Source organism: Embleya sp. NPDC050154 (assembly GCF_044460165.1).
Lineage (GTDB): Bacteria > Actinomycetota > Actinomycetes > Streptomycetales > Streptomycetaceae > Embleya.
This window is the reverse complement of sequence record NZ_JBITJP010000022.1, coordinates 111,586-168,846: the sequence shown is the minus strand read 5'-3', so window position 1 is coordinate 168,846 and position 57,261 is coordinate 111,586. Positions and strand designations below refer to the sequence as shown.

Annotated in this window: 49 protein-coding genes and 6 pseudogenes (2 of these 55 cut by a window edge); 19 read left to right on the top strand and 36 right to left on the bottom strand. The window is 69.6% G+C overall.

Annotated features, from left to right (window positions below):
- The 3 genes in view from ACIBSV_RS36780 to ACIBSV_RS36770 are tightly spaced (at most 39 nt apart) and all read right to left on the bottom strand, a layout consistent with a single transcriptional unit that may run on beyond the window.
- Positions 1-31: the beginning of a hypothetical protein gene (locus tag ACIBSV_RS36780; protein WP_395870949.1), read on the bottom strand. 113 nt of this gene lie to the left of the window's left edge; 31 of the gene's 144 nt are visible here — the first part of the coding sequence; the start codon lies at positions 29-31; its stop codon lies off the left edge, out of view.
- The gene (locus tag ACIBSV_RS36775) at positions 28-1,275 is read right to left on the bottom strand and encodes an MFS transporter (RefSeq protein ID WP_395870947.1); all 1,248 of its coding nucleotides are present in this window, start codon (positions 1,273-1,275) and stop codon (positions 28-30) included. The genes ACIBSV_RS36780 and ACIBSV_RS36775 overlap by 4 nt, the downstream gene beginning before the upstream one ends.
- Before the next feature lie 39 nt (positions 1,276-1,314).
- The gene (locus ACIBSV_RS36770) at positions 1,315-2,802 is read right to left on the bottom strand and encodes an FAD-dependent oxidoreductase (protein WP_395870945.1); all 1,488 of its coding nucleotides are present in this window, start codon (positions 2,800-2,802) and stop codon (positions 1,315-1,317) included.
- 105 nt (positions 2,803-2,907) lie between these two features.
- Here ACIBSV_RS36770 and ACIBSV_RS36765 point away from each other — a divergent pair, with 105 nt between their 5' ends.
- Entirely contained in the window at positions 2,908-3,282 is a 375-nt protein-coding gene (locus tag ACIBSV_RS36765) for an ArsR/SmtB family transcription factor (protein WP_395870943.1), read from the top strand.
- 201 nt (positions 3,283-3,483) lie between these two features.
- Positions 3,484-4,329 (top strand): annotated as a pseudogene (locus ACIBSV_RS36760) (NAD(P)-binding domain-containing protein); the annotation flags it as partial.
- A 42-nt stretch (positions 4,330-4,371) separates the two neighbouring features.
- On the opposite strand, the gene ACIBSV_RS36755 reads toward ACIBSV_RS36760, so the two are convergent.
- Positions 4,372-4,725 (bottom strand): ArsR/SmtB family transcription factor, encoded by a 354-nt coding sequence (locus ACIBSV_RS36755; RefSeq protein WP_395870941.1) that lies wholly within the window; start codon positions 4,723-4,725, stop codon positions 4,372-4,374.
- Positions 4,726-4,799: 74 nt separating this feature from the next.
- Here ACIBSV_RS36755 and ACIBSV_RS36750 point away from each other — a divergent pair, with 74 nt between their 5' ends.
- Complete coding sequence (locus ACIBSV_RS36750) at positions 4,800-4,979, top strand: hypothetical protein (RefSeq protein ID WP_395870939.1); 180 nt, start codon at positions 4,800-4,802, stop codon at positions 4,977-4,979.
- Between the two features lie 40 nt (positions 4,980-5,019).
- Positions 5,020-5,490, top strand: coding sequence for an ArsI/CadI family heavy metal resistance metalloenzyme (locus ACIBSV_RS36745; protein ID WP_395870937.1), 471 nt, complete (start codon positions 5,020-5,022; stop codon positions 5,488-5,490).
- Between the two features lie 627 nt (positions 5,491-6,117).
- Here ACIBSV_RS36745 and ACIBSV_RS36740 read toward each other — a convergent pair.
- The 3 genes from ACIBSV_RS36740 to ACIBSV_RS36730 form a co-directional block, all read right to left on the bottom strand.
- A complete protein-coding gene (locus ACIBSV_RS36740; RefSeq protein WP_395870935.1) occupies positions 6,118-6,342 on the bottom strand; it encodes an aldehyde dehydrogenase family protein in 225 nt (74 codons plus the stop codon).
- The gene (locus tag ACIBSV_RS36735; protein WP_395870933.1) at positions 6,305-6,673 is read right to left on the bottom strand and encodes an aldehyde dehydrogenase family protein; all 369 of its coding nucleotides are present in this window, start codon (positions 6,671-6,673) and stop codon (positions 6,305-6,307) included. The genes ACIBSV_RS36740 and ACIBSV_RS36735 overlap by 38 nt, the downstream gene beginning before the upstream one ends.
- A 241-nt stretch (positions 6,674-6,914) precedes the next feature.
- Positions 6,915-7,286: a MerR family transcriptional regulator gene (locus ACIBSV_RS36730; protein ID WP_395870931.1), complete on the bottom strand. Its 372-nt coding sequence runs from the start codon at positions 7,284-7,286 to the stop codon at positions 6,915-6,917.
- Between the two features lie 70 nt (positions 7,287-7,356).
- Between ACIBSV_RS36730 and ACIBSV_RS36725 the strand changes: the two genes are divergently transcribed.
- The 3 genes from ACIBSV_RS36725 (at position 7,357) to ACIBSV_RS36715 (ending at position 10,766) form a co-directional block, all read left to right on the top strand.
- The gene (locus ACIBSV_RS36725) at positions 7,357-8,583 is read left to right on the top strand and encodes an MFS transporter (protein WP_395870929.1); all 1,227 of its coding nucleotides are present in this window, start codon (positions 7,357-7,359) and stop codon (positions 8,581-8,583) included.
- A gap of 133 nt (positions 8,584-8,716) precedes the next feature.
- On the top strand, positions 8,717-9,232 hold the full coding sequence (locus ACIBSV_RS36720; protein WP_395870927.1) for a DUF6042 family protein: 516 nt from the start codon (positions 8,717-8,719) through the stop codon (positions 9,230-9,232).
- Between the two features lie 190 nt (positions 9,233-9,422).
- Positions 9,423-10,766, top strand: coding sequence for an IS630 family transposase (locus tag ACIBSV_RS36715; protein ID WP_395870925.1), 1,344 nt, complete (start codon positions 9,423-9,425; stop codon positions 10,764-10,766).
- A gap of 25 nt (positions 10,767-10,791) precedes the next feature.
- Here ACIBSV_RS36715 and ACIBSV_RS36710 read toward each other — a convergent pair whose 3' ends face one another.
- The 5 genes from ACIBSV_RS36710 to ACIBSV_RS36690 all read right to left on the bottom strand — a co-directional run bounded on the left by ACIBSV_RS36710 (position 10,792) and on the right by ACIBSV_RS36690 (position 13,442).
- Positions 10,792-11,499 carry a tectonin domain-containing protein gene (locus ACIBSV_RS36710; RefSeq protein ID WP_395870923.1) on the bottom strand — a complete coding sequence of 236 codons (708 nt, stop codon included), beginning with the start codon at positions 11,497-11,499 and terminating at the stop codon, positions 10,792-10,794.
- A gap of 545 nt (positions 11,500-12,044) precedes the next feature.
- Positions 12,045-12,254: a hypothetical protein gene (locus ACIBSV_RS36705; protein WP_395870921.1), complete on the bottom strand. Its 210-nt coding sequence runs from the start codon at positions 12,252-12,254 to the stop codon at positions 12,045-12,047.
- 113 nt (positions 12,255-12,367) lie between these two features.
- The gene (locus ACIBSV_RS36700; protein ID WP_395870919.1) at positions 12,368-12,577 is read right to left on the bottom strand and encodes a hypothetical protein; all 210 of its coding nucleotides are present in this window, start codon (positions 12,575-12,577) and stop codon (positions 12,368-12,370) included.
- Positions 12,578-12,883: 306 nt separating this feature from the next.
- A complete protein-coding gene (locus ACIBSV_RS36695; protein ID WP_395870918.1) occupies positions 12,884-13,087 on the bottom strand; it encodes an MbtH family protein in 204 nt (67 codons plus the stop codon).
- A gap of 76 nt (positions 13,088-13,163) precedes the next feature.
- Entirely contained in the window at positions 13,164-13,442 is a 279-nt protein-coding gene (locus ACIBSV_RS36690; protein WP_395870916.1) for a DUF5132 domain-containing protein, read from the bottom strand.
- 757 nt (positions 13,443-14,199) lie between these two features.
- Here ACIBSV_RS36690 and ACIBSV_RS36685 point away from each other — a divergent pair.
- From ACIBSV_RS36685 to ACIBSV_RS36665, 5 genes are all read left to right on the top strand, one after another.
- Entirely contained in the window at positions 14,200-15,339 is a 1,140-nt protein-coding gene (locus ACIBSV_RS36685) for an acyl-CoA dehydrogenase family protein (protein WP_395870914.1), read from the top strand.
- Between the two features lie 4 nt (positions 15,340-15,343).
- Positions 15,344-16,885, top strand: a complete 1,542-nt coding sequence (locus ACIBSV_RS36680; RefSeq protein ID WP_395870912.1) for an amino acid adenylation domain-containing protein — start codon at positions 15,344-15,346, stop codon at positions 16,883-16,885.
- Complete coding sequence (locus ACIBSV_RS36675) at positions 16,869-17,153, top strand: acyl carrier protein (protein WP_395870910.1); 285 nt, start codon at positions 16,869-16,871, stop codon at positions 17,151-17,153. The genes ACIBSV_RS36680 and ACIBSV_RS36675 overlap by 17 nt, the downstream gene beginning before the upstream one ends.
- A gap of 440 nt (positions 17,154-17,593) precedes the next feature.
- Positions 17,594-25,375 (top strand): amino acid adenylation domain-containing protein, encoded by a 7,782-nt coding sequence (locus ACIBSV_RS36670; RefSeq protein ID WP_395870908.1) that lies wholly within the window; start codon positions 17,594-17,596, stop codon positions 25,373-25,375.
- A 157-nt stretch (positions 25,376-25,532) separates the two neighbouring features.
- Positions 25,533-27,938, top strand: coding sequence for an ATP-binding cassette domain-containing protein (locus ACIBSV_RS36665; RefSeq protein WP_395870906.1), 2,406 nt, complete (start codon positions 25,533-25,535; stop codon positions 27,936-27,938).
- Positions 27,939-28,460: 522 nt separating this feature from the next.
- On the opposite strand, the gene ACIBSV_RS36660 is transcribed toward ACIBSV_RS36665, so the two are convergent.
- From ACIBSV_RS36660 to ACIBSV_RS36645, 4 genes and pseudogenes are all read right to left on the bottom strand, one after another.
- Positions 28,461-28,823: a zinc-binding dehydrogenase gene (locus ACIBSV_RS36660; RefSeq protein WP_395870904.1), complete on the bottom strand. Its 363-nt coding sequence runs from the start codon at positions 28,821-28,823 to the stop codon at positions 28,461-28,463.
- A 134-nt stretch (positions 28,824-28,957) separates the two neighbouring features.
- Entirely contained in the window at positions 28,958-29,923 is a 966-nt protein-coding gene (locus ACIBSV_RS36655; protein WP_395870903.1) for a sigma-70 family RNA polymerase sigma factor, read from the bottom strand.
- A 10-nt stretch (positions 29,924-29,933) separates the two neighbouring features.
- Complete coding sequence (locus tag ACIBSV_RS36650) at positions 29,934-31,157, bottom strand: NAD(P)/FAD-dependent oxidoreductase (protein WP_395870901.1); 1,224 nt, start codon at positions 31,155-31,157, stop codon at positions 29,934-29,936.
- Positions 31,158-31,458: 301 nt separating this feature from the next.
- Positions 31,459-31,608, bottom strand: a pseudogene (locus tag ACIBSV_RS36645) (helix-turn-helix domain-containing protein); the annotation flags it as partial.
- 433 nt (positions 31,609-32,041) lie between these two features.
- Here ACIBSV_RS36645 and ACIBSV_RS36640 point away from each other — a divergent pair.
- Entirely contained in the window at positions 32,042-33,640 is a 1,599-nt protein-coding gene (locus tag ACIBSV_RS36640) for an MFS transporter (protein ID WP_395870899.1), read from the top strand.
- A gap of 770 nt (positions 33,641-34,410) precedes the next feature.
- Here ACIBSV_RS36640 and ACIBSV_RS36635 read toward each other — a convergent pair.
- On the bottom strand, positions 34,411-36,000 hold the full coding sequence (locus ACIBSV_RS36635; protein WP_395870897.1) for an MFS transporter: 1,590 nt from the start codon (positions 35,998-36,000) through the stop codon (positions 34,411-34,413).
- Between the two features lie 320 nt (positions 36,001-36,320).
- Between ACIBSV_RS36635 and ACIBSV_RS36630 the strand changes: the two genes are divergently transcribed.
- The 4 genes and pseudogenes from ACIBSV_RS36630 to ACIBSV_RS36615 form a co-directional block, all read left to right on the top strand.
- On the top strand, positions 36,321-37,121 hold the full coding sequence (locus tag ACIBSV_RS36630) for a TetR/AcrR family transcriptional regulator (protein ID WP_395870895.1): 801 nt from the start codon (positions 36,321-36,323) through the stop codon (positions 37,119-37,121).
- A gap of 12 nt (positions 37,122-37,133) precedes the next feature.
- On the top strand, positions 37,134-38,030 hold the full coding sequence (locus ACIBSV_RS36625; RefSeq protein WP_395870893.1) for an alcohol dehydrogenase catalytic domain-containing protein: 897 nt from the start codon (positions 37,134-37,136) through the stop codon (positions 38,028-38,030).
- 206 nt (positions 38,031-38,236) lie between these two features.
- Positions 38,237-39,205: a glycoside hydrolase family 113 gene (locus ACIBSV_RS36620; RefSeq protein ID WP_395870891.1), complete on the top strand. Its 969-nt coding sequence runs from the start codon at positions 38,237-38,239 to the stop codon at positions 39,203-39,205.
- 342 nt (positions 39,206-39,547) lie between these two features.
- Positions 39,548-39,737, top strand: a pseudogene (locus tag ACIBSV_RS36615) (IS110 family transposase); the annotation flags it as partial.
- An 8-nt stretch (positions 39,738-39,745) separates the two neighbouring features.
- Here ACIBSV_RS36615 and ACIBSV_RS36610 read toward each other — a convergent pair.
- The 3 genes from ACIBSV_RS36610 to ACIBSV_RS36600 form a co-directional block, all read right to left on the bottom strand.
- Complete coding sequence (locus ACIBSV_RS36610; RefSeq protein WP_395870889.1) at positions 39,746-40,255, bottom strand: SRPBCC family protein; 510 nt, start codon at positions 40,253-40,255, stop codon at positions 39,746-39,748.
- A complete protein-coding gene (locus tag ACIBSV_RS36605; protein WP_395870888.1) occupies positions 40,252-40,656 on the bottom strand; it encodes a metalloregulator ArsR/SmtB family transcription factor in 405 nt (134 codons plus the stop codon). Before ACIBSV_RS36605 ends, ACIBSV_RS36610 begins: the two co-directional genes overlap by 4 nt.
- 527 nt (positions 40,657-41,183) lie before the next feature.
- Positions 41,184-41,612 (bottom strand): nuclear transport factor 2 family protein, encoded by a 429-nt coding sequence (locus tag ACIBSV_RS36600; protein WP_395870886.1) that lies wholly within the window; start codon positions 41,610-41,612, stop codon positions 41,184-41,186.
- A 533-nt stretch (positions 41,613-42,145) separates the two neighbouring features.
- On the opposite strand from ACIBSV_RS36600, the pseudogene ACIBSV_RS36595 reads away from it, so the two are divergent.
- Positions 42,146-42,862: pseudogene (locus ACIBSV_RS36595) on the top strand (ankyrin repeat domain-containing protein); the annotation flags it as partial.
- A gap of 549 nt (positions 42,863-43,411) precedes the next feature.
- Here ACIBSV_RS36595 and ACIBSV_RS36590 read toward each other — a convergent pair.
- The 16 genes and pseudogenes from ACIBSV_RS36590 to ACIBSV_RS36515 form a co-directional block, all read right to left on the bottom strand.
- Entirely contained in the window at positions 43,412-43,786 is a 375-nt protein-coding gene (locus tag ACIBSV_RS36590; RefSeq protein ID WP_395870884.1) for a hypothetical protein, read from the bottom strand.
- A 704-nt stretch (positions 43,787-44,490) separates the two neighbouring features.
- Positions 44,491-45,927 carry an aldehyde dehydrogenase gene (locus ACIBSV_RS36585; RefSeq protein WP_395870882.1) on the bottom strand — a complete coding sequence of 479 codons (1,437 nt, stop codon included), beginning with the start codon at positions 45,925-45,927 and terminating at the stop codon, positions 44,491-44,493.
- Positions 45,902-46,123 carry a 2-hydroxymuconate tautomerase gene (locus ACIBSV_RS36580; protein WP_395870881.1) on the bottom strand — a complete coding sequence of 74 codons (222 nt, stop codon included), beginning with the start codon at positions 46,121-46,123 and terminating at the stop codon, positions 45,902-45,904. The genes ACIBSV_RS36585 and ACIBSV_RS36580 overlap by 26 nt, the downstream gene beginning before the upstream one ends.
- Before the next feature lie 65 nt (positions 46,124-46,188).
- Entirely contained in the window at positions 46,189-46,794 is a 606-nt protein-coding gene (locus ACIBSV_RS36575; RefSeq protein WP_395870879.1) for a cysteine hydrolase family protein, read from the bottom strand.
- Entirely contained in the window at positions 46,791-47,504 is a 714-nt protein-coding gene (locus tag ACIBSV_RS36570; protein WP_395870877.1) for a FadR/GntR family transcriptional regulator, read from the bottom strand. Before ACIBSV_RS36570 ends, ACIBSV_RS36575 begins: the two co-directional genes overlap by 4 nt.
- Positions 47,501-48,619 (bottom strand): amidohydrolase family protein, encoded by a 1,119-nt coding sequence (locus ACIBSV_RS36565; protein ID WP_395870875.1) that lies wholly within the window; start codon positions 48,617-48,619, stop codon positions 47,501-47,503. Before ACIBSV_RS36565 ends, ACIBSV_RS36570 begins: the two co-directional genes overlap by 4 nt.
- Complete coding sequence (locus ACIBSV_RS36560; protein WP_395870873.1) at positions 48,612-48,941, bottom strand: extradiol ring-cleavage dioxygenase; 330 nt, start codon at positions 48,939-48,941, stop codon at positions 48,612-48,614. Before ACIBSV_RS36560 ends, ACIBSV_RS36565 begins: the two co-directional genes overlap by 8 nt.
- A 33-nt stretch (positions 48,942-48,974) precedes the next feature.
- Positions 48,975-49,823 carry a hypothetical protein gene (locus ACIBSV_RS36555; protein ID WP_395870871.1) on the bottom strand — a complete coding sequence of 283 codons (849 nt, stop codon included), beginning with the start codon at positions 49,821-49,823 and terminating at the stop codon, positions 48,975-48,977.
- A gap of 69 nt (positions 49,824-49,892) precedes the next feature.
- Positions 49,893-50,783 carry a creatininase family protein gene (locus ACIBSV_RS36550; RefSeq protein ID WP_395870869.1) on the bottom strand — a complete coding sequence of 297 codons (891 nt, stop codon included), beginning with the start codon at positions 50,781-50,783 and terminating at the stop codon, positions 49,893-49,895.
- A complete protein-coding gene (locus tag ACIBSV_RS36545) occupies positions 50,780-51,634 on the bottom strand; it encodes an ABC transporter ATP-binding protein (protein WP_395870867.1) in 855 nt (284 codons plus the stop codon). The genes ACIBSV_RS36550 and ACIBSV_RS36545 overlap by 4 nt, the downstream gene beginning before the upstream one ends.
- Entirely contained in the window at positions 51,631-52,419 is a 789-nt protein-coding gene (locus ACIBSV_RS36540; RefSeq protein ID WP_395870865.1) for an ABC transporter permease, read from the bottom strand. Before ACIBSV_RS36540 ends, ACIBSV_RS36545 begins: the two co-directional genes overlap by 4 nt.
- Positions 52,416-53,327: an ABC transporter permease gene (locus ACIBSV_RS36535; protein WP_395871005.1), complete on the bottom strand. Its 912-nt coding sequence runs from the start codon at positions 53,325-53,327 to the stop codon at positions 52,416-52,418. The genes ACIBSV_RS36540 and ACIBSV_RS36535 overlap by 4 nt, the downstream gene beginning before the upstream one ends.
- 35 nt (positions 53,328-53,362) lie before the next feature.
- Positions 53,363-54,331, bottom strand: a complete 969-nt coding sequence (locus tag ACIBSV_RS36530; RefSeq protein ID WP_395871003.1) for an ABC transporter substrate-binding protein — start codon at positions 54,329-54,331, stop codon at positions 53,363-53,365.
- 253 nt (positions 54,332-54,584) lie between these two features.
- Positions 54,585-55,370, bottom strand: a complete 786-nt coding sequence (locus tag ACIBSV_RS36525; protein ID WP_395870863.1) for a 2-keto-4-pentenoate hydratase — start codon at positions 55,368-55,370, stop codon at positions 54,585-54,587.
- Positions 55,371-55,586: 216 nt separating this feature from the next.
- Positions 55,587-56,648, bottom strand: a complete 1,062-nt coding sequence (dmpG, locus tag ACIBSV_RS36520) for a 4-hydroxy-2-oxovalerate aldolase (RefSeq protein WP_395870861.1) — start codon at positions 56,646-56,648, stop codon at positions 55,587-55,589.
- Between the two features lie 14 nt (positions 56,649-56,662).
- Positions 56,663-57,178, bottom strand: a pseudogene (locus ACIBSV_RS36515) (2-keto-4-pentenoate hydratase); the annotation flags it as partial.
- Between the two features lie 64 nt (positions 57,179-57,242).
- Between ACIBSV_RS36515 and ACIBSV_RS36510 the strand changes: the two are divergent.
- Positions 57,243-57,261: pseudogene (locus ACIBSV_RS36510) on the top strand (IclR family transcriptional regulator C-terminal domain-containing protein) (its annotated part continues 251 nt past the right edge of the window); the annotation flags it as partial.

Below are 57,261 nucleotides of genomic sequence, written 5' to 3'. Positions count from 1 at the left end.
TGGGCGCGCCGGTGGGGGCGATGTCGGTCACTGCTTCTCCGGATCGGTGGTGGGGATGCTGCCGACGGCGAGGAGGGTGCCGGCGACGGCCAGGACGGCCAGGACGGCAAACATGTGCGGGTAGCCGCCCAGGGGTTCGGCCAGGGCGGCTCCGGCGAACGGGGCGAGGGCGGAGGCGGCCATGATCGGCGCGGCGAGGATCCCGGACAGGGCGCCGTAGGACGCGGTGCCCCACCGGTCGGGGATCGCGGTGGCCTGCAGGAGGGTGGTGATGCCGCGCGCGGTGCCGGCGAGGACGGCGACCGAGATCAGCAGCCACACCGGGCCCGGCACGAACGCCAACACGATCGTGGTCGCGGCGGCCGTGGTCAGGACCCAGGTGGTGCGGGTGCGCACGCTCGTCGAACGGGCCAGGGCGGCGTAGCCCAGGCGTCCGGCGACCTGGCCGACGCCGCCCAGCCCGAGTGCCCAGGCGGCGAGGGTGGTGCTCGCGCCGCGCTCCGTCAGGAGCGGGACGAGGTTGATCATGACCGCGTACATCGCGAAGCACGCGATCGTCAGCGAGAGAACCAGGAGCACGAACGGGCGACTGCGCACCACCGACCGCGTTCCCGCGTTCGCATGGGCCCGCGCCGCATCGGGGGCGGGGGCGGGGGCCTTCGGCCACGGGCGGCGCAGGATCACCGCGTGGACGGGGATGGTGACCCCCGCAAGGATCAGGGCGAGGACGAGGTAGACTCCGCGCCAGGAAAGGTGGTCGGCCAGCGTCGCGGTCAGTGGGGCGAAGACGGTGCCGGCCAGGCCCGCGACGAGGGTGACCGTGGTCAGCGCGGGGACGTGGTTCGGGGCGTTCCAGCGGGTGAGGGCGACGAACGCGGGTTGGTAGAGCACGGCTGTCATCGCCGCCCCGGCGAGCAGCCACGCGGCGGTGAAGCACCAGATGTTGGGAGCGGCGGCCACGGCGATCACGGCCACCGTCGCGAGGACCGAGCCCAGGGTCATGGCGGCGTGGGGGCCGCGTCGGTCGAGGACGCGGCCGAGCGGGATGCCGCCGACGGCGGCGACGATCAGCGCGGCGGAGAACGCGGCGGTGGTGGCGGGCGGGGACCAGCCGGTGTCGTCCTCGATCGCGCCCGCGAGGACGGGGAAGGCGTAGTAGAGGATGCCCCAGCTGGTGATCTCGGTGACGCACAACCCGATCAGGACGGCGCGCAGCCGCGGCCGATGCGGATCCTCGGTCGCGGCTGCGCGGGCGGTGCGGGTGGGTGCCGTCACCGGCGCCTGCTCTCGGCGCGGCGCCGGCGGTGACGGGGGTCAGGCATCGGCGCGCTCGGCGTCGCCCGAGTAGCCGTGCACCCGCCCGGTCGCGAACCCGACCCCGGCACCGATGGTGACCGGTTCCGGGGCGGGTGTCCCGCAGCACGACGCCGCGACCGGCTCCGGCTCGGCGGCCGGGGTTCCGCAGCAGGAGGCTTCCTCGACGACCGGCTCCGGAGCACACGTCGAACCGCAGCCGCCGCCGGCCTCGTCCTCGCCGGGCAGGTTCGTGGAGCACACGCCGGTCTCCGGGAGTTCCAGGTGCACGGTGTCGGCGGCCTCGCGGTCGCCGGCGAGTGCGGCGGCGATCGAGCGGACCTGCTCGTAGCCGGTCGCCATCAGGAACGTGGGGGCGCGGCCGTAGGACTTCATGCCGACGATGTAGAAGTCGGTCTCGGGGTGGGCGAGTTCGCGTTCGCCGTGTGGGGGCACGGTGCCGCAGGAGTGGAAGTTGGGGTCGATCATCGGCGCCAGCTTCACCGGGGCCTCGGTGCCCGGGTCCAGTTCGACGCGGACCTCGCGCAGCATGTCCGGGTCGGGACGGAAGCCGGTCGCGGCCACCACGGTGTCGACGGTGATCTCGCGCCAGCCGTCGGGAGTGGTGCCGGCGACGGTCACGCCCTGCTCGGCTGGGGCGAAGCCGGTGATGGTGAAGTTGCGGACCAGGGTGATCGCGCCCGCCTCGACCGCCTGCTTGACCCGGGAGCCGAGCGCGCCGCGCGCCGGGAGCCCGTCGGCGTCGCCGCCCCCGTACAGCCGCGCCACCGACGCGCCGCGCACCACCCACGTGATCCGGGTGCCCGGTTCGGCGTCGGCGAGTTCCACCAGCGAGAGCAGGGTGTTCGCGGCCGAGTGCCCCATGCCGACGACCAGGGTGTGCCGGCCGGCGAAGCGGTCGCGGTCACGGCCCGGAACGTCGGGCAGGGCGCCGGCGATGTACGGGGCCGCCTCGACCTCCCCGGGGGCGAGCAGTCCGGACTCCCCCAGGGGGTTCGCCCGGCCCCAGGTGCCGGACGCGTCGATCACCGCCGCCGCCTCGATGTCCTCGACGCGACCGTCGGCGCCGGCGACCCGCACGAACAGGGGGTGGGTGTCGCGGTCGATGGTGCGGGTCTTGTCCACGCCGCGCCGCGCCACCGCGATCACGCGGGTGTTGGTGCGGATGCGCGGCGCGAGTTGCTCGGTCGCGGCCAGTGGGGCGAGGTAGGCGTCGACCAGTTCGGCGCCGGTGGGCAGTTCGCCGGCGGGCGGGGCGGTCCAGCCGGTGGGCTCCAGCAGGCGGCGGGCGGCGGCGTCGGTGTCGTACTCCCAGGGCGAGAACAGCCGCACGTGCCCCCACTCGCGGATCGCCGCGCCCGCGGCGGGCCCGGCCTCCAGGACCAGGGGGTCCAGGCCGCGCTCGATCAGGTGGGCAGCGGCGGCCAGGCCGATCGGGCCGGCGCCGATGACCACGACCGGGCGGGTCTGCTGCTGTGGCGTGCTCATGGCAGGGCTCCTCGAACGTTCGACGACGATGATTGCTCGACAACAAACGCAACTGTAAACAGCAAATACTGTTGATAGCAACATGTGCCGTGGTTCAATGGGGTCATGACCAACACGCTCGACGTCCTGCTGATGGACCCCGCCGTCGGCGACACCGCCGCGACCCGGGCACACACCCTCGCCCCGCTTCTGAAGGCGCTCGGTGACGAGAACCGGCTCACCCTGGTGCTGCTGTTGGCCGAGCGCCCGCACACGGTGCGCGAGCTGACCGACGCCACCGGCATGGGCCAGACCCTGGTCAGCCACCACCTCGCGCCCCTGCGCGAGCAGGGCCTGGTGACCGTGACGCCGCGTGGGCGGGCGAACGTGTACGCGCTGTGCTGCGAGGCGCTGGTCACCCCGATGCGCCTGCTCGCCACCCTCGCCTCGGCCAGCCCCGAGGGCCTGGACGCCTGCCGCACCGGCGCCGACTGCGGCTGACCCTCGCGCCTCAACAGTTGGAGTCGCCCCGCATCCGGTGGGCGGGCAGCACTGGATCAGGTACGCCTTTGAGCGCGTCCAGTCGCGGTGCGATGCGCTCGGGGTCCGCGCGGTAGCGCACCGCCCGACCGTCGCGCACCGACACCAGCGACCCGCCGCGCTTGATACGACAGCCTCACGCTCTTCTCCCCGGCACGGTTCTCGTCCCTGCCCGGCGCCCCGTTCCCTGGCGATCCGGACCGCTACCCCACCCGCGACGAGGTCGTGGAATACCTCCGTGCCTACGCCGCCCGCCCGGACGCCGACATCCGCACCGACACCCGGGTCACCGCCGTGACCCACGACGGCGACGCCCTTCTCGTCGAAACCGAGGGCGGCGCGCGACTGTCGACGCCGAGGGTGATCGCCGCGACCGGAGGCTTCGGCCGCCCCCACCTTCCCGCTCTCCCCGGCCTGGACGTCTTCGAGGGGCGGGTCCTGCACGCCTCGCACTACCGCAACCCCAAGGACTTCGACGGCATGCGGGTCGTCGTCGTGGGCGGCGGCAACTCGGCCATGCAGAGAGCCGTCGACCTCGCCGACGTCGCCCGCGTCTCGCTCGCGACGCGAGGCCCGTTGAAGTGGGCCAGGCAGCGTGTGCTGGGCCGGGACCTGCACTGGTGGCTGGGGCACACCGGCCTCGACATCGCCCCACTCGCCAAACAACTCGGCGGCAGGACCATGGCGGTCATCGACGACGGCCGCCATCACGCGGCACTCGAGACCGGGAACCCCGACCCGCGGCCGATGTTCGCCCACCTGACCACGAACTCGATCGTATGGGCCGACGGCCCCGACGAACGCCTCGACGCCGTCGTCCTGGCCACCGGCCACCGCCCCCCTGGACTACCTCGACGCCGCCGGCGCCCTCGACACCGACGGCCTGCCGCTGCACGACAAGGGCGTTTCCACCACCGTCCCGGTCTCGGCTACGTCGGCCTGGAATGGCGGCGCAGCCTGTCCTCCGCGAGCCTGCGCGGCTCCGCCCGCGACGCCGCCACGTCCTGAACCGACTCCGCGAGACCGTGCGCCGACCGGGCCCGTGTCGGGTCAGCCCGCCGCGAGCACGCCCGCCAGCATCGCGAGCGCCTGCGGATCGATTCGGTAGTACACCCACGTGCCCCGGCGCTCGCTGGTCACCAGCCCGGCCTCGCGCAGCTTCTTCAGGTGATGGCTGACCGTCGGCTGGGACAGGCCGACGTCCGGCAGGTCGCACACGCACGCCTCGCCGTTCGCGTGCGAGGCGATCGCCGAGAACAACCGCAGGCGCACCGGATCACCCAACCCCTTGAACATCACCGCCAGGCGTTCCGCGTCCGACACTCCCAGCGCCTCGCGCACCACCGGCGGGCAGCACGCCGCCCCGCTCGACCCGACCACGTCCAACCCCAGAGACTTCGACATCCTTCGATATTGACAGATGACGAATCAAGAGCCAAACTCTCTTGTATCGACAGACGTCGATACAGGAGGTCGTCGTGAACGCCGTCATCGAAAACGCCCGCCGCACCCTGGACGCGGCCCGCGCCCACCGCCGCGAACGCCGCCTGGGCGACGTCGTCCTGCCCGAGGGCACCGGCGAGCTCTGCGACAACCGCTGCCGCGCCCGGGCCCACCTCGACCGCACCGGCGCGTCCGTGTCCGCGTACTCCCGCTGAACCGCCCACCCGACCACCCCGCACCCACCGGAGGATCACCATGTCCCGCGTCCAACTCGCCCTGCGCGTCGCCGACCTCGAAGCCTCGATCGCCTTCTACACCAAGCTCTTCGGCACCGAACCCGCCAAGCTCCGCGAGGGCTACGCGAACTTCGCCGTCGCCGAGCCGCCGCTCAAGCTCGTGCTGATCCAGGGCGAGCCCGGCAACGACACCGTCATGGACCACCTCGGCGTCGAGGTCGAAACCACCGACCAGGTCACCGCCGCCACCGATCGCCTCGCCGACGCCGGCCTGACCACCCGCGAGGAGAACGACACCACCTGCTGCTTCGCCCTCCAGGACAAGGTCTGGGTCAGTGGCCCGGGCAACGAACCCTGGGAGGTCTACGTGGTCAAGGCCGACGCCGACACCATGACCAAGGCACCCGACAGTGCTTGCTGCACCCCCATTGCTGACACCCCGGCAGGGGTCGGCGCGGGCGAACAGGTCACGAGCGGCTGCTGCGGCTGAGGCCAAGGCGCACAGGTCACGAGCGGCTGCTGCGGCTGAGGACCAAGTGGACGGGCTCGGCGTCGGTGCAACGCAAATCCCGCGGCGCAGCGGCGGGCGACACCGATCGAGCGGCCACCCGCGGCGGCCACTCATGCACGATCGCCGGACCCGCACACCTGCCGGAACGGGGCGGGGCGGGGCAGGCATCGCCTCGAACCGTCGTCGACGACGATTCCCGCCCGCGAACTCCTCTACGGACAGCCGAGCATCAGCTACCATCTCGGCGCGTTGGAGGCGCGGACGAACGCTCGACGTGGGATCACGCGACGAGTCGGGCAACGTCGACCCGAACCGTTCGCAGCACGCTGCGAACGGTTCGTCGCCGAGGCGAGGTTTCGCCGGTACGGCGAACTCGCCGACAGGTGCTCGACGAAGCCTCGCAAGGAGGAGACCGCCTTTCGGCGGGCATCCTGGGCAGTGCTGCACCGCGCCGCCACTACGAACCGCCCTCACGCCTACACGCGCCCTCGCCGTGTCGGCCACCCTGTCGTCCCCCGCTCACGGCGGCCGGCGGAGCGCGGCCTGCAGTCGCGCCCGCCGGCCGCCGTGAGTCAGGACCCACTCGGTGGACACGGTCGCGGGGCGTCAGGTGGTCTTGTTCATCACGTGCTTGATCCGGGAGTAGGAGTCCAGCGCGTAGACCGACAGGTCCTTGCCGTACCCGGAGTGCTTGAAGCCCCCGTGTGGCATTTCGGTCGCGTACACGCCGTGGCAGTTGATCCACACGGTGCCGGCGTCGATGCGCTGGGCCAAGCGGGCACCCGTCGCCGCGTCACGGCTCCACACGGACGCCGCCAGGCCGAAGGGCACGTCGTTGGCCAGTCGGATCGCGGCGTCCTCGTCGGTGAAGGGGCTGGACGGTGAGGACCGGGCCGAAGACCTCGTCCTGCACGATCGCGTCGCCCTGGCGTACGCCGGTCACCACGGTCGGCGCGAAGAAGAACCCGGGCCCGGGGGCGGGCGCGCCGCCGGTGACGACGCTGGCGTGCTCGGGCAGGTCCTGGAGGTAGGCACTCACCCGGGACAGGTGGGCCCGGCTGTCGACACCATGACGTCCCGGCGAGTTGTCGTCGCCGTGCCGCGGACCCCGGCAGGTCGACTGCGCCACCCCGGCCTCGCCGGCCTTGCGTGACGGGCTCACCCGGCAGATGCCGACCGGATCGGTGATCGAGGGACGTGTTGCAGCGTGCCCAACGACATCACGGCCTCGGCTGCGACGGCGCGCGGGGACGCCCGCACTACTCGGTCACGAACCGGTGCGTTGCGTACAACCGCGACCAGGCGTTTGTGACGAACCGGAGTCTCGACGTACGACATGGCATTCCCTCCCGGTCGGATGACCGAGGTTTCGTCGTGCCCGGTCCGTTGTCCGAGGCGCGCCGTCAGCTTGCCTCGGCATCGACACCGGCTGCGCGGAGGTAGTCGCCGACGGCCGTGTGGTTCTTCGTGAGAACTTCGATCTTCTCGGCCATGCGATCGCGAACCTGCTCGAGGGCGGCAACCATGTCCGGCGTCACATAGGGCATGTGAATCGTCCGAGGGCTGTCCAGGCACGGCAGGATCTGCCTGATGATCCTCGTCGGCAGGCCGACGTCGAGCAAACCCCTGATCTGGCGGACCCGATCGACCACGTAGTCGTCGTAATCCCGGTATCCGTTGTGCAGACGCTCCGACACGATCAGATTCCGCGCCTCGTAGTAGCGCAACATACGCACCGGCGTACCCGTGCGCTTCGACAGCTCACCGATCCTCACGTGCGAACCTCCCCCTCTAACGGTGCAAGTCATCGATTTGACCCTGACATTAATGTCATCCGTTGATCGTATGGCCATGCCAAGAACGGATCGCACCACGTCGATTGCCACCCCGGGCCCACGGTTTCCCCTCGCGGGGCTGCTGGCACTGGGCACCGCAGGACTGATCACCCTCCTGACCGAGACGATGCCCGCCGGAGTACTGCCCGCGATGAGCCACGATCTGGGGGTGAGCGAGTCGGCAGCCGGTCAGACGGTCACGGCCTTCGCCCTGGGGGCGCTGCTGTCGGCTCTCCCCCTGACGCGAGCGACCATCGGATGGCCACGCCGACACCTGCTGCTGTCCGCGATCTCGGGATTCGCCGTGACCAACACGATCACGGCCCTCTCGCATAACTTCCCCCTCACGCTTGTGTCCCGGTTCATCGGAGGTGTCGTCGCGGGACTGCTCTGGGCCCTGCTCGCCGGGTACGCCCGTCGCATGGTCGCCCCGCAACAACGCGGCAGGGCCATGGCAATCGCGATGGCAGGCACTCCCGTCGCACTCTCGGTCGGTGTACCCGCCGCCACATTCCTCGCGAAAGCCGTCGGCTGGCGTTACGCCTTCGGACTCACGACCGCAGCCACCCTGGCGCTGATCGTCTGGATCATCGCCACCGTGCCCAACTTCCCGGGACGGCCCAAGGAGTCCCGGCCCCCGCTCGCCCGAACTCTGCGCATCCCCGGTGTCGCCCCCATACTCCTCGTGACGTTGACCTTCGTGCTCGCGCACAACACCCTCTACACGTACATCGCACCTTTCCTCGACTCGCTCGGCATGGCGGACCGGGTCGACGCCGTCCTCCTGACCTTCGGGCTGCTGTCGTTGGCGAGTATCTGGATCACCGGCGCACTCATCGACCGGCACCTGCGCATCCTCATGATCACCAGTTGCGCCCTCTTCGCCACGGCGGCTCTGCTCCTGGGAGTCTTCACCGGCTCCCCCGTACCGGTCTTCGTCGGCACCGCCGTGTGGGGGCTCGCGTTCGGCGGCACGGCGACTCTGCTTCAGACCGCTGTCGCCGAAGCAGCCGGTGCGGCCGGGGACGTGGCCCAATCCCTGCTCGTGACCGGCTGGAACACCGGCATCGCCGGCAGCGGCGTCCTCGGTGGACTCCTGCTCGGCGGACCCGGAGCAAGCTACCTCGGCTGGAGCGCCCTCGCGCTTTTGCTACCGACTCTCGCGGTCGTCGTCGGTGCACGCAGGAACGGATTCCCCGCGCACGCACTCCACCACACCGAAACGACGCCAAGATGAAACCACCCTTCTCGAAGGTGATCGCGGCCCTGACGCCCAGGCGGCGACGTCCGTGTTCGCAACCTGTGGCATTCGGCGCCCCGCCCCCGCTTCCCGCCCGGGCCGTCGGGATGTCCCAGCCGTCCGCCGGTCGATGCTCGCGGGGTCGACCACGCGCCGGAACGGGTGGGAGCGGGTACTGCCCCGCCAGGTGATGTGGCTTCAGATGGTCGTGTCCACTGCGACCGTGGAGGGCCTCGAAGGCGACCTCGATACCGTCGTTGGGCTCCTGCCCGGGCTCTTGGAGAGCCGGTCGATGACGCTCGACAACGACCTGCGGTGGTGCGACGAGGAAGACCTCGATGACGAGGAGGACCCGGTGGCCGTGGAGGCCGATGGGCCGCCCGGTTCGCCGCCTCCCTGCCCCGAGGGGGTACGTGTGCCGGTCACGATTCGGGACCTGGCCGACACCCTCGACCGGCTCGGCGTGTTACCGCGGACCGACACCGCCTGCGGCGGCCGCGTCCGGCGTACCCCGGACCGGCTTCCGCACGCACTGCCCGACAGGACAGCCATCGGTCCGCCGAGCGTCGTGGCAAGCAGCCCGAGCCGGTTCCGTCGGGAAGTGGCCACCCTTTCGGGGGACTTTGCCCCCCGTTTCCGTGACTAGTGCGTTGACCACGAGAGTTCGCCGGGTCTGGTCGGGCGGCTTTGGGTCGTGGGCGGCCCCAGCGCCGGCGTTCGCCGCGGACTTTGGCGCGTTCGCGGCGTAGCGTGTCACCAAACCCGGCGAACGTTCGTGTTCAACCCCCTAGTGTGATGCGCCAGAAATCCTGAGGGTTAGTAAGTACCCTGTTGTCATGTCGCATTCGGGGCCTTCTGCTGTGGCGATCACGTTGTCCGAGGCCGAGCGTGTCGAGTTGGTGCGCCGGACGGAATTGCCGCACCGGCGCTCGGCCGAGAAGGCTCGCATCATCCTGGCGTGTGCTGACGGCATGTCGAACGCGGGTGTCGCGCGGCTCGTCGGTGTCCAGGCGAAGACGGTCGGCAAGTGGCGTCGGGCTTTCGCCGCGGAGCGGATGGCCGGGCTTGAGGACGCCGGCTGGATCGGCCGGCCGAAGGCCGACCTGATCCTCGACGATGCCGAGCGCAGGCAACTGCAGCAGTGGGCGCGGCAGGCCAAGACCGCCCAGTTCCTCGCGTTACGGGCCAAGATCGTGCTGCGCTGTGCGGTGGGCGGGACGAATCAGCAGGCCGCGGCCGACCTCGGCATCGACAGGTCGACCGTGGACCGCTGGCGGGCCCGGTTCATCGCAAAACGCCTCGATGGTCTGCAGGACGAGCCGCGCTCGGGCCGGCCGCCTTCAATCCTCCTCGACCGGGTCGAGGAGGTCGTCGTGGCCACCCTGGAGTCACTCCCGGGCCAGGACACGCACTGGTCACGGGCCTCGATGGCCCAGCGCAGCGGCTTGTCGAAGTCGACGATCGGGCGGATCTGGAAGCGGTTCGACCTCAAGCCCCACCTGCAGGACTCCTTCAAGCTGTCCACCGATCCGCAGTTCGTCGCCAAGGTCGTCGACGTCGTCGGCCTGTACCACCACCCGCCCGAGAAGGCGGTCGTGCTCTGCGTCGACGAGAAGAGCCAGATCCAGGCGCTGGACCGGTCCCAGCCGGTGCTGCCGATGATGCCGGGCATGCCCGAACGCCGAACCCACGACTATATGAGGCACGGCATCACCAGCCTGTTCGCCGCCTTCAACATCGCCGACGGCACCGTCATATCGGCACTGCACCGCCGCCACCGGGCGATCGAGTTCAAGAAGTTCCTGATCCGGATCGACAAGGCGGTGCCCACCGGGCTCGACGTCCACCTCGTCTGTGACAACTACGCCACCCACAACACCGCCGAGATCCGGACGTGGCTCGGCAAACACCCCCGATTCCACGTCCACTTCACCCCCATCGGGTCCTCCTGGATGAACCAGGTGGAGCGGTGGTTCGGCCTGCTGACCGACAAACTCATCCGCCGCGGCGTCCACAGGTCCGTGAAGGCCCTGGAGGACGACATCACCGCATGGATCGACACCTGGAACGAAAACCCGCGGCCCTTCACCTGGACCAAGACAGCCGACGAGATCCTCAACTCCCTCGCCGACTACCTCACCAAAGTCGGAACCACCGGCCAGAAAACAGAGCAGAACTAACCCTCAGGATTTCTGGCGCATCACACTAGCCGAGTTGGTCTCCGGTGTAGCGGAAGATCGCGTTGCCGGAGTTGACTCCCCAGACGTTGCCGTCGATGCCGGCACCGATGTCGCTGAGGGTTCCGGGGATCTTTACCCAGGGGTTGGCGTCGTGGTTGGTGAAGCGGTAGACGCTGCCGGCGGAGTCCAGGCCCCACACGTTGCTGCGGGAGCCGGCGGAGATCCGGACCAGGCTTCCGGTGATCTTGACCCAGTGGTTCGTCGAGGCGTCCTGGTCGCCGATGTAGCGGAAGATCTCGTTGCCCTTGTTGACTCCCCACACGGTGCCGTCGGCAGCGACGCCGATGTCGCTGAGGACGCCGGGGATCTTCACCCAGGGGTTCTTGTCGTCGTTGGTGTACCGGTAGATGGAGCCGGCGGAGTCCAGGCCCCACACGATGGTCCGTGACCCAGCGGAGATGCGCACGAGACTGCCGGGGATCTTGACCCAGTGGTTCGCGGTCTCCCGGTCGCCGATGTAGCGGAAGATCTCGTTCCCGGCGTTGACGCCCCATACCGTGCCGTCGGCCGCGGCGCCGATGTCGCTGAGGACACCGGGGATCTTCACCCAGGGGTTGTTGTCGTCGTTGGTGAACCGGTAGATGCTGCCGGCCACGTCCAGGCCCCACACGATCGTGCGCGAGCCTACCGAGATTGCCGTGAGACTACCGGTGATCGTCTTCCAGTCGGCCATGCCCAAACCTCCCCTTGATGACGGACGTTGCACCGGATACCTATGGAGTCCACGCCCCGACCAAACGGTCCGGTCGTCGAATGGCCGGAACGCTCGCCTCGGGCCTGCCGCCCACCACCCGATCACTCCAGGTGCACGACCCGACACGGGAGGACACCCCCGGTGGGGCTTGGCCGAAAGCCCTGTCCCGCGAACGAGGGACTGGACATCCCCACCTCATGTGTGCCTCCCACCGAGCCGCCCGGACAGCCACCAACCCGTACGGCCCGGCGCACCGCCACAACCACCGACCGGAGCGGTCCCGCGTCAACCAGCGCCGGGAACGGACGGTGCCGTCGGGGATTTTCTTCAACCAGGCGGTCGACCCGCCCGCGAGAGTGCCCTTGAGCGAAACCACCAACACCGCACCGGGCGCGTACTGTTCGACCCCCACATCGGGGACGCGCGGAACCGAGGCGGTCGCGATCAGTGGTCGTACGGGGCGTTCGGCTCCCATCCGTGGGCGCCGTCGGCCAAGACGACGTCGGGGGTGAACCCGGCGGCCTTCAGCGTTCGCGGGCGGAGTCGACCAGGTGACCGGTGTGGTCGACCGTGCTCACGTTCCCGGCCCCGACGAGCCGGCACGGCAACGCGGTGTTGTAGCCGCTGCCGGTACCGATCTCCAGGTGCGGGAACTCCGTCGGGTGGGGCGTGTTCGGCGTGGACGCCGTCGACCTCGGTGATGAGCGACTCCCCCCGAATACTCCGCGTCCCACCAGACCCCGCCGTCGACGGACTCGTCCGTGTCGTCGGCGCGCCACGGGGCGAAGCGTCTGCGAAGCGTCGGAGGCGCTCCGTGGAGGGTGAGGGCTCTCACCGTCGGTGCGGGTCAGAGCGTTTCGAGGCCCAACTTGGACAGGTACACGGGGATCCTCGCCACCGTCCTTCCGGGAATTGTGGTTGTCTGCAGGGTGCCTTGCGCCAGATCTCGCACGAGGACCGTGTAGGTGCCCCGATCGTGTACGAGTTCAACCGCATACAGCACTTCCGCAGACGTGCCGCCCGCCGCGTCTGCAGCGTGATCTTGCTCTTCAAACATGTCCGTCGATTCCTTCACAGCCTCGTCCGCGTCGAGAGGCCGACAGTGCCTGCGCCCGAACCTCCAGCGGTGCACAGGGCCGACCGCATCAATCCCGGCCACCGTTCGCACGTAAGGCAGTTCCGCATCCACCGCCCGGGCATGACGCGACTGAGGGCACGATGTCCGGCGACGCGGAGGCAGCCATGTTTCGGTGGTCCCATCCGTCCGCGCGCGATGTCCGGGTTGTGCCCATGCGGGGGTCGCCGCCGCCTGTGCTTGGTCGCGCCGAGTTCGAAGCGGACGCCCACCGTTGTCGTACGGGCTCTACCTCGCCTCGGCGAGACTCCGCGGTCGCATGTCCGTCCAGGTGTGCTCGATGTAGTCCAAGCAGGCCTGCCGAGCGTTCTCCGTGTAGGCCGTCGTCCAACCGCGTGGCACCTCGGAGACGGCAGGCCACAAGGTGTGCTGGCCTTCGTCGTTGACCAGCACCACGAAGCGGCCGTTCTCGTCCTCGAACGGGTTCGTCATTCTCGTTCCTCCCGCGATCCGGTTGGGGATGCGCCGGCAGTAGGCGCGCTCCTCGACCCGTGCAGAGGGTGAGGCCTCAACTCTTTCCGCCGGCGCCCGCGGTAGCCGCGACAGGCCGGGTCTTCGTGCCCTTGGCGTCGGCCTTCTCGTCTTCCCGCAGTTCGGCACCGAACCTCTCGGCGGACGCCTCGGCAGCGAGGTCGTGGAACTCCTCACTCGCCTGGCGGGCGGCCTTCTTCACCTCCATGACCAGGTTGATGGACGTCTTGATGGTTCCCTGAACCAGCGGTTTGACGACGCGCTTCGCCACCGGCGCCAATACGAGACCCAATAGGAAAGGAGGGAGGGCAGTCATGGCTGTAATCTCTCTGCGTGTGGTCGACGGACGGATCGCGGCCGTACAGTCGAGTGCGACCTCGCAAAAGAACCGGCACTCGTGGACGGACTGGCGTCCTCTTTTGAGTCGAACAGTGACGGTCCCGTACGGCCGGTGAACCCACGCTAACCGACGCGCGGACGCCTCTGTCGATGAATACAAGAAGCTTCACTCTTACGGGTGCAATCGCTATTGCGGTGAGCTTGTTAATCGCGCGGCCGGGACTGCGGCAGCGTCCCCGCGCTCTGGTCACACCTATTCCGGCAATCCCCACCGCCGGATGACGCCCAAGCGGCGCCATGGGCACGTCTCTCGACAGGAAACGATCACTCGAAGGCGCAACGGGGCGCAGGGCGTGCGCCAAGGCCGCACGTGCAGGCGGTCGTCCACGGTGCCCGCCGACCCGAGCCGGCCTGTCCGGCCGGGCGACTGGGGCGGTGCCGAATGCGACCGGGTACGCAGCACATTCCCAGCGAATCTCCAAACGAAAGTCCCGCAAAAAAAACTACAAGCGTTTCATATGTGAGTTTGGTGCACGAGTCCGGAGGAGTGTGGAACCGCCCGTGAACGGAGGAAGGTCTTCCGGTTCGCTTACAAATTCACCTCTTCGGAGGACAACGCGAACGACCATTTGGATCGCGGAACAAGCTCTGCAAAGCTCGTAATCCATGGACCGTAGTTCCGGCCGCTCGCGATCGGTGAGCGTGAGTGGCAGACATCGAGAGGAGAGCGGCGCGTGGATTTCGCGCTGACCGCCGAACAAGAGCTGATGCGCAAGGAAGCCGGGCGGTTCGCTCAAACCCAGCTCGCCGCGTCTTCATCGGGCACAGGCCGACCGTTTTCTCGTGAATTATGGCGCCGTTGTGCCGAATTCGGTGTACAGGGAATGCCGTTTCCCGCCGAGTACGGCGGCCAGGGCGCCGACCTGGTCACCACCGTGCTGACCTTGGAGGAACTGGGGTACGGCTGCCACGACAATGGGCTGCTGTTCTCGTTGGGCGCGCATATGTGGTCCTGTGCACTGCCGATCTGGCGCTTCGGTGATGCCCGGCAGCGGGATCGGTATCTGCCCTCGCTGTGCGACGGTTCGGCCGTCGGCGTCCAGGCGGTGACCGAGGTCCGATCCGGGTCCGACGCACTCGCGGTGCGAACGACGGCGCGAGCCTGCGGTGACGACTACATCCTCGACGGGATCAAGACGTTCATCACCAACGCACCCGTGGCCGACGTCTTCGTGGTGCTGGCCCAAACGGGCAACGTGGGCGATCTGGGCGGGCTGTGCGCGTTCGTGGTGGACCGGAAGCAGCCGGGCATCTCGGTGGGTGAGCCCGTCGAGAAACTGGGGTTGGCCTCGTCTCCCATGAGCGAGGTGATCCTGGACGACTGCCGGGTACCGGCGGCGGCAATGCTGGGCGGCCGGGGTGCGGGCATGACCGTCTTCAACACCACGATCGAGTGGGAACGCAGCTTCATCCTGGCCACCGCCCTGGGCACCATGCGCCGCCAGTTGGAGGAGTCGATCGCGCACGCGCGCGCCCACACACGTTTCGGTGAGCCGATCGGCCGAAACCAGGCCGTCGCCCACCGCATCGCCGACATGCGCGTGCGGCTCGACGCCGCTCGACTGCTGTTGTACCGCGTGGCCTGGCTCAAGGACGAAGGCAAGCGCACGAGTCTGGAGTCCTCCGTCGTCAAGCTCTTCCTCAGCGAGGCCCTCGTCGAGTCCAGCATGGCGGCGTTCACCACCCACGGTGCCGACGCCTACATGTCCGGTGCCGCACAGGAGCGCGACGTTCGCGACGCTCTGGCAAGCCGTATCTACTCGGGCACATCCGACCTCCAACGCGTGATCATCGCGCGAATGCTGGGGCTGTGAACGCATGACCGACCTCCTGCACCAACTCCTGCGCGAGAGCGCCGCCCGTACTCCACACGCCACTGCCGTGATCGACGACGCCGGCGTCACCACCTACGCCGAGTTGGACCAGCGCGCCAACCAAGTAGCCCACCTGTTGCGGTCCCAGGGGGTCCGACCCGGCGACCGTGTGGGACTGCACCTGCCCCGGACCGCCGATGCCCTCATCGGCGTCTACGGGGTGCTCGCAGCCGGGGCCGCCTACGTCCCGCTGCCCCCGGGCGTTCCGGCATCCAGGCTGCGCACCATCGTGATCGACGCCGGCATCCGGATCATCCTGGCGGCACACGAGGACACCGCCCGAGTGCGAGCGGATCTCGGCGGGCCCGACTCTCCACTGACGGACGTCGTAGCCCCCCGGGCCGCCGCCGAACTGTCCGGTGAGCCCCCGCAGATCCCGGTGGAGCCCGACGACCTCGCCTACGTCCTGTACACCTCGGGCTCCACGGGAGTCCCCAAAGGTGTGATGATCTCGCACCGCAACGCCATGTCGTTCGTGGACTGGGCGGCACGGGAGTTCCGCGTCACCGGGGAGGACCGGCTGGCCAACCACGCGCCGCTCCACTTCGACCTGTCGGTCTTCGACGTGTTCGCCGCCGCGTGGGCGGGTGCCGCCGTGGTACCGGTGCCTCCGCAGGCCGCCGCCTTCCCGACCGTGCTGGCCGACTTCGTCCGCGAGCAACGGATCACCGTCTGGTACTCGGTGCCGTCGGCGCTCAACCTCCTGGTGTCGCGAAGCGGCCTGCGTGCCGGCGACCTGCCCGCATTGCGCCTGGTCCTGTTCGCGGGCGAGGTCTACCCCCTCCCGCAACTGCGGTCGGCCCTGGGGACGCTGCCCGACGCATGTTTCTACAACCTCTACGGGCCGACCGAGACCAACGTGTGCACCTACTATCGCGTGCCTCGGCCGCTCCCGGCGGACTCCGCGGCCCTGCCCATCGGGATCCCCTTGCCAGGCATCGACCTGTGTGCCGAGACCGACGACGGCCGCCTGGCCGGGGTGGGCGAGACGGGCGAGCTGTGCGTCCGCGGAACAACGGTCATGCGCGGCTACCTCGGCGACCCGGCCCGCACCGCGCACGCACTGCGCCCCGTCGTCGACGGACCGGGGATCCCCACCTATCACACCGGAGACCTGGTCACCCAGGACTCGGACGGCCGGTGGCACTTCCTCGGACGGCGGGACTCCCAGATCAAGACCCGCGGATACCGGGTCGAACTCGGCGAGGTCGAACGAGCGTTGGCCTCGCATCCCGCCGTGCTGGAGTGCGCCGTCGTCGCGGTGCCCAGCGAGGAGTTCGGACACCTCATCGCGGCGTTCGCGGTGTTGCGCGAAGAGGTGGCGACCGCCCGATTGACGGCCCACTGCCGCACCGTGCTCCCGAGCTACATGGTCCCGTGGCGCATGCGGACCCTGCCCGCCCTGCCCAGGACCACCACGGACAAGATCGACTATCGGCGGCTCAAGGCCGACGCGGAGGAGAGTGCTCATGCGGGACATCGTTGACCTGGTGCGGACGTTCATCGTGCAGGATCTCGGCTGGGAAGGACCCCGGGCCGACCTCACCGACGACCTGCCCTTGATCGAGAAGGGCATCCTCGACTCACTGGGCCTGCTGTCCTTGGTCACCCACTTGGAGGACAGGCTCGGAATCCGAGTCGACGACCGGGACATGGTTCCCGAGAACCTCGGCACGCTCAGGTGCATCGACCGGTTCGTCACCCACAAACTGGACGCCGCGACCCGGGACCGGAACACCCCGGCGACGACCTAGCGCGTGTCCGTACGGCGCCGGGAGGCATCGCCGGACCGCGGCTCGTCATCCGGGCACCGGTCGGGTCCGCGAACACGGTGCTGTTGATCCGAGCAGCCGCGGAGCGGCCCGGGAACCGGCAAATCCGGAGACGACCCGCGGCGGACCGTGTCGAGCCGCCTGCGGTCGCCACCCGAGCGGACGATGTAGATCTTCATTCCTTCGAATGGCAGGGCCGTCGAACGACCGGAACAGGGGCTCGTCGCCGGCACGATGAATGCATCACCCAGGGCCCCGCCAGGCGGGTTCGCCTTTCAAAGCGCGTGAGGTTCTCGTTCGTCTCCGGCCGCCCGCGACGCATGCCGTCGCGGAAGGCCCGACTCCTTGGCATGCCCTCGACCGGTCGAAATGTCGCCCGCACGAGCGCGGAGGAGCTCTCAGGACATTGCAGGAGGTTGCCCGTGTCCCGCCGTAACTTTGCCGTTCTGCGTGATCCTTCCTCGGAGCCGAACCCCGGTTGCGCAGCCGGACCTTCGGCCGATGTTCTTCCGGTCACCGCGGCGCAACGGGAAATCTGGCTGGCCGAGCAGCGTTCTCCGGAAGCGGGCGCAGCGCTGCGCGTGGGCGAGTACCTGGAGATCGACGGACCGATCGACCCTGGCATGTTCGAGGCGGCGCTGCGTGTCGTCGTGGCCGAGACCGACGCACTGCGGGTGCGGGTGGTTCCGGGCGAGGGTGGGCCACTGCAGATTTTGGAACACGAACTGCCCTGGGCCCTGACGCTGGTCGACGTCGGCGACGAGCCCGATCCGGACGGCGCCGCACGGGCCTGGATCGCGTCGGACCTGGCTCAGCCCATGGATCTGGCATCCGGTCCGCTGTTCGGTTTCGCCCTGCTCCGGATGGCATCGGATCGCTTCTGGTGGTTTCACATGTATCACCACGCGGTCATGGACGGGTACGGCCTGTCCCTGGTGGCGCGACGGACCGCTGCGGTGTACACGGCTCTGGCACGCGGGCAGCACGCCGGTCCCAGCCCCTTCGGCCGGTTGTCGGCCCTGGTCCGCGCCGACCAGGAGTACCGCGCGTCCGACGAGTGTGCCACCGACCGCAGGTACTGGGCGGAGCGGCTGTCGGGCTGGTCCCCCGCGGTCACGATTCCGCCTCGCCAGGGGTTCACGGCCGAGGAATACAGCTGCGGCGAGATCGAGCCCGCCGAGAAGGCACCGGTCTTCGGGCACTCGGTGCCGGGGATGGCCCGTAGGACGCGGGAGCTTCCGCTTCCGCGGGCGCTGCGGGCGGCGGCCTGGCACGCCAACCTCCCCCCGAACCGGTTCGTGGTCGCCGCGGTGGCGCTGTATGCGCATCGGCTGACGGGCATGGAGGACGTCACGGTCGGGCTGGCCGTGGCCGGCCGCCTGGATCGTGCTGCGCGCACGACGCCCGGGATGCTGGCCAACGGGGTTCCCGTACGGCTGAGCGTACGGCCCGACATGGCGCTCGAGGACTTCCTGGTCCAGGTCGACGAGCGAATGCGAGAGGCGGTGACCCACCAGCGCTACCGCGGCGAGGACCTGCCCCGTGACCTCGGTCTGCCGCGCGGCGCCGGCGCGGTGTTCTCACCGGTGGTCAACCTCATGGGCTTCAACTACGACATCACCTTCGCCGGTCACCCGTGCACCGTGCACAACGTTTCCGCGGGGCTGCTCGCAGACCTGATGATCGCGGTGTGGGACCGTCGGAACCACACCGATCTGTGCCTGGAACTGCGCGCGTTGCCCCAGGTGTACGGCGACGCCGACCTCGCGGACCACCAGGGGCGGCTCCTGCGCCTGCTGGCGAACATGGCGGGCGCCGATCCCACGCTTCCGGTCGGCACACTCGACGTGCTGTCGGCCGACGAACGGCGCCGCATGCTCGAGGAGGGCGACGGCGGCGAGGGATGCCTCGTCGCCGTTGCGATTCCGGTGCTGTTCGAGGCCCAGGCGGCGCGCACCCCGCGGGCGACGGCACTGGTCGCCGGCGACACCGACCTGACCTACGAGGAGTTGAACGCGCGCGCGAATCGGCTGGCCCACGCATTCGTCGCCCGGGGCATCGGGGCCGAGGACGTGGTGGCCCTCGCCCTGCCACGCAGTGTCGAACTGGTGGTCTCGATCCTTGCGGTCCTCAAAGCCGGAGCCGCGTTCCTGCCGGTGGACCCGGGATATCCGGCGGAGCGCATCGAGTACATGCTCCGTGACGCCCGCCCGGCCCTGGTGATCGACGACGCGCAAGCGGTCGCCGAGTTGGCGGCGGGAGAGCCGGACAACGATCCGGGGATCGTCGTGGATCCGAGGAGGCCCGCGTACGTGATCTACACGTCGGGGTCGACCGGGCTGCCGAAGGGGGTGGTGGTCACCCACGTCGGCGTGGGAACCCTGGTCGCCGCCCAGGCGGAGCGGTTCGCGATCGACGCGCGCAGCCGCGTGCTGCAGTTCGCCTCGCCCAGCTTCGACGCCTCCGTGTCGGAGCTGTGTACCGCCCTGTCGACCGGAGCAGCGCTGGTGCTCGCCTCCACGGTCGACCCGTTGTCCGCCCTGATCGATCCGCAGCTCGGCGTTACCCACGCGACCGTACCGCCGTCCGTCCTGGCCGCGCTGTCCGAGGCGGACACCCGTGTGGCGACCTTGGTCGTGGCGGGCGAGGCGTGTCCGGCGGGATTGGTGGCGCGATGGGCACCGGGGCGGCGGATGATCAACGCGTACGGCCCGACGGAAACCACGGTGTGCGCGACGATGAGTGCTCCCCTGACCCCCGGGGATGCGGCGCCGCCCATCGGGTGGCCGATCCTCGGGAGCCGTGCCTATGTGTTGGATGCGTCGTTGGGGTTGGTGCCGCCGGGGGTGGCGGGTGAGTTGTACGTGGCGGGGGTGGGTCTGGCGCGCGGTTATCTGGGCAGGCCGGGTCTGACCGCGCAGCGGTTCGTGGCCGACCCGTACGGACCGCCCGGGACGCGTATGTACCGCACCGGGGATCTGGTCCGCCGGCGTCGTGACGGACAGTTGGAGTACCTCGGCCGTACCGACCACCAGGTGAAGGTCCGCGGACACCGGATCGAACCCGGCGAGATCGAGACGGCCCTGACCACCGACCCCACCGTCACCCAAGCCGTCGTCATCGCGCACGAGGACAGACTGGTCGCCTATGTGGTGCCGGCCGCCGGTGCCGGTGTCGACACCGGATCGCTGCGCGGGCGTCTGCGGTCCCGGTTGCCCTCGCATCTGGTGCCGTCGGTGTTCACGGTGCTGGACGCGCTGCCCTTGACTGCGAACGGGAAGCTGGACCGGGCCGCCCTGCCCGCACCCGACCCGACGACCACCACCACAACCGGCCGACTCCCGCGCAGCCCACGCGAACGCGTGCTGTGCGAGCTGTTCGCCGAAACCCTCGGCGTACCCACCGTCGGAATCGACGACGACTTCTTCGCCCTGGGCGGCCACTCCCTCCTCGCCACCCGACTCACCGGCCGCATCCGCACCGTCCTGGACACCGACGTCAACCTGCGCACACTCTTCGAAGCACCCACGGTCACGGGTCTGGCGGCCCACTTGGACGAAGCGGGACAGGCACGGCCGCGGCTGACTCCCGGCGAGCGCCCGGAAAAGGTGCCGCTGTCGTTCGCACAGCAAGGACTGTGGTTCCTTCACCGTCTGGAGGGCCCCGGCGCCACCTACAACATCCCTCTGGCGCTGCGCCTGACAGGCGCTCTCGATCGAGCCGCGCTGAAGCGGGCGTTGGACGATGTCATGGCCCGGCACGAGAGCCTGCGCACTGTGTTTCCGGAAACCGACGACGTTCCCTTCCAGCAGATCATCGGTACGTCCGCGGCGCGCTCCCCGCTCGCGATCACCCAGGTGACCGAGGCCACGCTTGCGTCGCGGCTGGCCGAAGGCGCTCGACACGCCTTCGACCTGCTCACCGAACCTCCGCTGCATGCCGAGCTGTTCGCGCTCGATCCCACCGAGCACGTGCTCCTGATCGTCATCCACCACATCGCGGCCGACGGTTGGTCCCTGGAGCCCTTGGCCCGAGACCTCGCGACGGCCTACGCGGCACGGAGGCGGAACCGGGCACCCGAATGGGAACCTCTGCCGGTGCAGTACGCCGACTACACCCTTTGGCAGCATCGACTACTCGGCGACCGCGCCGACCCCGACAGCCTGCTGAACTGCCAACTCGCCTACTGGAAACGCGTGTTGGCCGACCTGCCCGACGAACTCTCGCTCCCGCACGGTCGGCCCCGTCCCGTAGTCGCCTCGCATCACGGCGACCACGTCGACTTCGAGCTGGACGCGGAACTCCATGCGGCGTTGGCGGAACTGGCCCGCCGGTCAGGATCCAGCCTGTTCATGGTGCTCCACGCAAGCCTGGCAGCCCTGCTCACCAAACTCGGCGCGGGCAGCGACATCCCCGTCGGCAGCCCGATCGCCGAACGCACCGACCAGGCCCTCGACAACCTGGTGGGGTACTTCGTCAACACCCTGGTGCTGCGCACCGACACCTCCGGCGACCCCACCTTCACCCAACTCCTGGAACGCGTCCGCGAAACGGCCCTCGCCGCCTACGCCCACCAGGACCTGCCCTTCGAACACCTGGTGCAGGCGCTCAACCCGAACCGGACTCCGGCCCGTCATCCGCTGTTCCAGGTGATGCTCTCCGTCGACACCGCCGAAGCCGAGGCATTCTCCCTCCCGGGACTGGACACCCGCGCCGCCCCGGTACCGACCGCAACGGCCAAGTTCGACCTGGACATCGCCCTCACCGACCGGCGCTCCGAGGGCGGACGGTGCCTGGGCATGAACGGCGCCGTCGAGTACGCCACCGACCTGTTCGACCCGACCACCGTGCAGGACCTGACCGCACGCTGGGTACGGCTGCTGCGGGCCGTCGTGCACGCCCCGGAGCAGCCCCTCGACCGCATCGACGTACTGTCCGCCGACGAGCGCCACCTGCTCGTGGGCGACCCCGACGGCGGGACGACGGCGACGCGACCGCACGCGGGCACGATCCCCGAGCTCTTCCGCGTCCAGGCCCGCACCACGCCGGACGCGGTCGCGGTGGTGGCCGACGACACCACCTTCACCTACGCCGAACTGGAGACCGGGGCCAACCGGCTGGCCCACGCGTTGATCGCCCGCGGCGTCGGAGCCGAGGACGTCGTCGGCGTCGCCCTGCCACGCTCGGCGTCCCTGGTCGTGGCGGTCCTCGCGGTGCTCAAGGCCGGGGCCGCCTACCTTCCGCTGGACGCGGACTACCCGGCGGCACGCATCGAGGCCATGGTCCAGGACGCCCGGCCCGTGCTGCTGGTGACCGATACCCCCACGGCCGCCGCGCGCGGCGTCGGCACCCACACGCCACACGTGCTGCTCGATGCGCCGGAGACCGTCGAGCTGCTGCGGGCCATGCCGGACGCCGACCCGGCGCCGAGGCTGATGCCCGACCACCCGGCGTACGTGATCTACACCTCCGGATCGACCGGGACACCCAAGGGAGTCGTCGCCCGCCACACGAGCGTAGTGGAGACGGCTTGCCAGTATCGCGAACAGGTGTTCGCGCCGGCGGCGGAGAAGTGCGGCAGGCGGTTGCGGGTGGCGTTGACCGCCTCGGTGTCCTTCGACGCCTCCTGGGCGCAACTCGCGGCCCTGGTGGACGGCCACGAACTCCACATCGTCGACGCCGCCACCTGGAGCGACGCCGATCGGTTCTCGGCGTGGCTGGTGCGTCACCGGATCGACAGTGTCGACGTCACCCCCACGTACATGCGCGTCCTGGCCGACAAGGGTCTGTTCACGAACGAGCTGTGGCGGCCGAGCGTGGCCGTCCTCGGCGGCGAGGCGCTGCCGGAACGGCTGTGGCGGGAACTGCGGGCCGTGGACGGCCTGACGGCACACAACATGTACGGGCCGACGGAGTGCACGGTGGACGCGGTTCGAGCGCGGCTCGACGCCGCCGCGACGCCGGTCATCGGATCGCCCGTTGCCGGGGCACGTGCCTATGTGTTGGATGCGTCGTTGGGGTTGGTGCCGCCGGGGGTGGCGGGTGAGTTGTACGTGGCGGGGGTGGGTCTGGCGCGTGGCTATCTGGGCAGGCCGGGTCTGACCGCGCAGCGGTTCGTGGCCGACCCGTACGGACCGCCCGGGACGCGTATGTACCGCACCGGGGATCTGGTCCGCCGGCGTCGTGACGGACAGTTGGAGTACCTCGGCCGTACCGACCACCAGGTGAAGGTCCGCGGACACCGGATCGAACCCGGCGAGATCGAGACGGCCCTGACCACCGACCCCACCGTCACCCAAGCCGTCGTCATCGCGCACGAGAACCACCGCGGGGACACGCACCTAATCGCCTACGTGGTGCCGGCCCCGGGCTCCGAGACGGAACCGGCCCGCCTGAGAGCCCGTCTTCGCCGCACCCTCCCCGACCACATGGTGCCGTCGGTGTTCACGGTGCTGGACACGCTGCCCTCGACGGCGAACGGGAAGCTGGACCGGGCCGCCCTGCCCGCACCCGACCCGACGACCACCACCACAACCGGCCGACCTCCGCGCACCCCACGCGAACGCGTGCTGTGCGAGCTGTTCGCCGAAACCCTCGGCGTACCCACCGTCGGAATCGACGACGACTTCTTCGCCCTGGGCGGCCACTCCCTCCTCGCCACCCGACTCACCAGCCGCATCCGCACCGCCCTTGGCGCGGAGGTGGCCGTACGCGCACTGTTCGAGGCCCCCACCGCCGCCGAGTTGGCCGCCCGGCTCGACGCCGGCGCGCTGCCTGCCCGTGCCGCACTGCTGCCCGCGCCACGACCCGAGAGATTGCCGCTTTCGTTCGCACAGCGGCGCCTGTGGTTCATGTACCGCCTGGAGGGCCCCGACCCCACCTACAACATCCCCTTGGCACTGCGCCTGTCCGGCGACCTCGACCGGGACGCTCTGGAAAAAGCGTTGGGCGATGTCGTGGCCCGGCACGAGAGTCTCCGTACGGTTTTCCCGGAGACCGATGGTGAGCCCTTCCAGAGGTTGCTGGACACCTCTGCGGTCCGACCCCGGCTGCGTACAACCGCGGTCGACGACGCGGAACTGCCGGATCGATTGGCGGAAGCTGCCCGGTACGCGTTCGACCTGGTCGCAGAACCTCCTTTGCGCGCCGAGCTGTTCGTGCTGAGGCCGACCGAGCACGTGCTGTTGATCGTGATCCACCACATCGCGGCCGACGGCTGGTCGATGATGCCCCTGGCCCGCGACCTCACGACCGCCTACACCGTCCGCTCCCGGAGCGAGGAGCCCAACTGGGCATCCCTGCCGATCCAATACGCCGACTACACCCAATGGCACCACCGGTTGCTCGGCGACCCCGCCGACCCCGACAGCCGTCTGAACCGTCAACTCACCTACTGGACCGACGCACTGGCCGGCCTGCCCGACGAACTCACGCTTCCCTACGATCGGCCCCGCCCCGCCCACACCTCACACGACGGCGACGAAGCTCCCCTGCACATCAACGCGGAACTGCACACGGCGTTGGCCGAACTGGGCCGTCGGTCCGGGGCGAGCCTGTTCATGGTGCTCCAGGCGAGCCTGGCAGCCCTGCTCACCAAACTCGGCGCGGGCAGCGACATCCCCGTCGGCAGCTCCATCGCCGGACGCACCGACCAGGCCCTCGACAACCTGGTGGGGTACTTCGTCAACACCCTGGTGCTGCGCACCGACACCTCCGGCGACCCCACCTTCACCCAACTCCTGGAACGCGTCCGCGAAACGGCCCTCGCCGCCTACGCCCACCAGGACCTGCCCTTCGAACACCTGGTGCAAGCCCTCGACCCCACCCGGTCCCCGGCCCGCCAGCCGCTGTTTCCGGTCAAGCTGGTGTTGCAGAACACCCCGGACTACGACTTCGATCTACCGGGGATCCGAGTAAGCGAGATCGCCACGTCGACAGGAACGACGAAATCGGACCTCGGCATCAGCCTGACAGAGCATGGACATGCGGACGGCAGCCACCGCGGACTGGACGGCTTCATCCAGTTCAGCACCGACCTGTTCGACCGGGAGACGGTCGAGGGTCTCTGCGTGCGTTGGGTACGACTGCTGGAAGCGGCCGTACAGTCCCCCCACCAGCCGCTGAGCAGGTTGGCGGACGCAGCGACTCCCCTGGTCGAGGCGTGCGATCGAGGCCTCCGCACACGTCCGTTCGAACAGCGATGAGCACGGACCACAGCTCGATGGAGCTCCTGCCCTTCCCGTGCCGGCCGGCTCCAACCGTCCTCGGAACAAGCCATTCCCTGTGCCGCCGGGCGTTGCAGTGCCTTGTCGTGGCGCCGCACCGTGCGGCGCCCGATCCCGGAAACCGGTGATTGTCGCGATGTCCTTGTCAACAGCCAGACGCGCCCACGGCCCGGTGACCCGCGAATCGGATCCTCGGACGGCACCGCGTGCCCGTTCGGTGATCCCGGGCAGACAACGCTGGGAGGTCGCGGGCCTGTACGGCAACCCCGTCCTCGCCCGACTGATCGAGACCTTCCTCAACCGGCACGAGAACATCGTCGAGGCACGCGCGAACCCGGCCACCGGGCGCATGCTGATCCTGCACGACCCAGAGGTCCCCTCTCGGGTCATCGCCGACTACGCGCGAGAGGCAGTCGCACGGAGCCTGGAGTACGCGCGAACACACGCCAACCGTCCACTCGCATCGCCGGATACGGCGAACGCCTCGGAACCCGCCCGGCCTCGGGGAGAACCGTCCGCCCCGACGCGACGCGGCAAGCGGTCGGCAACGGTGGTCCGCGGCACGGTCGCGGCCGTCGCGATCACGGCGTGCGGCAAATTCGGCATGACATTGCTCGCCAACCCGCTCGTCAGTCTCGGCCTGGCCGCCGCCGCGACCGCGATCGTGGTCAAAAAGGCGTGGCGGCAATCCGACCGGACATCGCCACAATCGGGTGAAACGACCCCACGCCGCCGGCCGCTCCGACGCGTCATCGGCCGGCACAAGCGCAAGCTCGGCGCGGCAACGACCTTGTCCGTGCTTGCCCAGCTCGCGGAGATGACGCTCTACGCCCTGGTCCCCTCGATCGTCCTCCTGCTCGCCAGAGGCGAGAGCACGATACTGGCCCGGCTCGGCATCGCGGGCGTCGCCACCCAACTGCCCGTCCTCGTCGGTGCCGCCGCGCTCGCCTGCCTCACCATGGCCGCTTTGGGCTACGGCGCCGACTTCGCGTGGCGCCGGCTGGGACAGACGGTCGAGGACGACTGGCGCACCCGAACCTACGCCCACGTGCAACAACTGGCCCCGGCGGACCTGGAGAGCGAGCGCACCAGTCGCGTCAACACGGTGCTCACCGAGGACATCAGCCAATTGGGGAGCTTCGTCGGCAGCAACCTGCACGAGGTGATCCAACTGACCACCAGCCTCGCCGTGCTCATCCCCGTGTACCTGCTGCTGGCCCCGCAACTCGCATGGGTCGCCTTCGCGCCGGTCCCGCTGGTCGCCTGGCTGTCCTTCCGGTTCCACGAGCGCGCCGTCGCCGACCACATCGCCTCCGGCGAGCACCGAGGTCGATTGCACAACCGCATGGCCGACAACCTCCAGGCCCACACCACCGTCAAAGCCGTATGCACCGAGGAACACGAGAACACGCGCATCCGCGGCCTGAGCCGGGACTACCGCGAAGCCAACAATTCCACCGATCGCAGCGCCGCGGCCCAAACCCAGATCCTGCGGCTGTCCGCCTGCTCGGCACTGGTGGGCACCCTGCTCCTGGGCGGCCGAGCCGTCCTCGACGGTCAACTTCCCGCGGAAGCCTTCGGCCCGTTGATCGAAATGCCGGCCAACGCCTTGGCGAAGCTGACCCGATTGGGTTCCATCACCGACCAGTACCAGCGCACCCTCGCCGCCTTGGACCGGGTGGATAGCCTGCACGACCTGCCCGTCGAATCCGGCATCGAAGGCCGCCCGCTCCCCGCGCAACGGGTGGTGGGGAAGATCGAACTACGGGAGGTGACCTTCGCCTATCCCGGACGACCCGCCACACTCCGAGACACCTCCTTGTCCATCGCCCCCGGCCGGACCACCGGCATCGTCGGCACCACCGGCGCGGGCAAGTCCACCGTCGCCAAACTCCTCATGCGCTTCCGACACCCGGACGAAGGCCGAGTGCTCCTCGACGGCGCCGACGTACGCGGCCTCGGCCTGCCCGACTTGCGCCGGGCCATCGGGTACGTCACCCAGGAGCCCTTCCTGTTCGACAGCACGATCGCCGACAACATCCGCTACGGCACGTTCGACGCCACCGACGAACAACTCGTCGCCGCCGCCCGCACCGCCGGCGCACACTCGTTCATCACCGATCTGCCCGCCGGTTACGACACCATGGTGGGCGAGCGCGGAGCCGCGCTGTCCGGCGGACAGAAACAGCGCATCGCACTGGCCCGCACCATCCTGCGCAACCCCCCGATCGTCATCCTCGACGAGGCCACCTCCGCCGTCGACAACGAGACCGAAGCCGCCATCCAGCACGCCCTGCAGGCATTCGGAACCGACCGCACCATGGTCGTCATCGCACATCGACTCTCCACGGTCAGAGGCGCCGACCGCATCTACGTCATGAGCCCCGGCGGCATCGTGGCCGAACACGGAACACACGACGAACTCCTGGCCCTCGGCGGCATCTACGCCAACCTGTGGAAACTACAGGACGGACCGCGGGCACCGGCTTGTCCTGTGGCGGCCGACCCACGGGGGCTATCTCGATGGGCAACGGAGCCGTGAACGGAACGACGTGGTCGACGGTCCGTGCCGAAGCCGGAGTGCCCAGGCGTCCTCGGACCGCTTCGGCGACGTGACGGGCCGGCGGGTGTCGAGTCGTGGGGAGGTGATCGTCCTGTGGCCGTCGGATGGTCGATCAGCAGCGCGCGGAGGCATTCGTGGTCCCAATGACGCCGATCAGCAGGGCATCGCCGCTATCGGTCCGGCGGACCTCGGCGCTCAACCGCATCAGGTCCCCGCACGTTCGGACCGCTCTCGCAAGTTCGGTCGGGCTGTATCTCGGCTCCGCGCGGATGACAGCCGTCCCGGCTTCGTAGGGGGAGGCGCGCCGGTGCTGAACTCCCCGGATCGGTCGCCCGCCCCCGTCGCCGGCCCGGCCCGACCGGCGCCCGGGCTCAGAGCGTCTGGACCCCCTCGGACCCGACACCGTCGCGCATGGGGCACGCGCGGCCGCACGGCTGCTCGTCCTGGCCCTGCTCGCCGCGTGGGGGCGGGACACCGCGAGGTGGTGCCTGCTCCGCGGGGCTATGGGATGAGCAGGGCCTTGCCCGCGATCGCGCGGGCCTCCATGGCGCGATGAGCGTGGACGGCCTCGGACGGCGGGAACTCGCGCGCGATCACCGGGCGCAGCCGCCCGGCCGTCGCCTCCTCGAGCGCCCTGGTCGTCAGCCGCACGATCTCCGGCGCGTCGAACTGCACATCGGCGATGCCCCGCACGACGATGCCCCGCGTCCGTGCGTCGGCCTCGCCCACCTCGGCGAACCCACCGCCGGCCGCGCCGTGGGCGGATACGCGCCCACCGTCGGCCACCAACGCGAAGGCCCACGTGCCGAGTTCGCCCCCGACGCCGTCCAGGAGCACGTCCACGGACCGGCCGTCGAGGGCCACCGCACCAGTGCCGGCTTGCGTTCGCCTCGCGCCACGCCGACGACCGTGCTCCGGCAGCGTGTGCGAGCTGAACCAGCAGCGTGCCCACGCCGCCCGCGGCCCAGGTGACGTGGTTGGTCGCGGTCGGCGTCGGATCACCACCGGGTGATGAGCGGCGTGTCCGGTTCCTGCAGACGCCAGGCTTGGGTGAGGCGGGCGAGGCGGGTGGGGGCGGCGATGCCGCGCACGGTGGCGATCCTGCCGTCGGCGATGTCGAACGTGACGGAGCCGACGACCCGGTCGGCGAGCACGAAAAGGATGGCGGGGGCGCCGTTGACGACCGCGTAGTGGGCGGCGGGCGGGCCGCCGGCGAGTCGGCGTTTCGCGGGTGCGGGTTTGAAGCCGGCCCGGGCGATGGCGGCGATGCGCTGCGGGGTGTCGTAGCGCAGCAGCTTCTCGGCCAGGCCCGCGAGGTTGGAGTCGGAGACGGCGATGGCGTCGTCGGTGAGCAGCGCCACCAGCCGTTCGGTACGGCCCGAGGACGCGGCGGCGAGGAATTCCTCGACGATCCGGCGGGCGGACGCCGGGTCGACTTCGCCGCCGCTGCGGCGGCGCTCGGCGGTGATGCGGTGCCGGGCCCGGTGGAGGTGCTGCTGGCTGGCGGAGTCGGTGATGTCGAGGATGTCTGCGATCTCGGCGTGGTGGTAGGAGAACGCCTCGCGCAGGAGGTAGACGGCCCGCTCCAGCGGTGTCAGGCGTTCCATGAGGGTCAGCATCGCGAGGGAGACCGATTCGCGCTGCTCGAAGGTGTCGGCCGGGCCGAGCATCGGGTCGCCTGCCAGGAGTGGTTCGGGCAGCCAGGCGCCGGCGGTGCGTTCGCGGCGGGTGTGCGCGGAGCGGAGCTTGTCCAGGCACAGGTTGGTGACGACCTTGGTCAGCCAAGCTTCCGGCGCCTTGATCTGCTGCCGGTCGGCGGCCTGCCAGTGCAGGAACGCGTCCTGCACGGCGTCTTCGGCGTCGGCGGCGGAGCCCAGCATGCGGTACGCCAGCGAGGCCAGCCGGTTGCGGCCGGCCTCGAACCGGTTGGTGTCGAAGCGGTCGACGGCGGTGCTGTTGTCCACGGGGACGACCCTAGGCGGCGGCGCGGCCGGGCTTGTCGGCGGCCACCCGGTCGGTGGCTGTGTTCGGTGCGGTGGCCAGGCGGTGCTTGCGCGTGGGCAGGCAGAAGGTCGGGTGCGAGGTGGTCCACAGCGACAGCTTGAGAATGCCCGACTTGATTCGAGCGGCTTTGCGGCCGCTCACATACTTGGGCTTCGGCTGGGCTTGGTCGTCGACCGTCTGCCAGAGCCCGTCGCGTCGTCCGAGGCTGATGTGGTTGAACGCGTAGACCAGCTTGACGTTCGCGACCTTGCGGCCGGTCAGGCCTCCCACTATCGCGTTCATGGCCTGCATGCCGGTGTAGCCGGCCGTCGCGCAGGACATCGGCAGAGGCTTGCCGTTGTCGCCGATGGCGTAGGCGCTGTCGCCGACGGCGTAGACGTTCGGGTGCGACACCGACCTCATGCTGCGGTCGACGACGATCCGACCCTGGTCGGTGACCTCCAGCCCGCCGGCGGCGGCGAGGGGGTCGACCGCGAACCCGGCCGTCCAGACGGTCGCATCCGACGCCAGGACGCTGCCGTCCGCGCACAACACCCGCGCCGCCTCGACAGCTTCCACGCTGGTGTGCTCCAGGACGGTGACGCCCAGCCGGTCGCAGGCCCGGCGCAGGTGGCCGCGGGCCCCGGCGGACAGCCGGGCACCGAGCTCGCCGCGGGCGATCAGTGTCACCGACAGCCCGGGCCGGGACTCGGCGATCTCGGTGGCGGTCTCGATGCCGGTCAACCCGTCGCCGACCACCAAGACATTCCCGCCTTCGCCCCGCCCACCCAGACTGTCCAGGCGCTCGCGCAGGCGCAGCGCCGAGGGCCGGGCGGCGATGTCGAAGGCGTGCTCGGCCGCGCCGGGGACGGCGCCGTTGTCGCCGTGGCTGCCGAGCGCGTACAGGAGTGTGTCGTAGCCGAGTTCGCCGCCGCCGTTCGCGTCGGCCACCGTGACGACCCGGCGCTCCGGGTCGACGGCGGTGATCCTGGCCAGGCGCAGCCGTATCGCGGTGCCCGCGAAGACGTCGGCGAGTTTCGGGGCGTCGATCTGCCGGCCGGCGGCGAGCTGGTGCAGCCGCAGTCGCTGGACGAAGTCCGGCACGGCGTTGACCACGGTGACCTCGACCTCCGCCGGGGACAGCCGGCGCGCCAGGTTCCCGGCGACGTAGGCCCCCGCGTAGCCGGCGCCCAGGACGACGATGCGGTGCTTCATGTCTCGCTCCTGTCAGTTCGCTTGCTCTTCGTGAGTTGAGCGGGACAGCGCCCCGATTCCTGACAGGAACTGAGTGTGACGTGGGTCACAGGGCGAGCAGGAGCACCTCCCGGGAATGACCGCGGCGGCGCACAAGCTCCGCCGGGTCAGCACGGTGCGGCTGCGGGCAGGGGCGGTGCGGCCCCTGCAACACAGCAGCGAAGCGGGGTCGACCGCTCAGCGAACAGCACGTCCGGTCGCACGCGAACCGTCGCACCCGCACGGCAAGGACCATGCGTCTGCCGGCCCTTGATCCTCACGGTGCGGCGAGGGTGGTGGAACGGACAGTCGTGGCGCGACCGTCCTTGAGCACTGCAACGTCGGCGGGTGTGATGCCGATGCGGTCGGCGAGTTCACCCACCGACATATTTCGCTTGGCGAGCATGACGTTGATGTCGACGGCGATCGGCACCAGCCCACCTCGTTCAGCTCGGCCTCCGTCACGAGCACAGTCGGGCTGCGCTCCTGCCGCTCTGTGACTCATGCCACTCGCAGTTCCTGTCAGGAATCGGGTCGCTGTTCCGCTCAACTCCCCGAGAGCAAGCGACCCGAAGAGAGGACCTGGGCGTGCGGCCGGCCTGCAACGTCACAGACCTGACCGCCCCAGCCGAAGCCTTCGCCGTGGGGCGCGGGGCGGTCTCCCACATCGAACGCCCCGATGGCTGCCGCCGACACCGACGGGGCCCTCGCCGCGGCACAGGGCGCCTCCACCTGACGTGGCCCCGCACCGGCTCACCGTGCCACCCCGCCAAGCGCTGCGCGGGGCGGTCGGAACCCTCCCCATTCACTCGGTGAACGGTTCTGCTCTGGCGCTGACTCCGTATGCCCTTTTGAGAGGAATCCTCATGAGTACGAGCCCTGTACAGGCGGTACCCGCTGACGGCAGCAGCGGTGGTGCGCCGGATGCGCGTCAGCTGCGCGCGATCCTGATCGCCGTGTCGATGGCGCTGATGGCCGTCATCGCGTCCGTGTCCGGACTGATCGTCGCCCAGACGGAGATGGCCGTCGACTTCGACACCTCGCAGAGCACGGTCCTGTGGATCGTCAACATCTACACCCTCACCCTGGCCGCGCTGCTGCTTCCGCTCGGCGCGATCGGTGACCGCTTGGGCCGCAAGCCCATGCTGGTCGCGGGGCTGGCCGTCTTCGGCGTCGGGAGCATTGCGGCGGCCGTGGCCCCGACTGCCGAGGTGATGCTGGCCGCGCGCGCCGCGAGCGGTGTGGGTGCGGGAATGATCATGCCCATCACCCTGGCCGTCATCACCTCCACCTTCCCCGAGGAGCAGCGTGGAAAGGCGATCGGCGTGTGGACCGGCGTCGCCGGAGGCGGCGGCGTCCTGGGCATGTTCCTGTCCGCCCTTCTCGTCGACGTCGCCGACTGGCGTTGGCTGTTCGTCCTGCCGGTATCCCTGGTCGTCGTGGCCCTGGGCATGACGCTGAAGTCGGTTCCCAACTCCCGTGAGCGCTCCGCCCACGCCTTCGACACCATCGGCGGACTGGTTTCCGTCGTCGCCGTTGCCGGCCTGGTCTTCGTCCTGCAGGAGGGCCCCGAGCGCGGCTGGACCGCACCGGCGACGCTGATCGGCCTCGCCGTCGGTCTCGTCGCCGCGGCCGGTTTCGTGGCCTGGGAACTGCACCGCCGCGACGCCGCGTTGCTGGACGTACGGCTGTTCCGTGACCGCGGCCTGTCCGGCGGCTCGATCACGCTGGTAGTGGTCTTCGGTGTCCAGGCGGGTACCCAAGTGGTCCTCTTCCCGTTCCTCCAGGCCGTGCTCGGCTGGTCGGGGCTGCTGTCCGCGGCGGCGCTGATGCCCCTGGCCATCGCGATGATCCTGTCCTCCAACCTGGCGCCCAGGCTCGCCGCGCGGATCGGCGCCCGCCCGACCATGGCCGCGGGGATCGCGCTGACCGGCGCCGGCCTGGCGCTCATGGCCCTGTTCGCCTCCGTCGACGGCGGCTACCTGTCGATCCTGCCCGGCATTGTGGTCATGGGCATCGGCATGGGCCTGTCCATGGTGCCCTCCACCGAGGCGATCACCCGCTCGCTGCCGAGCGAGAACCAAGGCGTCGCCTCCGCGCTCAACGACGTCACCCGCGAATTCGGCACCGCACTCGGCGTCGCCATGCTCGGCGCGCTCCTGTCGGCCGGCTACCGCAACGCCATCGACGACAGGCTGGACGGCATCCCCCAGGAGACCGCGGACACCGCACGGGAAGGCATCGCCAACGCGCTCGAGGCCTCGGGCAGCGCCGGCCCCCACGAGGCGGACCTGATCCACGCCGCACGACAGTCCTTCGTCGACGGATGGCAGCAGTCCATGTGGGCAGGCGTCGCCGTCATGGGCGTACTGCTCGTGTACATCGCCGTCCGCGGCCCGAAGCATGCCACCCCTGCGGCTGCATCGGACGAGGCACAGGACACCGAGACCGTCGCCGCCCGATGACCGCATGACCGATCGATTCGGAATGCTTCCGAAGTCGACGGAGGCAGATGATCAAACAGGCACGCGAACAAGGGACTTCACCGAACCGCGATCACCCCACGGAGCCACGATCAACCTCGGGCGTTAACGGCTGTACGGCGGCTGCTACCCGCCCCCGGATACCACGTGCAGGCGTCTCCAGCCACCAGCGCACCGACCTCGAAAGCTGACACCGTGCCGGGGTCCATTCCATGCCTTTTCAGCGTCGCAGAACCGTCTCGCACACGCGCGAGGTTGTGCAAGTAATTGTGCGACCGGAACCCGGGGCGATTCGGACGTTTCGCGGTGTCGCCCGCTGTGTCTCATCCGACCGTTTGTGAGAGACCGAACCGGCGGGGTCGGATGCGGCCGGTGTCTCCCGAAGTCCCGTCTCACACAACGTTGTCGTTGGCTCAGGTGACCTCGTTGGATTCGCGGCGGGTCCCACGTTCCGATGCCGCCTCCAGCCGACGAGAGGTTCAGTCTCATCGGACCTTGACCGGGCTCACCGATGTTTGACGACCGTCCCGTTCGTCTCGTCGGAGTTCGATCACCGCGAACCAGGATGTCTTGTGGGTCAGGTACGGGAACACCCCGACGGTGGCCCGGCGTCCGGCTGTGCTCGCGCGGGTCGGTGCGTTCCTGTGCCTGACGCGGAGAACCCGGTCGGGCTGCCCACAACGTCGCGAGCGCTGCGGGGTGCCCGGCCGGTCGCGGCCGGGCGAGTCCCGCGGGTCGCCCGTTGCCGGGGGTCAGCCCGCCGGTGACGACACGGCTGACGGTTCGGGGGCCGGTTCTGCTCGGACGGCTTCGTTCCCGCGAGTGCCCCGCAGCAGCGTTCCGACCAGGACGGCGGTCAGCGCCATGAGACCCGCGGCCACGAACGCGATCACCCGCATCTCGCGGGCGAACGCCTCGAACGCGGCGTCGAGCAACTGCCGCCCGGTCTCCGGTGGGACGACGGCCGCGGTCTCCACCGCTCCACCCAGGGTGTCCTGGGCGGCGTGGACCTGCTCCGGCGAAAGCGCCCGGGGCGCGTTGTCCTGGAGGTGACCGCGGTAGATCGCCGTACCGATGCTCCCCAACACGGCGATGCCCAGCGCGCCGCCGAACTCGGCCGCGGTCTCGGAGAGCGCCGAAGCGGAACCGGCGCGCTCGGGTGGTGCCGCCGCCAGGATGAGATCGGTGACCAGAGCGAACACCGCGCCGATGCCGAACGCGGTGACCGCGTTGGGGACCAGCAGGTGCCAGACGCTCGCATCGGCCTGGATCCGGGACAGGATCAGGTATCCGACGCCCGAGATGGTCAATCCGAGCACGATCACGTTGGGTTTGCCGATTCTCGGCGCGAGCACGGTACCGAGTGCGACACCCACCGGCATCACCAGGAACGCGGGCAGCGACCACAGCGCCGATTCCAACGGGCCCATGCCGAGGACGAGTTGCAGGAACTGCGAGGAGAACAGCCCGAATCCGACGAGCCCGAGCATCATGAGCCAGTTGGTGCCGAGCGAGACGCTGAACACCCGCGACCTGAACAGCGTGACGTCGAGCATCGGATGCTCGATGACCCGCTGGCGGTGCAGGAAGGCCGCCCCCACGGCCGCCCCGACCACACTGACCGAGACATACGTCCACGAGAAGCCGTTCTCGGCGATCTTCTTGATCCCGTAGACGACACCGACGACCGCGACGAGCGACAACACCGCCCCGGGGACGTCGAACCGGCCGGGCCGCGGATCGCGGAACTCCGGCAGCAGCACCGGGCCCAGCGCCAAGAGCAGCAGCATGACCGGCACGTTGACCAGGAACACCGAGCCCCACCAGAAGTGTTCGAGGAGCACACCACCGAGGATCGGGCCGAGCACTCCGCCGCCGGCGAAACCGGCGGTCCAGATGCCGATCGCGGCGCTGCGCTGGCCGGGGTCGTGGAACATGTTGCGGATCAGTGACAGCGTGGACGGTGCGAGGGTGGCACCCGCGACCCCGAGCAGCGCGCGGGCCGCGATCAGTGCGGCCGGACTGGTCGCGTATGCCGCGAGGATCGACGCGGAGCCGAACCCGACCGCACCCATGAGCAACAGGCGTCGGCGGCCGATGCGGTCGCCGACGGTGCCCATGGTGATGAGCAGACCTGCGAGCAGGAATCCGTAGGCGTCCATGATCCACAGCAGTTCACTGCTGCTGGGCTCGAGGTCGGAGCTGAGGAAGGGCAGCGCCATGAACAGAACCGACATGTCCATCGACACGAGCATGCAGGGCAGGACCAGGACGGCGAGACCGATCCACTCCCGCGTGCCGGCTTTGGACACGGTCTCCCCGGGCTGGTCAGGCGTTGACATGAGATCCCCTTGCTGCGACACACACGACGGTTGCGTACACAATACGCACGACCACTTGTGATATCAACGCATTATCGATGCTGGTGATTGCGCATTTCGACACGGAGCAGATATCGTCACGCCGGAATTACGTCACGCATGTCTTCGTGTCGAAACCGAGAAAGGCGAGCATGGCCCAGTGCGCCTGGTGTCACGCGGCGATCCCGACCGGCGGGCGGGGGCGCCCCCGCGACTACTGCTCGCGGTCCTGCCGTGCCAAGGCCTACCGGGCACGGCAGCGCCACCCTGCCGGCGCACCCCGACCGCCCTCGGACGGGCGGATGCCCGACACCTCGGCCGGCGCCGGTGCCGATGCCCGTTCCGACTCCGCCGGAGCCGTAGCTGTCGCCGACGCCGCGGCCGAGCCCGGGACCCAGTTGTCGCTGGACCGCATCGTGCGCGCCGCGATCGCCCTCGCCGATGCCGAGGGCCTGGAGGCGCTGCACATGCGTCGACTGGCCGCCTACCTCGGCGCGGGCACCATGTCGCTGTATCGCCACGTCTCGGGCCGGGACGACCTCATCGACCACATGGTCGCGCTGGCCCTGGGCGAAGAGCCGCAGCCCGGCACGCTCCCGGTCGGCTGGCGCGCCGGCCTGGAATACACCGCCCGCCGTGACTGGGGCCTCTACCAGCGTCACCCGTGGATCCTCCAGTACGCCATGGTCGGTTCGCGCATGCGCTGGAACCACAACGCCGCGGCCGACGGCGAACGCGCTCTCAGCGCCTTCGATGGACTCGGCCTCTCCATCCACGAACAGGCCAACCTGCTGCTCACCATCACCGGCTTCACTCAGGGCATGGCCCTGATCCACGCCAACGATGTGGAACTGACCCGCCGCACCGGCCTCACGGACGAACAGTGGTGGAACGAGACGCGGCACCAGATCCCGGCGTCCGAGTTCGCGGACGCCTACCCCCGCCTGGCCCACGCGTTCGGCGACCAACCGCCGCTGACGGTCAACCTGCAACAACGCTTCGACGAGGGCATCAAGGGCATTCTCGACGGGATCGGAGCACGTCTGGCCACCCGCACCGAGACCGTCGGGACGAGCAACGCGACCGAAGCGACCGATTCCTGATCCCACACGACGTTGACGCGGCGGCGGGCGAGGGTCCTCGGCGAAGCGCCGGATCCGGTCGCCGGAGCGGGACACGTAGTGGTCGATGTCGCGGTCGCCGGAGTGACGTTCGCCGAGGCGCAGATGCGGGCCGACACCGACCGGTGGCACGAGCACCCGGCGCTGCCTTTCATTCCCGGCGGCATGGTCGCCGGACGGGTGAGCGCTGCCGGCGACGGGGTGGACCCGCCATTGCTGGGACGACGTGTCCTGGCCGGCACCGGCGGCACGGGCGGCTTCGCCGAACGCACGGTGGCCGAAGCGAGCGAACTGATCCCGGCGGAGCCGGGTAGGCGCCGGCCGTTGCCGCGGTGTGATGTCCTCGGTGGTGGCGAGATGCGGCACGGCAACACCTGCCACGGGTGGTTGCGCAGCACGTCCTGCTGCTCGTCGGCCATCCACCGGGACCGGTTCATCGCGACGGTCGACCCGACGACGGCCACGACCGCGCCGAACGCGAGGACCGGGCCCAGGACGACGACGATCGCCCGGTACTCCTCGGCCATCGGCTCCCAGCCAGGGACCATGAACAGCCGGCGATCACCAGCACGCCCAGGACCACCTTCGCCCCACACCTCTGGCCCCGGATCCGCGCAACGACCGCCTGCAACGAGCGCACGTACTCCCGCGCTCCGGCGCTCTCGAAAGCGGGCGGAGGCGACACCGCGTACCCGAACTGCCCCGCCTGCCGCGGCTCATGCACGCCCCCACCCCGTCCCCGTGTCCGGCCACGGGTATTCGCCGGGGGGCGGCGCCGACGTGAAGAGACGCTGCGTCGGCAGCCGTCAGCCTGCGGTGTGGTCGGCGGTGCGGGAGTGCCGGATCTCGGAGGGCTACGACTACGGACCCCTTGTGGACTCGATCAGGTAGACGGAAGTCATGCGTTCCTGGACGAAAGACGGATGCCGCCCGCCGACGATCTCTCTAGCGTCGACCGGACCGATGTCGACCCGGACCCCAAGGATCCTCATGCCCGTGCCCTCTTCTCCCGCTGCTCTGCCGTGGTTTCGGCGAGCCCGCGCGGCCGCCGCCCTTCGCCTCATCACCGCTGGTCCGCGTCGACAGGAGCCCTACGCATGCTGACCGACCGCGGCATCTCCTACCTGGTGAGCGAGGCGAACACGGATGACGTGCGGCGGGACATGGAGGTCATCGTCCGGGACCTGCACTGCACCACAGTGATGCTCCTCGGGGAGGGGATCCGGTTGATCGACGCCGCCCGCACCGCCCTCCAGACCGGCCTGGACGTCTACATCCGCCCCAGCGTTCCCGAACTGCCGCAGCCGAAGCTGCTGGAGCACCTGGACACCGTCGCCGAGGCAGCCGAGGAACTGCGCCGACAACACCCGGACCGAGTAACGCTCCTGGTCGGCAGCGAGTTCTCCCACACCGTGCCCGGCATCGTCCCCGGCCCCCGGTCGTTCCTGCGCCTGAAGCTCATCCTGCGATTCCGTCGCCTGCTGCGGCGCAGAATCGACAGGCGGCTGCACAGTCTGCTCACCACCGCCGTGGCCACCGCGCGGCGCCGCTTCGACGGCCCGCTCACCTACGCCGCCGCCGGATGGGAGCACGTCGACTGGTCGCTGTTCGACCTGGTCGGCGTCAGCCTCTACCGCTCCGCCCGCAACCACACCACCTACCCGGACCGCCTGCATGCCCTGGTCCGCGACCACGACAAGCCCGTCGTCATCACCGAGTTCGGGTGCGGCGCCTTCACCGGAGCCGACCAGCGGGGAGCCGGTTCCTTCTGGATCGTCAACTGGTTCGCCACACCCCCGCGCATTCGCGGCGACCACCCTCGCGACGAAGCCGTTCAAGCCCGCTATCTCGGCGAACTCATCGACCAGTACGACGCGGAGGGCGTGCGCGGCTGCTTCGTGTTCACCTACGCCATGCCCGACTTCCCTCACCACGACGACCCCGACCTCGACCTCGACAAAGCCGGCTTCGGTGTCGTAGCGATCACCAGCGACGGTGAGCGCAGACCCAAGGAGGCATTCCACGAGGTCGCGCGGCGCTACCACGACATCGCCGCGAAGCAATGACCGAGGGAGACGAGGAGGCCCCCGTCGCGGTGCCGGCCCCCCTTGTCCTTTCCTGACACCAGCGAGACACCGCCCGATACGTGACGCAACCCCTATACGCCGACGGCGTCGCCTCGCCCGTCGATACCGAACGCGGCCTCGCCGCCCGCCTGCGCTACCTCACCGCCTCCGCGCCGGCTACGAGGCGATGGACAGCGCCGCCCGGTGCGGTCAACGGTGACGACAACGGCGAGTACTGGCGCCTGACGACCGGGGACGGTGTCAGTACTACTTCGGTGTCAGCCACAAGCCGGTCGGCAACAACCAGGACGCCGCCACGAACTCGACGTGGTCCCCGCCCGCACCTCCGTGCTGATCAGCATCCACTGTTGCGAGGAGTCCCGCCGGTTCTACGACCGCGAACGGGCCGGGGGCAAGCCGAGACACCCGGGCTGCCCTCGCCCTCGCCCGCCGTCGTGTCAACGTCCTGTGGGCACTGCTTCGTGACGGACGGTGCCACCAGCCCACACCACCCATCTCCCTCGCTGCTTGACAACATGATCAGGAATCGGCGGCCAGGGAGTCGAAGTAGGGCTTCTGTGCGGGGTGGTAGTCGTCGAATGTGGGCAGGGGGGTGTTCGCGTGGGTGGCGGCGAGCATGTCGAGGTAGTACTCCCAGCCGGGGCCGATGTCGCCGATGCCGTCTGTTGTGGCCAGGTGGTGTGTGAAGCGCAGCTCGGTGGTGCCGTCGTCGTCGGCGGTCAGGAGCAGTTCGATGTGCCAGTCGCCGAACGTGTCGGATGCGGAGAGTGCGAGCCGGGTCGGGGCGTCGCACGCGTCGATGCGCATGTCGGTCCAGGGGGCCTGGTCCTCGAAGGCCGGCTGGACCTTGATGGTGTGGCCGGGGGCGGCCTCACCCTTCCAGCGGCCGTACCAGCGTGCGGTGCGGTCGGGGTCGGTGATGGCGGCCCAGACGTCCTCGACGGGGGCGCGGAAGGTGCGGGTGAGAACCAGGTCGACGCCGTTGTCGACCCGGTGGAGTCGGCCGGTGGGGGTGGGGGTGTCGGTCACGCGGTCTCTGCCTTTCCATGCGCGGTAGGGGCTGCGGAAGCGGGTGGTTCGGCGACGCGGCCGGGAGTTCCCGCGGCTGCGCGGCGCTCGCGGCGAGTGCGGTGGACCTCGGTCTCCAACGCGTCGAGGCGGCTTTCCCAGACCGAGGGGCGGGCGAACCGGGCGAGCCAGGCCGCGAGTTCGTCGAAGCGGTCGGGCTGCACGACGTAATAGCGGTGCCGTCCGACGAGTTCGTCGCGGACCAGGCCGCTTTCCCGCAACACGCGCAGGTGGCGGCTGACGGCCGGGCGGCTGATCGCGAAGCGGTCGCTGATCTCGCCGGCCGACAGGCGCGCCTCGCGCAGCAGCACCAGGATCTCCCGGCGTACGGGGTCGGCGATTGCTCCGATTATCTCCTCCACCCGAAAAGCGTAACTTGATGGTTACGCGTTTCGCAAGCGCCGGCATACCCCGGCTCGCTCCTGTCGGCCCGCCCACCCCTCCGGCGAGAACGGTGCTCCCGGGCGGAGGTGCTCCGTCGGGGGATGGCAACCTCGGGCGAGGGCGGTTCGCGTTTCTCGGCGCGCCCGCGTGGTGCGCGCGGGCCCTCGAGCGTGGTGGTTGCGGGTTGTTCCTCGCCGATCCCGCCCTTCCCCTCCGCCGCGCCGTGGCCGGCCCGGCTCAGGTCGAACCTACCCGCCACGAGTGGTCCGCCGGTGCCTGCTCGACCGGCGCCCCACGAAGTTGCCGCCTTCGTCGCCGGTCGGCTGTGGCGGGAGGCATCGTTGCCGCACGCCGACCACACAACTCAGCGCGCCAAGACCTCCGTCAACGTCCCCGCCGCAGGTCAGGGCATCGATGCCGGCAAGAGGATCCACCTCCGAGGCACGATCATCTGGATCCGCAGCCTTCACCCCGCCGAATAACTGCAACTCCGTACAGGCCCTGGTCAGTCATCGCTTGCACCCGGCTGATCGTCGGTGATGTTCGTGAGCAGTGTGGCGTGCGCCGCGATGACCTTCCAACCTGTTTGCTCATCGCGAATCCACGTCCGGGTGTAGCGCATGCGGGCAGCGAATGGCTGACCGCCGACAGTTCCCTCCAACACGCCGAGGAACCAGGTGACACCGGCGGTCGGGGTGGCCAGCACACGCAACTCCTCTTCTTGGACACGGTGCAGCACTTGGTGCCCCGACTCATGCGCATCGAGATCATCTTGCTTGGAGTAGATCTTCCCGTCCGGACCGCTGAACCAGACGGCATCGTCGATCAGCCCAGCCAGTTCACCGACGTCGGAAGCCAACTGGGCAGACTGCAGCCGCCGCTCGGCAGCGCGGAGTTCTTCGGACAAGTCGTGGTTCACATTGTGATTCGGCATGATCCCATCATGGCCCCTGCGATGAGGGCACTACGCGGGTGAGCTCCAAAGTTCCCGTGCGGCTCGGCAATTGTCGCGTTCGTGCACGCCAGGTCGTGATCCAGCCGACGAGAATGCACGGCAAGCCAGGCCGCCCAAAGTGCCGCACGAGCAGCAGTCACTCGATCAGGCGTCATGATGCGTCGTCGTCGCTGTCGGACCGTCACGCGTCGCGCAGCGGCCGCAGTCCGCCGCGCGGTTGTGATGCCGCGAAGCTGTAGCGGCCCGGGCAGCCGAGGTTGGCGTGCTTGAGGGGCGACAGGCGCGCCACATCCTCGTCGTGTGCTGCACGCCGCGCTCGAACGGCAGTGGCTCCACGAACTTCCGCCCTACCCCACACGCATCGCCCTTCGCGACGTCCGCGAACGTCGCCACACCGCGATATCGACGGACTTGGCCGAGCCGAGCCCGAAAATCGTAAGGACAGCCGGACAGGGAGACAGCCAAGAGGTCCGGGGAACCACACCCGGATCGCCGAATTCGACGCGCCGGGCATGGTCTGGGACGCCTACGAACAGGGCCGGCGGGACGCCCTCACCCTCGCCCGCGAATACGCCCGACTCCACGGCGACCCCCGGCCGCGCCGGTCGACGCAACCATCGAGGGCCTCCCCATCGGGCGGCAGCTGCACAAATGGCGCCAGGGCAACGGTGAAACGCACCCGGCACGCGCGGAGCAGCTCGCCGCCATCGACCCAGAGTGGAACCTCCGGCACCGGTCGACCGATTGGCAGCGCCACCTCAGCTCCCCAGGGGCCGACCATTTGCAAGGGTGCGGCGCCCCACCTACGCGTTTGCGCCGAGGCGGCATCGTGCCGCCGGGTTCTGGGGATGACCGGAATCCGTCGACGAAGGGGAAGTTGGATGTCCACGGGGGATTTCGCGGAGGCCTGTGCGGCCGGCGACTCGGCGGCGGTGAACTTGGCGCTGCGGGACGGGGCCGCGCTCGGGCCGCTCGACGGTTCCGGGGTCACGCCGCTGCACTTGGCGGCGGCGGCCAGGTCCGCCGAGGTCGTCGCGGCATTGCTGGGAGCGGGCGCGGACCCGAGGGCGGCGACGACCGAGGAGGTCGCCGCCGGGCGGTGGTTCGCCGACTGGGGCGACGTCTTCGCCGGCTCCACGCCGCTGCACGTCGCCGTGGACAGCCTCACGATGGGCAGCATCCCGGACCCCGCCGTCGTACGGCACCTCATCGACGCCGGTGCCGACCTCGGCGCCGTGGACTCCGACGACGACAGCCCGCTCGGGGTCTGCTTCCGCTGCCTGACCTTCGACGAGGACCTGAGGACGGCTCAGACCGAGTGCATCCGGCTGCTGCCGGCGGCCGGCGCGAACCCCGACATCTCCCTGTCGTCCGCGCAGACGCCGCTGTCGCTCGTCGACGGGGTCTCCGAGAGCGAGCGGGTGTTGCGGGAGCTGCTGTGGGACGCCGGCGCGGTGCCGCCGCAGCCGGACAAACAACCCCCAAGCACGGCTCCTACGCACGAACACACAGCCAACCGATCGCCACATCACATCAAGATCAGCATCCTCGAGGCGACCTCACCCTCCGCCCACGGGTTTCCCAACGGAACCGACCATCCGTCCCAGATTCCGCAAAACCACAGGCCACAGGCCAGACACGGTCGAGCAGGACAGCAAAACCCAAGCCACGCGGCCAAGATCCGAAGTGGCCTGGCGATCCGCGTCGCCGCTGCACTCGCCCGCGTCGACGTCGGCCGACTGCTTGTCCCTGATGAAGCGGGTCAGGTACGGTGCGCCTCACTGGTCGGAATAGCTGACATCACCGACGGTCCAGGCGCCGATGTCCTTGATCGCGACGCGATACATTCCACCCGTCTCGGGGATCCCGAGGCTGCCCTGCAACACCCGGGCAAGATGAAAGTGCAGGTGCGTGGGCGCGGTGCCGCGGTCGGGTCGGCCCGGCGTCCGGTCCACCGCGAAGACGTCGGAGAAGGGGCCGAGGCGGTCCGAGTTTCTCAGGACCTCGGACACGCGCTCCCGCCACACGGCTTCCGGGGCCAAGCGGCCGGTGATGACGGCTCCGCCGACCACCACGGTCAGTGACATCTGATTGCTTTGCTCGGACTCCACCATGGCGGAGATGTCCACGAGCAGTTCGTCAGGGTTCGACATGGAAGCCGATTCTATTCGGCACTCCGTCCAGGCGCACCGGTGGGACGCAGAACACCATCGACTGGAGCGAACACAGCAAACCCGTCACCGTCACGCCCCCGCCCCCGCCCCCGCCCCCGACACCGACACCGACACCGACACCGTCGTCAACCTCCCCGCACTCACCGGAGAAACCCCCACCATCGGCTGACCCCGAACCAGCCACCCCACGCCGTTCTGCGGCGGTGCATGAGCGATGACCTCGAAACCCTGCGCAAGGTCGGCGCGGTGAACGGCTCGGACACGGCGTGGCGAGAGGTCGGCCGGAGGCTCACCCGCCCGTGCGGTCACCTCGACGGTGCCGTGGGGCCGCGGATCGTGGTGATGCCGCGGGTGGCCATGACCACGACGGTGCCCCGATGGCCGGTGTCGGGTGCCAGGACGTCGCTGCCGGTGCCCAACGCGCCTGGGGCGCGAGGGCAGTTCCGCAACGAGGTCGGGCCGGACGGTGGGGTTGGTGTGGGGCTGTCCGCTTCGACCCCATCGTGGTTGCCTGACCCGCACAAGTGCACCGTATTTTCGTGTCAGAACCGCATTCATTGGTACACCGACAACCGCGGTCACAGACGCGAGATCCGCAGGACCAAGGGGATGCGCTGTCCCCGGCCGCCGCGCCGGACGGGCGCGTCCGGCGCGGCGGCCGGGGCGTGGCGTCCGTAGGGGTTTCAGGCCCCGTCGACGGCCATCACGACCGCCTTCGGCTCGGTGAAGAACTCCCGGCTGAAGTTGCCGCCCTCGCGTCCGACACCGGAGTCTCCCACGCCGCCGAACGGGGCACGGAGATCGCGCACGAAGAAGCAATTGACCCATACCGTACCGGCTTTGAGGGCCGCGGCGACCCGATGGGCCCGGGACAGGTTCTCGGTGAAGAGCATGGCGTTGAGGCCGTAGGGGGTGCCGTTGGCCGCAGCCACGGCGTCCGCCTCGGTGTCGAAGGGGGTGATCACAACCACCGGCCCGAACACTTCCTCCCGGCAGACCCGCGCCGTGGAGGGTGCGTCGGTGATGACGGTGGGACGTACCACCCAGCCGTCGCCCAGGCCACCCATCGCGATGGTCCCCCCGTCTTCGGGCGCGCCTTCCACGAAAGAGCGGACCTTCTTGTAGTGCTCCTGCGAGGCGAGTGGGCCGAGTTGGGTGGCCGGGTCCTTGGGGTCGCCGATCACGAGGGCTTCGGCTGCGGCGCAGAATCGCGCCAGGAACGCGTCGTAGATCTCCCGCTGGACGTAAAGGCGGCTCCCCGCGAGGCAGACCTGTCCCGCGTTGCCGAAGATGGCCTTGACCGACCAGGCGACGGCGGAATCGAGGTTGGCGTCGGCGAAGACCACGTTGGCGCCCTTGCCTCCGAGTTCCAGGCTCACCGGGGTGAGATTGGCGGCGGCGGCCCGGGCGATCGCCCGACCTGTGCCGGTCTCCCCGGTGAAGGTGATGCGGTCCACTCGGGGATCGTTGGTCAGCGCCTCACCCGCCGAACCGGGGCCGAAGCCGTGCACGACGTTGAGGACGCCCGGTGGCATGCCGGCCGCCAGGGCGAGTCGCGCCAGGATGGTGGCGGAGGCCGGGGTGTCCTCGGCGGGCTTGAGGACCACCGTGTTCCCCCAGGCGAGCGCGGGAGCGATTTTCCAAGTCTCCAACATCAGCGGGAAGTTCCATGGCGCGATGGCGGCGACGACGCCTGCCGGCTCGAATCGGGAGTAGGCGTGGTGACCGCTGTCCATGGGCAGCGCGTCTGCCGCGGTCATCCGGGCGTGGTCGGCGAAGAAGCGGAAGTTCATGGCGGACCGGGGAACGTCCTTGCCGGAGCTGTCGGTTATGGGCTTGCCCATGTCCGTGGTGTCGGCCATCGCCAGCTCATGGCTGTTTTCGTCGATCAGATCGGCGAGACGGTGCAGGATCGCGCCGCGTTCGGCGAAGCCCATTCTCGGCCACGGCCCCGTGTCGAAGGCGCGGCGGGCTGCGGCGACGGCCTCGCCGGCCTCGTCCGCGCCGCCGAGCGCGACCTGGGCCCAGGGTTCCTGGGTCCACGGGTCCACCGTGTCGAACCGGGCGGCGCCGCGTGACTCGGTCTCGCGGCCGTCAATGAGGTGTGGGATCAGGTCCATGGTGCTCGTTCCTCTTTTCTTCGATGGTCACGTCACCGCTCGCCCAGTGCGTGGCGGGGACTTCGCGAAGGATGACGCGGATGTTGCACCGGGGTGCGCCGATGGTCTGCTCCACGGCGTCCGTGATGCCGCCGATCAGGGCGCGCAGCTGCTTGGGGGTTCTGCCCTCGACGAGGGTCACTTCGACCAGGGGCATGGCGCTTTCCTCTCAGATCACGCGTGCGCTCGAGTCGTGCTTGGCCTGTGCTGTCGTGGTGGTGTTCAGGCCGGCCGTCGGCGGCCTGCCAGGATCTCGGCGGCCGTCGGGGCGGGCACCACTTCGGCGAAGACGGTGCCCATGACCCGCAGGCTGTTCTCGTGCAGGTCGTCGAAGTACCCGGAAACCGCGTCTCGGGCCACGACTGCCCGCAGGTCGCGGAAGAAGGCGTCCCGGACGGTTGACTCGACGCAGAAGTCGGTGCGTACCCCGGCCAGCACCAGGGTGGTGACACCGAGCCGGGCCAGCAGTTGTTCGAGCCCGGTGCGATGGAAGGCACTGAACCGGGGTTTGACCACCTCATGGTCCTCGGGCCGTCGGTCCAGCCCCGTCATCAGCTCGGCGCCCCAGGTTTCACGCCGCAGCCCGCGTTCGCGCAGAAACGGGCTGCGTTCGGCGAGCAGGCCCACGTCGCCGCGGTCCTGCCACTCCATCCGCACCCAGATGACCGGCGCGCCGGCCGAACGCGCCGCCGCGACCAGGGAATTGATGCCGGCTACGAGCCCCTCGGGGTCGGTCACCCGCAAGCCGGCGGCGGCGAACACGCCCTCCGGGTGGCAGTAGTCGTTCTGCATGTCGATCACCAGCAATGCGGTACCAGGGGCGGTCATGCGGTCCCCCGGTGGGCGACGGTGAGGCAGGCGTGCGCGTCCAGTACGCGGGTCAGGCGGTCGGCGTCGCCGTCGGCGATGGCCTCGACCAGTTCTCGGTGGACCTCGGGGCCGAGTGCGTTCACCTCCGTCGGCTCGTCGGCGGTGACACCCTTGAGGCGGCTCTCCACGAACTCCAGCAGGGAGATGTAGGTGTGGCGCAGGATCTGGTTCGGGGTGATCTCGGCGATCCGGCGGTGTAGCGCCCAGTTGGCGGCCAGGTAGCCCGCGGTGTCCAGCCCCTTGGTCGCCATCGCCATCGCCAGCCGGCGCAGTTCGGCCACGTCGGAGGCGGTGCGGTGCCGCATCGCCTCCTGGGCGACCAAGGGCTCCAGCGTGTCACGGACCACCAGACAGTCCGAGACGGAGACCGAGTCGCCGCTGAGTTCGAGCATCTTGCGGCCGAGGCGAACAAGAGCGGGTGGCGAGGCGACGAAGATGCCGCCCTTCACACCCGGGCGGACCGAGATGGTGCCGCGCGAGAGGAGCAACCGAATCGACTCGCTGAGCGTGGCGACCGCCACGTCGTATTCCTGACGAAGGCTCTGCTTGGTGCCGAGCCGGTAGCCGCTGGGCAGATTCTGCTCCGCGATCCGCGTCTCGATCCGCTTGGCCACCGCTTCGGCGCGCGATGCCTGGCGAAACTCAACCGTGGTGTCCTGGCTGCTCATGGCAGGTGTCCTTCAACTGGTCGGAGTGAATTCGCGAGAGTAGCCGGCCGACCGTCGATGGGTCGGCCGAGGGTGGGCGTCAGGCCGAGCGCGGGCAGCAGGGCGGCGGCGTTGCCGCCGAGGATCGCCGCCTCCTGGTCCTCGTCGAGCCCGACGGCCCGCACCGTTTGCACCGGGCTGCGGTCCACCAGGTCGAAGGGGCTGTCCGTGCCGAGTAGTACGTTCCAGGCGGTCATGTCCTCGACGAGTCGGCTCAGTGCCCTGACATCGAAAACGGCGGTGTCGTAGAGGAGCCGGCGGAGGTAGTCGGTGGGCGTGTTCCGCACCACACGGGCCACCGGCTTGCGGTGCCATCCGAGGTCCAGGCGCGCACCGAGGGCGGGAGCGCAGCCACCGCCGTGAGCCAGGCACAGCACGAGGTCGTGGCGGTCGAGTACGCCGCCGAAGATGAGCCGAGACGCGGCCAGCGCGGTCTCGACCGGGTAGCCGAGCAGCTGCACCAGGTGATAGTCGGCGAGCCGGTCGCGGGAGGAGACCCTGCTGGGGTGCAGGAGAGTGAAGCAGCGGCGCTCGGCCAGCGCCGTCCACAGCTCCTCGTTGATCGGGTCGTCCAGTTCTCGTCCGCCGCCGAAGGAGCCCATCGTGGCACCGACCATGCCGAGCCGGTCGAGGCAGCGGGCGAGTTCGTCGGCCGAGCCCGGGAGGCCGACCGGCACCGTGGCGAGAGCGGAGAGCCGACCGCCCGAGCCGGCAACGAATTCGGCGAGGGCATCGTTGGAACGCCGCGTGACGTCCAGAACCAGGCGCGGGTCGTCGGACTCGGAAGCAAAGAGGAACGGCGGTGCGGCGACCACGTGGTGGTCCGCGCCGGTGGTGTCGAGCAGCGCCAGTCGGCGGGCCATGTCGTGCTGCTCGGGGGCGAACGGCACCCGCGCGTCCGGAGGCAAGCCGCAGAGCGCCGGGTCCAGGGTCAGCACGTGTTCCGCGGCGCCGGACAGGTCTGCGAGGCCCTCGCGTTCGAGTTGGCGGAGGAAGGGCATCGGCATGGCGTGGGTGTGGATGTCGACGACCGGCGTCTGTCGTGGGATCACCGCACCGGTGGGCTGATCACTCACTGCGTTCCGCCATGTAGGTCTCGTAGTCGTCACCGAGCAGGGAGCGGAGCAGCATGGTGGCGGCCTCGGAACTGCCGGCCTTCTCGCCGGTGCCGTGGACGAGCCGGGCAAGCTGCGCGAGGAGGTAGGGGTGCAGGCCGAGTTCGTGCAGCCGGCGGTAGTCACGTTCGCGAATGGCGGTGCGTTCCTCGTCGGTCAGGGGATAGGCGGCCAGCACCTCGGCCTCGTGTGACTCGAAGCGGGCCCGCAGTTCGCCGTTCCACTTCAAATCCTGCACCAGGTCGTTGGCCCGCAGGAGCGGGTTGAAACGGTCAAGCGCCACAGCGGTTCGTCCTTTCGTGTCGTCGGCGGGGTGTCAACCGAGAAGCCACTGCACGGCGCCGACTCCGCAACGCCACTCGTCGACTGCCGCATAGCCCAGACGAGTCAGGGGCCGCGGTCCGATGGCGCCCATCACGACCAGCCATGAGAGGAGTTCGGCGGTGCCCCCGGAGCCGGCTTCCTCCATGCGCTCGAACGTCGCTTGGGCCAGGATCTCGGAGTGGTCCCCGTCTTCCAGCAAGTCGAGCCACCAGTGGTCGAACTCCTCGTCGATCTCCAGGTAGCGGGGGCCGCCGGGTTCGTGGCTCAGACCGCCGGAACCGAACAGCCCGACTCGGAGTCCGGCGGGCAGCGTGGTGCGAATGGCCTCACCCAGTGCCTGACCGAAGGCGTAGCAGACGCGTTCGTCGGGCACGGGGGGAACCGTGCAGTTCTGCAGGATGGGAATCACCGCCACGCCGGTGCCGGCCAGATCGGCCATCGCCGCGGGGACGGAGAGATTGTCGTCGAACCGTAGGTTGCCGTGTTCGGCGCGGATGTCGGGGCCGCTGTCCTTCAGGGCCTCGAAAAGGGCACCGGCCACCGCCGGGGCGCCGGGCAGTGAGTAGTCCGCGACGCGCAGCCAGGGCTTGAACCACTCGTCGGGGCCGGAGTGCCGCTCGGCGAGACCGACGGTGAAGTCGGCGTAGTCGCTCAGTCGTGCGTTGGCCACGTGGTCGTTGCCGACCACGAGCAGCACGTCGGTCCGTGAGGCGACGACCGCTTCGTGGATCGTGTCGTACGCGCGCCTGACCACGAGTCGGTCGGCCTCGGGCGCCTTGTCGAACCATCCGGTGAGGCCAGGGGTGTGACTGGCGGCTATGGCCATGCTGATCTGCGCCATTCGCTCCTGCGCTCCGTCTCTTGAAATCTAATAATGAATATATCTGATTGGACGTCGCTTCGTGTTCTCTCAGTCACTCGCGGATCCGGTGCCGGCCGCGTTTCGGCCGAGCCCAAGCCGGGTCCGAATGGCGTCCGCGGCCAGTTCGGCGGACGCGGCGTGGGCTCGCCGGCCCTCGTCGGGGTCGGCCGCGGCGGGATCACCGCAGTAGCCGAGCGGCGTGGTGCGCCGGGCGTCGTCGAACCCCCGCCGCCACACGGCCAGTTCGGCAGGCCCCAGGTCGGTGGCGACCAGCCCCGCCCGGACGTTTTCGCGGACGAGGTCGGGGTGCAGGTGCCTCATCACCGATGTCTCCGCGCGCCCGGCGTGCACATCGGCGTACTGCGGCTGCTCCACTCCCCCGACCGGTTCGGAGTCCGCCGGATCGGTGCCGTGCACCGTCAGACACCGGTCGCCGGGGTCGAGGCCGAGGCGGTCGACCAGCGCGGGCTCGAGCACGAAGCTGGCGTCGATGCCGCAGCGTTCACGGGCGACCCGCACACCCTCGTACAGGGTCCGGTTGTGCAGCGCGTCGCCGTGTCCGGAGAAGCAGAAGACGTGCCGGAAGCCGTCCCTGGCCATCCCGGCGAGCAGGTCGGCCATGACCTCCCGCATCAGCTCCGGCCGGATACCGTACGACGCGGGGAAGCTGCCGGAGACCACGTTGATGCCCCAGTAATAGGGCGGCACGATCAGCGCCTCGATGCCCCGGTGTGCCAGCAGGCGGCGAACGGCGCGCAGCCGGGCGCTGGGCAGATAGACGTCCGTACCCGTCGGCAGGTGTGGGCCGTGCTGTTCGATCACGCCGAACGCCCACAGCAGGACGGCGCCGTCCCGGGCCGCCCGCTCCACCTCGTACCAGGTGAGCTCCGCCATGGTGTCGACGAAGACGCCGGTCCCGTCCGGCTCCCCCGCGGTCATGCCGGATCCCCGGGCGCGGCGGCCGCGGTGTGGAACACCTTGGCGCGCTGGATCTGTTCGTAGACGTGGGCGCGCAGCTCCGCGAAGCGTGGTAGCGCGCGCGTGGCCAACTGCTCGCGTTCGTCGGGCAGATCGACGGCGATGTCCTCCATCACCACGGTCGGGGACGCGGAGAGCACCAGAACCCGCCGACCGAGGTACACCGCCTCGTCGATGTCGTGGGTGACGAAGAGCACGGTCATGTCCAGGTCGCGCCACAACGATAGGGTGAGGTCCTCGAGTTCCGCGCGGGTCTGCGCGTCCACGGCGGCGAACGGCTCGTCCATCAGCAACACGGCGGGTTGGTAGGCGACGGCGCGGGCGATCGCCACTCGCTGTTGCATGCCGCCGGAGAGCTGCCAGGGATAGGCGGCGGGCGCATCCTTGAGCCCGACCGACTCCAGAGCCTGCGTCACGAGCCGGTCGCGTTCCTGACGCGGTACTTTCTTCTGCTTCAGCGGCAAGGCGACGTTTTGTGCAACCGTCATCCAGGGGAAGAGGCTGCGGCCGTACTCCTGGAAGACCACGGCCATGTCCTTCGGCGGCTCGTGGACCGGGCGGCCGCTCAGCCGCACCTCACCGTCGGAGGGCGTCAGGAGCCCGGCGACGCACTTGAGCAGGGTCGTCTTGCCTGCCCCGGAGGGGCCGACGATACAGGCCAGCTCGCCGGTGCGGATGCCGAACGTCAGGTCACGCACCGCCTCCACGCTCCGCCCGGCGCTCTCGTAGGTCTTCCGCACCTTCCGGACATCGAGCAGTACCGGGCTCGTGGGGCCCGTGGTCGCGGCGGGGGCCGCGTCGGTGCTGGTCATCTCTCTCCCCTTTGGGAACGGCGGAGCCCGTGGTACCAGCCGAGGACCCGGGACTCGAACAGGCGGAACAGCAAGGACAGGGCGAAGCCCAGCAGGCCGAGGAGCAGGATTCCGCTCCACATCTCGGGGATGGCGAAGCTCCGCTGGAACTGCACGATCGCGAAGCCGACTCCGTTCGAGCTGGCGAACATCTCGCTGATCACCATGAGGATGAGCGAGATGGACAGCGCCTGCCGCATTCCGACGACGATCTGCGGGCTCGCGGCCGGCAGCACCAACCGCCGCAGCCGGGCGGCTCCGGTGATCCGGTAGCAGCGCGCCGTGTCGACGAGCACGTCGTCGATCGCCCGGACCCCTTCGATGGTGTTGAGCAGCACCGGCCAGACGGAACCGGCGATGATCACGGCAACCTTCATGGTGTCGCCGATGCCGCTGAAGAGCATGAGCACCGGAATGAGCACCGGTGGCGGAATGGCGCGGAAGAACTCCAGCACCGGTTCGAGCAGTGCCCGGGACCGGCGATGGGACCCCAGCAGCACGCCCAGGCTCACGCCGATCAGTACCGCCCCGAGGTAACCGACCGCCAGTCTGGCGAGACTGGGCAGGACGTCGTCGACGATCCGTGCGGAGAACCACGTGTCACCGAATGCGGTCAGGACTTCGTCGAGCGTCGGGTAGTAGAAGCTGTCGCTTCGGGCGGCCATCCACCATGCCAGTGCCAACAACCCCACAGGCAGCCCGAGTACGTAGAGCAGGCCCTTGACGCCGTTCTTGAGCGTCCTCACGTCGCAGCCTCCGTCCGCACGGATGCGTGCCAGAACAGCACGCGCCTTTCGAGCGCCCGGGCGAGTACGTTCACCAGGACCCCGAGCGCGCCGGTCACGATGACCAGGGCGTACATCGTGGGTACCGCGTTGCTGGACTGTGCGAGTGCGATCTCGCTGCCCAGGCCGGGGCTGCCGATGAGAAGTTCCGCGCTGATGGCCAGGACCAGCGCCACCGAAGCGGCCAGCCGGATGCCCGTCACGAGGTAGGGAAGTGCGGTCGGCCAGACCAGGTGGCGCAGCCGGATCCACGGCGTGAGTCGATAGCTGCGGGCCGTGTCGCTCGCCACCGGGTCGACGTCCTGAACCCCGTGCAGCATCTGGAGCAACACCGGCCAGAACGAGGCGTACACCACCAGTAGCAGCTTCGATTCCAGACCGGTGCCGTAGACCAGAACGGCCAACGGGACCAGTGCGACCGAGGGGATCGGGCGGAGGAACTCGATGGTCGATGCGGTGGCCTTGCGCAGCACTTCGATGCTGCCGATGAGCAGTCCCAGGACGACTCCCGCGCCGACCGCGATGGCCAGCCCGTACCCCCAGCCTTTGAGCGTGTCCAGCACCGCCTGCCAGAAGGAGGGCTCGTCGGCTTCGTCTGCCAGCGCCGCGGCCATGTCGCTGAAGGGCGGCAGGTAGTCCGCCGAGACCATGCCCAGGCGTGGCAGCGCTTCCAGCATGCCGGCCAGCAACACGATGCCGAGCACCCCGAGCGCTGGGTCCGGAACCGTCCGCGCCCAGGCGCGGGCGCGGGACGTGTGGCTCGCGGAGGCTCGGCCGGGGCCGTCCGAAGCATCCCTCCCCGGCGGGTGTTTCGCGGCGGCCGGCGGCGCGTCCGCCCGCCGGGTCCCGCCGCGCGGCTGAAGCTTCACATCCATCTCCGACTCCTCGAACTGGGCTTGGTGGGCTACTTGTTCATCAACTGATCGAGCGGCTTGAGATTGTCGATCAAGCCGGTATCGACGGCGAGCCGCGCGAGGGTCTCGATTTCGTCCCGGTTCGTCGTCGGGTCCCAGCCGGGCAGCGTCACCTTGGCTCCGACGCCGTCGTCGAGTTTGAGGTAGCGGTTCAGGACGGCACGCGCCTCGTCCGGATGGGCTTGGGCGTATCGCAGAGACTGTTCGAGGGCGGTGGTGAAGCGTTGCACCACCTGAGGATTCTTGGCGGCGTAGGGCTCGGAGGCGAACCAGGCCGCGAACGGCAGCCCGTGGCCCATGCTGGCGTAGTTGACCGGAAGAGGGTGCGCACCCTGGTTCTCCGCGACCGTGGTGAACGGCTCGCCGAGCATGGCGGCGTCCACCTGGCCGGAGTGGAGTGCGGCCGGCATGTTCGGGATGGGCACCTCGACCAGCGCCACGCCGCCCGAGACACCGTTCTTCTTCAGAGTGGACCGGATGGCGACCTCGTTGATGCCCCGGAGGGTGTTGACGGCGATCTTCTTGCCCGCCAGATCCGCGACGGTCTTGATGTTCGGGTCATTGGCCATCAACTGGCCCGATCCGTCGTTCAGTTCGTCGCCGGAGGCCCGGGCGCCCACGGACACCATGCGTACCGGGACGCCCTTGCTCTTGGCGATCAGCAGGCTGACGATGTTGGAGTAGCCGAACTGGAAGTCGCCGCTGACGACGCCGGGGACGATCGCCGCGCCGCCCTGCGAGTTCTGGGTGCGGACCTCCAGGTTCTGGTCGGCGAAGAAACCTTTCTCGATGCCGAGTTGCACCGGGGCTATATCGATGATGGGTATGACGCCCAGCTTGATCCGGGTCGGACCCGCCCCCTTGTCGCCGCCCCCGTTTGACCCGCAGGCCGTGGCGGCGAAGGCGAATGCGGCTGTGGCCGCGACTGCGATCGATCTCTTGCGCCGTGAGAATGACATACCGGACTCCCTACTTCTCATGCTTCGGGTAGCGCCCTGGAATACCGCCCGCGGATCGCAAACGGGCGCTGTCGCCGCCCCGGCCGAAACGCCACGACTGATCCGGGAGGGGGCGGATTCCAAATCGGAAGGGCAGCAGTGCGCGTGATGGGATGATCGGCGCCGCAGGTCGGCGGCCGGGTGGTGCGGACGGGGCGCGCTGTCGGGCGGTCCCGTGGTGGTCGGGGAAAGCGGAGGCGGACTCGACGAACCGTCAGATGGCCCCGGAAAGCACCAGGGTGCCGAGCGTGCCGAATTCCGCGGTGATCCGCGTGCCGGGTGTCAGAACGACCGCGTCGGTCAGCCCGCCGGTCAGCACGGTCCAGCCCGCTTCGATGGCCAACCCGCGCCGCGCAAGGCCGTTGGCGGCCAGGGCCAGGGCCGCAGCCGGGTGGCCTTGGACGGCGGCGCCGGTGGCGACGGCAACGGTCTCGCCGTCCACGTCGAGACGGCATTGTTCGGTGGCGAGGTCGAGTCTGCCGGGTGCCAGCGCCTCGCCGGAGACGACGAAGCGGCAGGAGGAGGCGTTGTCCGCCACCACGTCCGGCAGTGCGAAGCTGAAGTCGCGGTACCGGCTGTCGATGACCTCGAACCCGGCGTGCACGGTGGCGACCGCGGCCAGCGCTTGATCCGGCGTCACTCCGGGACCGGCCAGCCGCCGGCCCATGGTGAACACGATCTCCGGCTCGACCCGGGGGTGGATCATCCCGTCCAGCGCCACAGGAGGGCCTGCGGGCAGCGACATGGCGTCCGTGAGCCACCCGGTCAACGGCGAGTCGATGCCCATGCGTTGCTGCTTGGCGTGGGAGGTCAAGCCCAGCTTCACCCCGATGACACGCTCACCGGCCCGCGTCTTGCGGTCCAGAAGCGCGTCCTGGACCCGATACGCGGTGTCCAGGTCGAGGTCCGGCCATTGATCGGTGATCCGGCCGCCGTCCTGAATCCGCCGCTCCCTGCTCAGCAGTTCATCGACAGCCGTCTCGATGGTCCACTCGGCCATTTGGCATTCCTTCGGTTCCGCGCGGTCGGGAGTCGGCCGCGTCTCGGATGGGGGCCGGCGTGCGGCCGCCTAACGTCACGGCCGGCCGGAGGGGCCCGTAGGTGCCCGCGGTGTGCCTGCACGAGGTCTTCATTCCTGTGCCTCCTGACCCGACGGGATGCGTCGATGGTTGGAGTATGGAACATGAAAAGACTGTAATCAATACATTGATAGCAGCTAATCTTCCGCGACGGCCGAGGCGCTCGTTGCGGTGTCCCCGGCGCCTCGCGCCGTCAGGTCGAGCGCGATGTCCGTGATCATGTCTTCCTGACCCCCGACCATGCCGCGGCGACCGGCTTCGACGAGGATCGCGCGGGTATCCAACCCGTGCCGCCGAGCTGCGGATTCGGCATGGCGCAGGAAACTGGAGTAGACACCCGCGTAACCCAGGGTGAGGGTTTCGCGGTCGACGCGGACTTCTCGATCCTGGAGAGGGCGGACGAGATCGTCGGCGGCGTCCATGAGCGGGAAGAGGTCGCAACCGTGATGCCAGCCCATGAGATCGGCCACCGCGACAAACGCCTCCAGTGGGCAGTTGCCCGCCCCCGCGCCCTGGCCTGCCAGTGAAGCGTCGACCCTGGTCACTCCGCTCTCGACGGCCACCACGGTGTTCGCCACCCCCAGGGCGAGGTTGTGGTGGGCGTGGATGCCCAGTTCGGTGCCCGGGTCGAGGGCGTCCCGATACGCGCGGACGCGATCCCGTACGCCGTCCATGGTCAGCCGGCCCCCGGAATCCGTCACGTAGACACAGTTGGCGCCGTAGCTCTCCATCAGCTTGGCCTGCCGGGCCAGTTCGGGGGGCTCGGCCATGTGGGACATCATCAGGAAACCGGCTACGTCCATGCCCAGTTCACGGGCGGCGGCGATGTGCTGGGCGCCGATGTCGGCCTCGGTGCAGTGCGTGGCAACCCGTACCGACCGGATGCCCAGTGCATGGGCCTGTTTCAGCTCCCGCACAGTGCCGATGCCCGGCAGCAGCAACGTGGTGGGCCCCGCGTACCGGACGGCGGCGGTGACGGCTTCGATCCAGTCCCAATCGGTGTGGGCGCCGACGCCGTAGGTGATGCTGGAACCGGCCAGCCCGTCGCCGTGGGCGATCTCGATCGCGGCGACCCCCGCCGCATCCAGCGCGGCGGCGATCGTACTCGCTTGTCCCACGGAGTAGCGATGGCGGACGGCGTGCATGCCGTCGCGCAGGGTTACGTCCTGGACGTACAGGGACGGTGCGGTGGCGGTCATCGTGCGGCCCTCTCGCTGTCGGCCACGGTGTCGACAAAGCCGATGTCCCAGTCGGCAATCCGGCTGTCGACGATTTCCAGCGCGGGCAGCGCGAAGTCCACCGCCCGCAAGACCTCGGCCACGGTGCAGTCCGGATACGGCAGATCGGCACCGGGCACGAGCGCCACCTCGGCCTCGATCTTCGGCTGCATCAGGCGGCCGGCTGGGACACAACCCCCGTCCGGCACCGCCATATCGGCGAACAGCGCTCCGAAGTCAGGCTGTTCGACGCCGAGTTGCCGCTGCACGGAGACAGACGTCAGTCCGATCTTGCGGCCGACGATCCTGCGGCCGGCATCCTCGCCGCGGACAAGGCCCAGGCGCTGCACCGCGTAGGCGGCCTCGACATCCTCGGCCGCGAACAGGTGGCGCACCGGTGGGCAAGGCACCCCGGTGCGGGCGGCCGTGGCCAGGAGGGCGGCGGCCCGATCGACGGCGGAGTGGCTGCCGCCATCGTGGGCGGGCGGGCGATCAAACGGTGGCGGCGGCATGGCGGGTCCTTCCGCTGGGTCACGCGGGGTGCGGGTTGTGCACGGGCCCTCGGTATAGACCGCGCCGCTACCGCGGCTGACAC

Coding starts and splice junctions, on each gene's coding strand:
- ACIBSV_RS36770 (WP_395870945.1), bottom strand. CDS start 2,802: ATGAGCACGCCACAGCAGCAGACCCGCCCGGTCGTGGTCATCGGCGCC.
- ACIBSV_RS36765 (WP_395870943.1), top strand. CDS start 2,908: ATGACCAACACGCTCGACGTCCTGCTGATGGACCCCGCCGTCGGCGAC.
- ACIBSV_RS36755 (WP_395870941.1), bottom strand. CDS start 4,725: ATGTCGAAGTCTCTGGGGTTGGACGTGGTCGGGTCGAGCGGGGCGGCG.
- ACIBSV_RS36745 (WP_395870937.1), top strand. CDS start 5,020: ATGTCCCGCGTCCAACTCGCCCTGCGCGTCGCCGACCTCGAAGCCTCG.
- ACIBSV_RS36725 (WP_395870929.1), top strand. CDS start 7,357: ATGGCCATGCCAAGAACGGATCGCACCACGTCGATTGCCACCCCGGGC.
- ACIBSV_RS36720 (WP_395870927.1), top strand. CDS start 8,717: ATGCTCGCGGGGTCGACCACGCGCCGGAACGGGTGGGAGCGGGTACTG.
- ACIBSV_RS36715 (WP_395870925.1), top strand. CDS start 9,423: ATGTCGCATTCGGGGCCTTCTGCTGTGGCGATCACGTTGTCCGAGGCC.
- ACIBSV_RS36710 (WP_395870923.1), bottom strand. CDS start 11,499: ATGGCCGACTGGAAGACGATCACCGGTAGTCTCACGGCAATCTCGGTA.
- ACIBSV_RS36700 (WP_395870919.1), bottom strand. CDS start 12,577: ATGTTTGAAGAGCAAGATCACGCTGCAGACGCGGCGGGCGGCACGTCT.
- ACIBSV_RS36695 (WP_395870918.1), bottom strand. CDS start 13,087: ATGACGAACCCGTTCGAGGACGAGAACGGCCGCTTCGTGGTGCTGGTC.
- ACIBSV_RS36690 (WP_395870916.1), bottom strand. CDS start 13,442: ATGACTGCCCTCCCTCCTTTCCTATTGGGTCTCGTATTGGCGCCGGTG.
- ACIBSV_RS36680 (WP_395870912.1), top strand. CDS start 15,344: ATGACCGACCTCCTGCACCAACTCCTGCGCGAGAGCGCCGCCCGTACT.
- ACIBSV_RS36675 (WP_395870910.1), top strand. CDS start 16,869: ATGCGGGACATCGTTGACCTGGTGCGGACGTTCATCGTGCAGGATCTC.
- ACIBSV_RS36665 (WP_395870906.1), top strand. CDS start 25,533: ATGTCCTTGTCAACAGCCAGACGCGCCCACGGCCCGGTGACCCGCGAA.
- ACIBSV_RS36650 (WP_395870901.1), bottom strand. CDS start 31,157: ATGAAGCACCGCATCGTCGTCCTGGGCGCCGGCTACGCGGGGGCCTAC.
- ACIBSV_RS36640 (WP_395870899.1), top strand. CDS start 32,042: ATGAGTACGAGCCCTGTACAGGCGGTACCCGCTGACGGCAGCAGCGGT.
- ACIBSV_RS36635 (WP_395870897.1), bottom strand. CDS start 36,000: ATGTCAACGCCTGACCAGCCCGGGGAGACCGTGTCCAAAGCCGGCACG.
- ACIBSV_RS36630 (WP_395870895.1), top strand. CDS start 36,321: ATGCCCGACACCTCGGCCGGCGCCGGTGCCGATGCCCGTTCCGACTCC.
- ACIBSV_RS36620 (WP_395870891.1), top strand. CDS start 38,237: ATGCTGACCGACCGCGGCATCTCCTACCTGGTGAGCGAGGCGAACACG.
- ACIBSV_RS36600 (WP_395870886.1), bottom strand. CDS start 41,612: ATGCCGAATCACAATGTGAACCACGACTTGTCCGAAGAACTCCGCGCT.
- ACIBSV_RS36590 (WP_395870884.1), bottom strand. CDS start 43,786: ATGTCGAACCCTGACGAACTGCTCGTGGACATCTCCGCCATGGTGGAG.
- ACIBSV_RS36585 (WP_395870882.1), bottom strand. CDS start 45,927: ATGGACCTGATCCCACACCTCATTGACGGCCGCGAGACCGAGTCACGC.
- ACIBSV_RS36580 (WP_395870881.1), bottom strand. CDS start 46,123: ATGCCCCTGGTCGAAGTGACCCTCGTCGAGGGCAGAACCCCCAAGCAG.
- ACIBSV_RS36575 (WP_395870879.1), bottom strand. CDS start 46,794: ATGACCGCCCCTGGTACCGCATTGCTGGTGATCGACATGCAGAACGAC.
- ACIBSV_RS36570 (WP_395870877.1), bottom strand. CDS start 47,504: ATGAGCAGCCAGGACACCACGGTTGAGTTTCGCCAGGCATCGCGCGCC.
- ACIBSV_RS36555 (WP_395870871.1), bottom strand. CDS start 49,823: ATGGCGCAGATCAGCATGGCCATAGCCGCCAGTCACACCCCTGGCCTC.
- ACIBSV_RS36550 (WP_395870869.1), bottom strand. CDS start 50,783: ATGACCGCGGGGGAGCCGGACGGGACCGGCGTCTTCGTCGACACCATG.
- ACIBSV_RS36545 (WP_395870867.1), bottom strand. CDS start 51,634: ATGACCAGCACCGACGCGGCCCCCGCCGCGACCACGGGCCCCACGAGC.
- ACIBSV_RS36530 (WP_395871003.1), bottom strand. CDS start 54,331: ATGTCATTCTCACGGCGCAAGAGATCGATCGCAGTCGCGGCCACAGCC.
- ACIBSV_RS36525 (WP_395870863.1), bottom strand. CDS start 55,370: ATGGCCGAGTGGACCATCGAGACGGCTGTCGATGAACTGCTGAGCAGG.
- dmpG (WP_395870861.1), bottom strand. CDS start 56,648: ATGACCGCCACCGCACCGTCCCTGTACGTCCAGGACGTAACCCTGCGC.